Below are 55,431 nucleotides of genomic sequence, written 5' to 3'. Positions count from 1 at the left end.
ACTCATGCGTCATCGGGACTGCCCCTGGCCCTGCGGATTTGTAGGCTGATGTGACAGCGCAGCACCGCCAGACCCAGCCTTTGGACGGAGCCGTTCCATGAAGATGCTGATCAATGTCCCGGAAACCGTGGTGGCCGACGCCCTGCGGGGGTTCGCGGCAGCGCATCCGGAGCTGACCGTGGACGTGGAGAACCGGGTGATCGTGCGCCGGGACGCGCCGGTCGCGGGGAAGGTCGCGCTGCTCTCCGGGGGCGGGTCGGGGCACGAGCCACTGCACGGGGGGTTCGTGGGACGCGGGATGCTCGACGCGGCGTGCCCGGGCGAGGTGTTCACCTCCCCCGTGCCGGACCAGATGGTGCGGGCGGCCGCGGCGGTGGACAGCGGGGCCGGGGTGCTGTTCATCGTGAAGAACTACACCGGTGACGTGCTGAACTTCGACATGGCCGCCGAGCTGGCCGAGGACGAGGGGATCATGGTCGGCAAGGTCCTGGTCAACGACGACGTCGCCGTGACCGACAGCCTCTTCACGGCGGGGCGGCGCGGCACCGGCGCCACGCTCTTCGTGGAGAAGATCGCGGGCGCGCTGGCCGAGGAGGGGGCGCCCCTGGAGCGCGTCCAGGCCGTCGCGCGGCGCGTCAACGAGGTCTCGCGGAGCTTCGGCGTCGCGCTGACCGCGGTCAGCACACCGGCCAAGGGCGCGCCCACCTTCGACCTCCCGGCGGGGGAACTGGAGCTGGGCATCGGTATCCACGGCGAGCCGGGCCGGGAACGCCGGGCGATGATGACCTCGGGCGAGATCGCGGAGGTCGCCGTCGACGCCGTCCTGGACGACCGCCGCCCGGACGGTCCGGTGCTGCTCCTGGTGAACGGCATGGGCGGGACGCCACTGCTGGAGCTGTACGGGTTCAACGCCGAGGTGCACCGGGTACTCGGGGCGCGCGGCGTGACGGTGGCCCGCACACTGGTCGGCAACTACGTGACGTCGCTGGACATGGCGGGCGCGTCGGTGTCCCTGTGCCAGGTGGACGAGGAAATGCTGCGGCTGTGGGACGCGCCGGTGAGCACGCCGGCCCTGTGCTGGGGCGCCTGAGCGAGGTTGAGGAGAGCGGGAGAGATGAGCGAGGCATCGTCCACCGGAGCGGGCCAGGTGATCGACACGGCCTTCCTACGCCGCTGGTTCGTCGCCGCGGCCTCGGTGATCGAGCGCGAGGCGGACCGGCTGACGGAGCTGGACTCCCCCATCGGGGACGCCGACCACGGAGCGAACATGCGGCGCGGCTTCATCGCGGCGCGCACGGCGGTGGAGAAGGAGCCGCCGGACACCCCGGGCGGTGTGCTGGTGCTGGTCGGGCGGCAGCTGATCAGCACGGTCGGCGGGGCCTCGGGCCCGTTGTACGGGACGCTGCTGCGCAAGGCGGGCAAGGCCCTGGGCGATGCCCGGCAGGTGGCGCCGGAGCAGTTGGCGCAGGCGCTGCGCGAAGGGGTGGACGGCGTCGCACAGCTGGGCGGCGCGGCACAGGGCGACAAGACGATGCTCGACGCGCTGGCACCGGCCGTGGAGGCGCTGACCTTCGCCCTCGACAAGGGCGCCGGGCTCGCGGAGGCGCTGTCGGCGGCCGCGATCGCCGCCGACGAGGGTGCACTGGCCACCGTGCCCATGCAGGCCCGCAAGGGGAGGGCGAGCTACCTCGGGGAGCGCAGCATCGGGCACCAGGACCCCGGGGCGGCGTCCTCGGCGCTCCTGGTGGGCGCCCTGGCCGGCGCGGCCCGGGAGGGCACCGTATGACGGTCGGGCTGGTGCTGGTGTCGCACAGCGCCCAGGTCGCCGAGTCGGTCGCGCGGATGGCGACCGGCCTGAGCGGCGGCGGCACCGAAGTGCCGGTGGCCGCCGCCGGCGGCGCGCCGGACGGCGGACTCGGCACGGATGCCGGGAAGATCAGCGCCGCCGCGCACTCGGTGGACCAGGGTGACGGTGTCGCCGTCCTCGCCGACCTGGGCAGCGCGGTGCTGACGGTGAAGGCGCTGCTCGCCGAAGGGGACGAGCTGCCGCCCGGCACCCGGCTGATCGACGCGCCGTTCGTGGAGGGCGCGGTGGCCGCGGTGGTCACCGCGTCGACGGGTGCCGACCTCGACGCCGTGGCCGCGGCGGCTCAGGACGCGTACACGTACCGCAAGACCTGAGCGGCGCCGCGGCCCGCGGCGATCAGCCCCGGCGGGGGCCGGTGCCGTACCGGCGCTCGAAGCGCTCGACGCGGCCGGCGGTGTCCATGACGCGGGCGTTGCCGGTGTAGAACGGGTGGCTCGCGGAGGAGATCTCCACGTCGACCACCGGGTAGGTGTTCCCGTCCTCCCAGACGACGGTCTTCTCGGCGGTCATCGTGGAGCGGGTGAGGAAGGCGAGGTCCGCGCTGCGGTCACGGAAGACGACCGGACGGTAGGCGGGGTGGATCGTGTGCTGCACGGTGTGCTCCAGTCTGCGGCAGGGACGGGGGACGGCTGCGTTCGCCGGTGTCAGCGCTCCTCGCGGAACGGCACGTGGCGGCCGACGGCCGGGTCGTACTTGCTCAGGACCATCCGGTCCGGGTCGTTGCGCCGGTTCTTGCGGGTCACGTAGGCCGTGCCGGTGCCGGCGGTCGACCGGAGCGTGATCACCGGGCGCTGCTCACTGCGTGCCATGCGGGGGTCCTCTCCACGTCCACAATGGTTTTCATTTTCTTCGGACGTGCGTTTCAACACGGGGGCCGCCGCGTCCATTCCCGCCGCGGCCGGCCCGGTGCGGCGAAGATGGAGAAGGGGTGTCCCGCACCGGCGACAGGAGGACCGGCACCCATGGCCCGCGGCCCGCACACGCACACCGGGGCGCCCCCGCTCGCACTGTCCCGCGGGGCGCTCTGCTTCCTGGTGCTGGCCTACCTGCTGATCGCCGGCTGCGTGGTCCTGGACCTGACCAGCGGCCCGAGTACGACCCTCGCCCCCGTCCTGGCGGCACTCCCGGTGCTCGCCGGCGCGCACTCCCGCCGCGCCCGCGGTCCGCTGGCGGCGGGCGCGCTCGCGATCGGCCTGGTCTTCGCGCTCGCGGCGGCGAACCACGGGGTCCCGGCGCTGGTCCACGTGACCTCCGCGATCACCGTGCTCGCGGTGACCTTCACCAGCACCGGCGCCGTCGTGCTGATCACCGGGCGGGAGCGGGAGCTGGCCCGGGTGCGCGGGGTCGCCGAGGCGGCGCAGAGCGCCCTGCTGCGTCCGCCGCCGCCCCGGATCGGCCCGCTGCGCGTCGCGGTGCGCTATGTGGCGGCGGAGTCGCAGGCCCGCATCGGCGGGGACCTGTACGAGGTGGTGCCGACCGACCAGGGGGTGCGGGTGCTGCTCGGCGACGTACGCGGCAAGGGGCTGGCCGCCGTGGAGACCGCCGCCGACGTCCTCGGCGTCTTCCGGGACGCCGCCCGCTCGGAACCGGGCCTGGACGCGGTCGCGGCCCGGCTGGACAGTGCGCTCGCCCGCAGCGGCGGCGGCAGCGAGGACTTCGTCACCGCCGTCCTGCTGACCGTCCCGGAGGAGGGCGACGACGCCGTGCTCGTCAACTGCGGCCACCCCGCGCCCCTGCTGCGGCGTGACGGCACCGTGACCGAGCTGGCGCCCGAGGTCCCCGCGCCGCCGCTCGGGCTCCTCGCCCTCACCGGCGACCGCTACCGCCCGCAGACGGTCCGCTTCCACCGCGGCGACCTGCTGCTCTTCTGCACCGACGGCGTGGTCGAGGCCCGCGACCGGCGGGGCCGCTTCTACCCGCTCGCCGAACGGGTGCGGGAGATGCCCGAGCAGGACCCGGACGACCTGCTCGACCGGGTCCTGGCCGATCTGCGGTCCTGGAGCGGCGGCGGCCTCGGCGACGACGCGGCACTGCTGGCGCTGCGCCGTACACGGTGACGGACGCGGTGCCGGACGCGCGCGTCTTGACTTCCTCGGGCACCGGCCGCACATTTCTGACGCCACGTCAGATTTCATCGCCGGAGGCCCGCCATGACCGTGTCCGCCTTGGCCGACGACCGTACGGAGCAGCCCTCCCGCCGCCAGGTGCTGCGCGGCGCGGCGGCGGGCGGCGGCGCGGGGCTGCTGTTCGCAGCCGGGCTCACCGCGGCGGCACCCGCGCGGGCCGAGGGCGGCCTCGGTGCCGCGTGCGAGGCACGCGGCGGACACGGCTGCCCTTCCCCGACGACTGGTACGCCTCCGGCGCCGTCCGCAAGGCCTGGACCCTGAACGCGCTCGCCGGGCAGATCGGGGTGCCGCCGGCGGCGCTGCGCGCCACCGTCGGACGCTTCAACGGGCAGGCGCTCACCGGCCGGGACACCGACTTCCACCGGGGGGACAGCGCGTACGACCACTACTACACCGACCCCGCGGTGCTGCCCAACTCCTGCCTGGCCCCGCTGTGGCTGCCGCCCTCCACGCCTTCAAGATCGTCCCCGGGGACCTCGGCACCAAGGGCGGCATGCGCACCGACGCCCGCGCCCGGGTGCTGCGCCCCGACGGGACGGCCATCAAGGGCCTGTACGCCGCGGGCAACGCGAGCGCGGCCGTGATGGGCCACAGCTACGCCGGGGCGGGCTCGACCATCGGCCCCGCGATGACCTTCGGCTACGTCGCCGCCAACGACATCGCCGACCACTGACCCCGGCGGCCGATCAGAGCCGCCCCATCTCCTCGACCTCGGCGACCGCCTCGCCGAGCCACTGCGCCCAGAAGGTCTCCAGCTCGATGCCCGCACGCAGCACCAGGTGCCGCAGCCGGTCCTCGTCGGCGCCGCGCCCCGGCGGGAAGTCACGCCGCTCGATCTCGGCGTACTGCGCCAACTGCCGCTCGTGCAGTTCAAGATGGCGGCGCAGCTCGGCCGCGAGCCCGTCGGTCCCGACGACCGCCGCCGCGCGCAGGCGCAGCAGCAGCGGGTCGCGGATCGGCTTGGGGTCCTCGGTGGCGGCCACCCAGGCGGTGAGTTCGGCGCGGCCCGCGGGCAGCACCTCGTACTCCTTGCGCTGGCCGCGGGCGGGCTGGGCCGCGGGCAGGGCCCGGATCAGGCCCGCGTCCTCCAGCCGGCCCAGCTCGCGGTAGATCTGCTGGTGGGTCGCGGACCAGAAGTAGCGGATGGAACGGTCGAAGTGGCGTGCCAGCTCCAGCCCCGACGACGGCTTCTCCAGCAGGGCGGTGAGAATGGCGTGCGGCAGCGACATGTCCGCATCCTACGGACGGGCCGGGCTCACAGCGCCGCGGCCACTTCGGTGCCCTGGCGGATGGCCCGCTTGGCGTCCAGCTCCGCCGCGAAGTCGGCGCCGCCGATGAGGTGCACGGAGTGCCCGGCCGCGCGCAGCGCCTCGTACAGGTCGCGGCGCGGCTCCTGACCGGCGCACAGGACGACGGTGTCGACGGGCACGGTCCGCGGCTCGCCGTTCACGGTGATGTGCAGGCCCTCGTCGTCGATGCGCTCGTAGACGGCGCCCGCGACCATGGTGACGCCGCGGTGCTTGAGTTCGGTGCGGTGGATCCAGCCGGTGGTCTTGCCCAGCCCCGCACCGACCTTGGTGGCCTTGCGCTGCAGCAGGTGCACGGTGCGCGGCGCCTTCGGCCGCTCGGGCGCGCGCAGGCCGCCGGGCCCGCGGTACTCGGTGTCGACACCCCACTGGCGGAAGTACGTCTGCGGGTCCCGGCTCGCGCCCTCGCCGCCGTCCGTGAGGAACTCGGCGACGTCGAAGCCGATGCCGCCCGCGCCGACGACGGCGACGCGCTCGCCGACCGGGGCTCCGTCGCGCAGCACATCGAGGTAGCTCAGCACGCTCGGGTGGTCGGCGCCGGGGATATCAGGCGTGCGCGGGGTGACGCCGGTGGCCAGGACGATCTCGTCGAAGCCCCCGTCCGCCAGGGACTCGGCCGTGACGTGCGTGTCCAGGCGCAGTTCCACCTCCTCCTCGGCGAGGCGGGTGCGGAAGTACCGCAGCGTCTCGTCGAACTCCTCCTTGCCCGGCACCTTGCGGGCGACGTTCAGCTGGCCGCCGATGCGGTCGGCGGCGTCGAAGAGGGTGACGGCGTGGCCCCGTTCGGCCGCGGAGACGGCGCAGGCGAGTCCGGCGGGCCCGGCGCCGACGACGGCGACGCGCTTGCGCAGCCGGGTGGGGAGGAGGACGAGCTCGGTCTCGTGGCAGGCCCGGGGGTTGACCAGGCAGGAGGTGAGCCTGCCGCTGAAGGTGTGGTCCAGGCAAGCCTGGTTGCAGCCGATGCAGGTGTTGATGGCGTCCGCGCGGTCCTCGCGGGCCTTCGCCACGAAGTCGGGGTCGGCGAGCATCGGGCGGGCCATCGACACCATGTCGGCGGCCCCTTCCGCGAGCAACCGCTCGGCCACCTCGGGGGTGTTGATCCGGTTGCTGGTGACCAGCGGCACCGAGACCGCGCCCATCAGCCTCTTCGTCACCCAGGTGTACGCCCCGCGCGGGACGGAGGTGGCGATGGTGGGGATGCGCGCCTCGTGCCAGCCGATGCCCGTGTTGATGATCGTCGCCCCGGCCGCCTCGATCTCCTTGGCGAGGGAGACGACCTCCTCCAGGGTCGAGCCGCCGGGCACCAGGTCCAGCATGGACAGCCGGTAGACGATGATGAAGTCCGGGCCGACCCCTTCGCGGGTGCGGCGGACGATCTCCAGCGGGAGGCGGGTCCGGTTCTCGTAGGAGCCGCCCCAGCGGTCGTCGCGATGGTTGGTGGCGGAGGCGATGAACTCGTTGATCAGGTAGCCCTCGGAGCCCATGATCTCGACGCCGTCGTACCCCGCCTGTCGCGCGAGCGCGGCCGCCCGCACGAAGTCCTCGACGGTCTCCTCGACCTCCTCGCCGGTGAGGGCGTGCGGGACGTAGGGGCTGATCGGCGCCTGCAGCGCGCTCGGGGCGACCAGGTCGGGGTGGTACGCGTACCGGCCGAAGTGCAGGATCTGCATCGCGATGCGGCCGCCGGCGCGGTGCACGGCGTCGGTGACGACGGCGTGCTGCGCCGCCTCGGCCTCGGTGGTCATCCGGGCCCCGCCGGGGTAGGGGCGGCCCCGGTCGTTGGGGGCGATGCCGCCCGTGACGATGAGGCCGACGCCGCCGCGGGCCCGGGCGGCGTAGAACGCGGCCATCCGCTCGAAGCCGCCCTCGGCCTCCTCCAGTCCGATGTGCATCGAGCCCATGAGCACCCGGTTCGGCAGTGTGGTGAAGCCGAGGTCGAGCGGGTTCAGCAGGTGCGGGTAGGGGCTCATCGCGGGGTCTCCTCGGGGGGCGGCGCGCGGTGTCGTCACGACTTTTGTAGACCACCGGGACCCGATTGTGCAACCAGTTGCAAAAGTGTTCCGCGCTACGCCACCGGGCGGCTCCAGCGCGGATCGCGGCCCGTGCCCGCCAGTAGGGCCTCGAAGGCGGAGGCCCCGGCGGGCATGGGCGTCGGCTCGCCGAAGACCCCCATCTTCCGGGCGGTCGGCCCCATCGCGGCCACCAGTTCCTCCAGCGCCCGCAGCCCCTCGGCGTCCGGTGTGTAGGGCAGCCCGGTGGCGCGGGCGAGGTCCCAGGGGTGCACCGTCAGGTCGAGCAGCGCCATGGCGCCGACGGTGCGCGCGGGCAGGTTCATCGACCCGGCCACGCCCTCGTCGGCACCCGGTACCGCCCAGGCGCCCACCAGCAGTTCCGTCTCCTCCTCGAACCGCGCCCGCCAGCCGTCGCCGTACGCGGCGAGACGGTCCGGGGTGACGGAGAAGTCTGCCTCCTCGCGCGCCGCGAGGGCCTGGAAGCCGACGACCACATGGAAGAGGTGGTTGAGCAGGTTCCGTACGTCGTACTCGGCGCAGGGCGTCGGCACGTCCAGGGCCTCGTCTGGCAGTGCGTGCACCAGGGGCAGGGCCCGGTCGCGGGCCGCGGCGAGCAGTTCACCGGTTCTCGTCGTCATGGGTCCGACGCTAGGACCGGCAGGGCCTTCGCGGCTTGAAGAAATGCGACAGGGCGCCCCGTAGGATCGCCGGTATGGCAGGTCCGGACAGCCCGCGCCGCGACACCCGGGGCATCGTCGACGCCCCGGAGCTCTTCGCCCGCGTCCGCTTCCGGCGCCGGGCGCCCGCGCCCGCGCTGCGCCCGTACCTGGAGCACTACTGGCTGATCGACTGGGACCTCACCGAGCCGTACGCCTCGCACGTCGTGCCGCACCCCTCGGTCAACATCGTCTTCCAGCGCCACGGCACCGCCCCGGGTTTCGGCGAGGTCTCGGGCATCGGGCTCGAGCTGTTCACGCAGAAACTTGAGGCCACCGGACGCGTCTGCGGCATCCAGTTCCGGCCCGGCGGCTTCCGGCCCTTCGCGCCCGCGGTGCCGGTGTCGCACTGGACGGGCCGGCGCGTCCTGCTCGACGACGCGCTGCCCGGCCACGAGGCCGTGCCGGGCGCGGTACTCGGCCCTCGGGACGAGGACGCCCGTGTCGCCGCCCTCGACGCGTTCCTGCTGTCGCTCGCGCCCGCGTCCGACCCGCAGGCGGCCCTCGCGGCGGCCCTGGCCGACCGTATCCGGCACGACCGCTCCATCCTGCGCGTCGAGGACTTCGCCCGCGCCGAGGGCATGTCGGCCCGCTCCCTGCAGCGGCTGTTCGCGGCGTACATCGGCGTCAGCCCGAAGTGGGTCATCCTCCGCTATCGCATCCACGAGGCCCTGGAGCGCGCGGAGTCCGAGGCGTCCGTCGACTGGTCCGCCCTCGCCGCGGAACTCGGCTACAGCGACCAGGCCCATCTGGTCCGGGACTTCACCGCGACCGTCGGCGTGCCGCCGACCGCGTACGCGAGCTGACCCCGGCGCGGGCCGTCACCACCGGCGCGCCGAAGCCCACGGCGCAGCAGTCACCGGCCCGGGCCTCATGACAGCCGGAGCGTGGCCGCGCCGCGGCCTCCCGCCGGGGCCCGCCCGGTCAGTCCCCGGTCCCGGGGCCCGTTTCCGGAACAGCCCGCAACTCGGCGAAACGCCGGACCTGCGACGTGCCCGAGGCCGGCTCGCTGAGCGCGTACGCCGTGGTCTTGAAACCGTTCCCGTCATGGAACTCCGCACCCCAGGCACCGAGCCGCACCGAAGCCACCTCGTCCAGTCGCAGACGATGGGTGCCCCACGGGTTGACAGCCACGATCCCGTCCGGGCCGACCTCGAGCCGCACCCTGTGAATCGACCACCAGAAGAACGACCGAACGCCGACGGCGAGTCCCGAGCCCAACCCGGCCGACCGGGCCGTCGCCACCTCCGGAGAGGCGACCCACCCGGCCCAGCCGACGAGCGCCTTCACGCCCAGGACCGCCGGGAGCAGGAAGCCCGCCGCGCGAGCAGCCACGCCCACCCGCCACACCACCCAGGGGGCTCCACTCCGGTCACTCATGCCCCATGGTGGGCCACGCACCGCGCCCCCTGAAAGTGCCGTCGCGGCGGCACCGTCAGGGAGGCGAGCATCAAGGCACGGCGGTCAGGACGCGCCCGCCAGGGACTTCGCGTCGGCGGCGATCAGGGCGGCCCGTCCGGCGTCGAGGCCCTTGCCCGACTGCACCCGCGCCCAGGTGGCGAGGGTGGAGTACTGCTTCTGGCCGAGCAGGGTGGCCATGGTGCCGATCGAGGCGTCCTTGGCGCCCGACGTGAGGATGAGGTGCGCCAGGCCGGTCGCGTCGGCCCGGACGGTGAAGACCGACGTGGCGACCTCGGTGCCGCCCGGCCCCGACGCCTCGGCGCGCAGGGTGTGCTCCCCGGTGGCGAGCCCGGTCAGGTCCAGCGGGACGCCCGCGGTGACGGGACGGCCGTCGAGGGTGAGCGCAACCTTCTCCGCGTCCTGGGTCTGCACCGCCGGGACGGGCGCCTGGGCCCGGCCGAGGGCCGCGCCGGGCGCCGGGGAGGTGACGGTCACCACGGGCTTCGCGGGGGCCTGCCGGTTCTGCAGGAAGGCACGGTTCCAGCCGGTCAGCTCCGCCGGGCGGTTGGTGATGACGCCGTCGACGCCCAGGGCCTCCAGTGCCTTCCAGCGGTCGGCGCCGTCCACGGTCCACACCATCACGGCAACGCCGGCCCGGTGCAGGTCGGCGACGACCGAGGGCTTCTTCGCGAGGGCACCGTCCTCGGGGTTGTACGCCGCCAGGTGCAGTTCCCCGGCGAGCGCCACCGGGTCCGCGTCCAGGGTGCTGCGCAGCAGCCCCAGCGGTATCTCCGGGGCGAGTTCGCGGGTGTAGCGCAGGGCGTCGACCTCGAAGCTCTGCACGAAGACCCGGCCGGTCATGCCGTGCGACCGGACGGTGTCGACGATGGTCGCCACCTCGCTCCTGGTGTGCTGCCCCTTGATCTCCAGCAGGAGGTTGCCGCCGCGCGTGCGCAGGTCGTCGAGCTGTGCGGCGAGGGTGGGGACGCGCGCGCCGGCGTAGTGCGGGGCGAACCAGGACCCGGCGTCGAGCGCGCCGATCTGCTGGGCCGTGAGCGAGCGGATGGCGCCGGTCCCGTCGGTGGTGCGGTCGACGGTGGAGTCGTGGAGGACGTAGGGGATGCCGTCCTTGTTGGGCTGGACGTCGTTCTCGACGAAGTCGGTGCCGCCCCCGCGGGCGATCTCCTGGGCGACCAGGGTGTTCTCCGGCGCGACGGACGAGGCGCCGCGGTGGGCGATCACGGTGAGCGGGGCCCCGTCGGGGCGGATCCAGCTCCGCGGCGGCAGTTCGGTGACCTTGAGGTCGTCGTACGAGACCGAGGCGCCGTTCACCAGGAGGCCCTGGACGCCGCCGGTGGAGCGTGCGACGCGGCTGGTGCGCATGACCTCCTTGCCGTCGAAGTACCAGACGGCGCCGGCCCCGTGGACCTCGGCGGCGATCCTGACGTCCTTGCCGGTGCCCGCGGCGGTGGGCGCGGCGTGGGTGTCGGTGACGTTCCAGGCGTTGGCCGCGGTGCGCTGGGCGAACTCCAGGCCGTTGGACGCGGTGGTGCCGGTGCGCATCGTGGCGATGGACCACGGCACGGAGCCGTCGGCCGCGAGGTCGAGGCCCATGGCCGTCCACCGGGCGGTGTCGGCGGCGGTCTCGAAGCGGGCCGTCACCTCGAGGCGGAAGTCGTCGAGGTGCTCGCCGAAGGTGATGCGGCTCTGCTGGCCCGAGTTGGCCGACGCGCCCCACAGGCGGCCGTCCCTGACCTTCCAGTCGCCCTCGACCGCCCTGAAGCCCTGGGGCAGGGCGGCGGCGGAGAAGTCGGCGGAGACGACGACCCGGCCGGCGTCGGCCGTCTCCGTCGTGGTCGTCGTGGTCGTGGTGGTCGTCGCAGGCGTCGCGGGGTCGGCGGAGGCGGAACCGGCGACGGTCACGGTGGCGGCGACCAGCGCGGACGCGAGCAGCAGGGCCCTCGCGCGGAATGATGTATGCGGCATGCGGGCGAGCCTGACGGTGCACCATCAACAACCCCGTGCCGTTCGAGGAACGGCGAGGAACGAGTACGCCACAACTTGCGGCCGCCGCGGCGCCCCCGACCCCCGCGGTTACCAACTCCTGACCTCCGTACATGCGTCGGAGGCCGCCATGACGGGGCATACCGACATCGAGTGCGCACAAGCGGCCCATCACCCCACACGCACACAGGTCGCGTCGCGTCGCGCGGCAGAGGAGGCCTGCCCATGACCGGTCCCATCACGCCCCGGCTCACCCCGATACCCGTCGACGGCACGACGCCGTGCGGCCGCGTCGCGGCCGACGCGGCGCAGCCGTGCGCCGATCCCGCACGGTGGCACATCCAATGGCTCCCCGGGCACGGCTCGTTCGCGTGCGCGGCACACATGGCGGAGGCGCGGCGGCTGTTCGCGTACGTCGACCGCCACCAGGTCGGCCCGGACTGCAACATGCCCGGGGCGCTGTGGTCGGAGGGCCGGTGCGCCGTGCCCCGGGGCCAGGCGCGGGCGGCCTGACCCGGGGCGGTCCGGCTCAGCCCGAGAACGCGTCGAGAATGCGCGCGGCGGCCAGGGTGGGCGTCAGCGTGCCCTCGCGGACCTGCCGTTCGATCTCCGGGGTCAGCCTGCGCACCTCGGGGTGGCCCCGGAGGCGGCCCAGCAGCTCCTCGCGGACCATGCTCCAGGCCCACTCCGTCTGCTGGTCGCGCCTCTTGGCCGCCAGCCGGCCCGTGGACTCCAGCAGCGTGCGGTGCTGCTCCAGCCGCTCCCACAGGGTGTCGAGGCCGGTGCCCTCGCGGGCGCTGCAGGTGAGCACGGGCGGGGTCCAGGCGGTGTCCACCGGGGTCATCATCCGCAGGGCGCCGGACAGTTCACGCGCGGCGGCGCGGGCGTCGCGCTCGTGCGGGCCGTCGGCCTTGTTGACGGTGATGACGTCTGCGAGCTCCAGAACGCCCTTCTTGATGCCCTGGAGCTGATCGCCGGTCCGGGCCAGCGTCAGCAGCAGGAAGGTGTCGACCATGCCGGCGACCGCGGTCTCGGACTGGCCGACACCCACGGTCTCCACGAGCACCACGTCGTAGCCCGCCGCCTCCACGACGACGATGGACTCCCGGGTCGCCTTGGCCACTCCGCCGAGCGTCCCGGCCGACGGCGAGGGCCGCACGAAGGCCGAGCGGTCCACCGCGAGCCGTTCCATCCGGGTCTTGTCGCCCAGGATGGAGCCGCCGGTCAGCGTGGACGACGGGTCGACGGCGAGCACCGCGACCCGGTGGCCGAGGCCGGTGAGCAGGGTGCCGAAGGCGTCGATGAAGGTGGACTTGCCCACCCCCGGCACCCCGCTGACGCCGATCCTGCGGGCCCTGCCCGCGTGCGGCAGCAGCTCGGTCAGGAGCCGCTGGGCGAGCTCCCGGTGATCGGGCCGCGACGACTCCACCAGGGTGATGGCGCGCGCGATCCAGGCCCGGGAGCCGTCCAGCACGCCTTTGGCGTACGCGTCGAGGTCGATGACGGGAGGCATGGGCTCACAGTTCGTGGCCGAGCGCGGCGGCCAGCCGCGTGACCAGGTCGTACGCCGAGTCGGGGATGACGGTCCCGGGCGGGAAGACCGCGGCCGCGCCCATGCCGAGCAGTTCGGGGACGTCCTGCGGCGGGATGACGCCGCCGACCACGATCATGATGTCCTCCCGGCCCTCGGCCGCCAGTTCCTCGCGCAGGGCGGGCACCAGGGTGAGGTGGCCGGCGGCGAGTGAGGAGACGCCGACGACGTGCACGTCGGCCTCCACCGCCTGCCGGGCGACCTCGGCGGGGGTCTGGAAGAGCGGCCCGACGTCCACCGTGAAGCCCAGGTCGGCGAAGGCGGTGGCGATCACCTTCTGGCCCCGGTCGTGGCCGTCCTGGCCCATCTTGGCGACGAGGATGCGGGGGCGGCGGCCCTCCGCCTCCTCGAAGCGGCCGACCAGCGCGCGGGTGCGGTCCACGGACGGCGACTCCCCTGCCTCGTTCCGGTACACACCGGAGATCGTACGGATCTGCCCGGCGTGCCGGCCGTACACCTTCTCCAGGGCGTCGGAGATCTCGCCCACGGTGGCCTTGGCGCGGGCCGCGTCCACCGCGAGCGCCAGCAGGTTGCCCTCCAGCCCCTGGCCCGCGCCTCGCTCGGCGGCGGCGGTCAGCGCGGTCAGCGCGTCCCTGCAGGCGGCCTCGTCGCGTTCCTCGCGCAGCCGGCGCAGCTTGGCGATCTGCCGGCCGCGCACGGAGGAGTTGTCGACCTTGAGGACCTCGATCTGCTCGTCGCTGTCCACCCGGTACTTGTTGACGCCGATGACGGGCTGGCGGCCGGAGTCGATGCGCGCCTGGGTACGGGCCGCGGCCTCCTCGACGCGCATCTTGGGGATGCCCGCGTCGATCGCCTGGGCCATGCCGCCGGCCTTCTCGACCTCCTGGATGTGCTGCCAGGCGCGCCGCGCCAGGTCGTACGTCAGCTTCTCGACGTAGGCGGAACCGCCCCACGGGTCGATGACGCGGGTGGTGCCGGACTCCTGCTGCAGCAGCAGCTGGGTGTTGCGGGCGATGCGCGCGGAGAAGTCCGTGGGCAGCGCCAGGGCCTCGTCGAGTGCGTTGGTGTGCAGCGACTGGGTGTGGCCCTGGGTGGCGGCCATCGCCTCCACGCAGGTGCGCGTGACGTTGTTGAAGACGTCCTGCGCGGTGAGCGACCAGCCGGAGGTCTGGGAATGGGTGCGCAGGGAGAGCGACTTGTCGTTCCCCGGCTCGAACTGCCGGACCAGCCTGGCCCACAGCAGACGGGCCGCGCGCAGCTTGGCGACCTCCATGAAGAAGTTCATGCCGATCGCCCAGAAGAAGGACAGCCGCGGCGCGAAGGCGTCGACGTCCAGGCCCGCGCCGATCCCGGCGCGCAGGTACTCCACGCCGTCGGCGAGGGTGTAGGCCAGCTCCAGGTCGGCCGTGGCCCCGGCCTCCTGGATGTGGTAGCCGGAGATGGAGATCGAGTTGTAGCGCGGCATCTTCTGCGAGGTGTACGCGAAGATGTCGGAGATGATCCGCATCGAGGGCTTGGGCGGGTAGATGTAGGTGTTGCGGACCATGAACTCCTTGAGGATGTCGTTCTGGATGGTCCCCGCCAGCTTCTCCGGCGGTACGCCCTGCTCCTCCGCCGCCACGATGTAGAGCGCCAGCACCGGCAGCACGGCGCCGTTCATCGTCATCGACACGGTCATCCGGTCCAGCGGGATGCCGTCGAAGAGCTGCCGCATGTCGTAGATGGAGTCGATGGCGACGCCCGCCATGCCGACGTCGCCGGTGACGCGCGGGTGGTCGCTGTCGTAGCCGCGGTGGGTCGGCAGGTCGAAGGCGACCGACAGGCCCTTCTGGCCGGCGGCGAGGTTGCGCCGGTAGAAGGCGTTGGACTCCTCGGCGGTGGAGAAGCCCGCGTACTGCCGGATCGTCCAGGGCTGGTTGACGTACATCGTCGGGTACGGGCCGCGCAGGTACGGCGCGATGCCCGGACGGGTGTCCAGGAAGTCCAGGCCCTCCAGGTCGCGGCCGGTGTAGAGCGGCTTCACGCCGATGCCCTCGGGCGTCTCCCACACCAGGTCCTCGGCCCCGCGGCCGGTGGCCTCCTTCACCGCGGCGCGCCACTGCTCCTCGGTGGCGCCGTCGCCGGCGCCCGGGCCGAGCTCGATCTCCGAGAAGTCGGGGATCCGCATCACGCCACTCCCATCCGGTCGAGAACGGAGGTCAGAACGGCGACCGCGTCGCCGCCCGCGAAGACGAAGCCGTCGACACCGGCCGCCGCGTAGGCGGCCTCGCGCTCGCCGGGGCGGCCGGCCAGGAGCACCCGGCCCGCGCCGGCCTCCTTCAGCGCCACGGCGACATCCGCGGCCTGCTCCTCGTAGAGCGCGTCGCTGGAGCACAGGCACGCGACCTGCGCACCGCTGCGGACGAAGGCCTCGGCCACGGTCGTGGCGTCGACCGTCACCGGGTCGTGGACGGGCTCGACGCCGCCGGCCTGGAAGAGGTTGGCGGCGAAGCCGGCCCGGCCGGTGTGCGCGGCGGCGGGGCCGAGTGCGGCCAGGAAGACCTTCGGGCGGGACCCGGTCGCGGCCAGGTGGGCGTCCGAGCGGGCGCGCAGGCTCTCGTAGGCCTCGTCGCGGCGGACCTTCGGCAGCCCGCCGGAAAGGGCGGCCGGAGCCGGGTCGCGCTCGACGGGCGCCTCGGAGAGCAGCGGGAACTCGCTGACGCCGGTGATGGGCTCGCGGCGCCTGGCCAGTGCCCGTGTGCGCTTCGCCCAGGTCGCGGCCAGGCGGTCCGCGACCAGGCCGGAGGCGAGGGCTGCGGCCTGTCCGCCGGCGCGCTCCAGCTCCTGGAACCAGGCCCAGGCGGCCCCGGCGAGTTCGTCGGTGAGCCGCTCCACGTACCAGGAGCCGCCCGCGGGGTCGACGACCCGGGCCAGGTGGGACTCCTCCACGAGGATGGTGGAGGTGTTGCGGGCGATGCGCCGCGCGAAGGCGTCGGGCAGGCCCAGCGCGTGGTCGAAGGGCAGCACCGTGACGGAGTCCGCGCCGCCGACACCGGCGCCGAGCGTGGCGACGGTGGTGCGCAGCATGTTCACCCACGGGTCGCGGCGGGTCATCATCACCGGCGACGTGACGACGTGCTGGCGCTGCCCCGCCGCGGTCGCGGTCGCGCCGCACACCTCGGCGACACGGGCCCACAGCCGGCGCGCGGCGCGCAGCTTGGCGATCGTCAGGAACTGGTCGGCGGTGGCGGCGTAGCGGAACTCCAGCTGTGCGCAGGCCGCGTCGACCGGCAGTCCGGCCTCGGTGAGCGCCCGCAGGTAGGCCACGCCGGTGGCGAGGGACGCGCCGAGCTCCTCGGCGGCCGAGCCGCCCGCCTCGTGGTACGGCAGGGCGTCCACGGTCAGCGCGCGCAGTCCCGGATACCCCTCGTGGGCGCGGCGGGCGAGTCCCACGGCGGCGGCGGTGTGCTCGGCGAGGGCGTCCGCCCCACCGGTGCGGGCGGCGTGGCCGAGGGGGTCGGCGCCGAGGTTGCCGCGCGCGGCCCGGCGGGGCACGCCACGCTCTTCGTACAGCGCGAGCAGCGCCTGCCCGGCCGCCTCGAATTCTGCGCCGGCGTCGAGCACGACGGGGGCGAGGTCGAGGTAGACGCCGTCCAGGACCGTGCCGAGCGCGGACACCGGGAGCCCGGCGTCGCCCAGCACGAGCCAGAGGGAGGTGACGCCGTTCTCGAGATCGGCGAGCACGGCCTCGTTCGTGCGGGCCGCGTCGGGCCGCGCGTGGCGCTGGCGTACGTCCCAGCCGCCGAGGACGCCGCCCGCCGGGGCACCGCCCCGGGTGTAGGGCGCGAAGCCGGGGAGGCCGACGCCGACGCCGAAGGCGTCGGGCGCGTCGGGCGCGGTGTACAGCGGGCGCGTGGTGAGCCCGTCTTCGAGGCTGGTGGACAGCGCGTCCTCCGCCGCCTGACCCGAGACGTCCTTGCCCGCTTTGCGCAGGACGCCCTCTACGAGGCGCCGCCACTGCTCGTGGGTCGCATCCGGGAATTCGGCGGCCAGGGAAAGCCCGTCGTCAGGCAGGACCGTCATGCTCAGAGGTTAGTGCCCGTTAGCAGGTGAGCAGCAGGGGGCACACCTGTGACCTTGCCCATTCCGGTGTGCCCTTGATCCGTTCGGACGCGATGCTCTAATCGACGCCGCCGTTCGAGGCCCGTCCGGACGCCCCGGCGCGGGCGCCGGTCGTGGCCTCCGTGAGGTCGGCGACCTGTCGGCGCAGCTCACGGACCTCCCGCAGCAGCTCCTCGGTGACCTCCTGGACACGCCGGTTCTCCTCCTCGTCCTCCTGGAAGCGCGCCAGGAACCAGGCGGCGATGTTGGCGGTGACCACACCGAGCAGGGCGATACCCGAGAGCATCAGCCCGACGGCGATGAGCCGGCCGACGCCCGTGGTGGGGGCGTGGTCCCCGTAGCCCACGGTCGTCATCGTGGTGAAGGACCACCACAAGGCGTCGCCGATGGTGCGGATGTTGCCGTGCGGGGAGTCGCGCTCGGCCTCGAGGACGGCGACCGACCCGAACGCCAGCAGCCCGAGCACGGCACCGACGACATATGTCGTCAGGCGTACCTGAGCCGCCGTCCGCACCCGCTGGCCGACCAGGAAGATCGCGGACACCAGCCGCAGCAGCCGCAGCGGCTGGAGCAGTGGGAGGACGACCACCGCCAGGCTGAGCGGCTGCCGCCTGACGAACTCCCAGCGCCGCTCGCTCAGGCCCAGGCGGACCGCGTAGTCGGCGGCGAACAGGGCCCAGACCGTGCGCTCCGTCCAGTGCGCGGTGGCGATGAGCGCGGGGTCCGTCGCGGGCACCAGGATCGGCAGGGCGTACGCGGCACCGAACACCACGGCCAGGGCGAGCAGCGGCGCCCTGGTCTGCTGCTCCCAGCGTTCGAGACGGTTCATGGGCTCAGTGTGCACGCTCTCCCCGTATCCCCCGGCGGCACGGCAGGCCACGTCACGGGGCCGCCGACCGTGGCCCGGTTGGGGCAGGTTTCCCGAACGGTTCGCGTACTGGCCCCCACTTGTTCGGACAAGTTGAGGAAGCTGACGGCTCCCCACATCCGACTGCCCATCACAACTCCCGGGAGACAGACCCTTCATGAACGCCCTCGACCGCAGAAGGTTCATGCAACTGGCGGGCGGCACGGCCGCCCTGACCGCGCTGTCCACCAGCATCGCCCGCGCCGCGGAGATACCCGCGCACCGGAGTACCGGCTCCATCAAGGACGTCGAGCACATCGTGGTCCTGATGCAGGAGAACCGCTCCTTCGACCACTACCTCGGCACCCTGCGCGGTGTCAGGGGGTTCGGGGACCCGCACCCCGTGACACTGCCGAGCGGCAAACCGGTCTGGCACCAGTCGGACGGCACGAGGGAGGTGCTGCCCTTCCACCCCGACGCCGACGACCTCGGCCTCGCCTTCCTGGAGGACCTGCCGCACGGGTGGAAGGACACCCAGGCCGCCTTCGACAAGGGCCGGTACGACCAGTGGATCCCGGCCAAGTCCGCCACGACGATGGCCTACCTGACCCGCGAGGACATCCCGTTCCACCACGCGCTCGCCGACGCCTTCACGGTCTGCGACGCCTACCACTGCTCCTTCATGGGCTCCACCGACCCGAACCGCTACTACCTGTGGACGGGCCACACCGGCAACGACGGCAAGGGCGGCGGCCCGGTCCTCGGCAACGACGAGAAGGGCTACTCCTGGACGACCTATCCCGAGCGGCTGGAGAAGGCCGGGGTCTCCTGGAAGATCTACCAGGACGTCGGCGACGGCCTGGACGCCGCCGGCGGCTGGGGCTGGATCGACGACGCCTACCGCGGCAACTACGGCGACAACTCGCTGCTGTACTTCGACCAGTACCGCAACGCCGAGCCCGGCGACCCGCTGTACGACAAGGCCCGCACCGGCACCGACGCCCGCAAGGGCGAGGGCTTCTTCGACATCCTGCGCGCCGACGTCAAGGCCGGGAGGCTGCCGAAGGTCTCCTGGGTCGTCGCCCCCGAGGCCTTCACCGAGCACCCGAACTGGCCCGCCAACTACGGCGCCTGGTACATCTCGCAGGTCCTCGACGCGCTCACCTCCGACCCCGAGGTGTGGAGCAGGACCGCGCTGTTCATCACCTACGACGAGAACGACGGGTTCTTCGACCACGTCGTACCGCCGTTCCCGGCCGGCTCGCCCGCGCAGGGCGCGTCCACCGTCGACGTCGGCCTCGACGTCTACGCCGGCGACAGCGGGCGCCCGGCGGGTCCGTACGGCCTGGGCCAGCGCGTCCCGATGTTCGTCGTCTCGCCCTGGAGCAGGGGCGGATACGTCTGCTCGCAGACCTTCGACCACACCTCCGTCATCCGGTTCATGGAGCGCCGGTTCGGCGTGACCGAGCCCAACATCTCCCCCTGGCGCCGCGCCGTCTGCGGCGATCTGACGACGGCCTTCGACTTCCGGCACAAGGACAGCCGGCCCCCGCGGCTGCCCGGCACCGACGGCTACCTCCCGCCGGACGGCGACCGCCACCCCGACTACTCGCCGGTCCCTCCCGCGAAGGGCTCACTGCCCCGTCAGGAGCGCGGTCTGCGCCCGGCGCGGCCCGTCCCGTACGACCTCGCGGCGGACGGCGGAATCAGCGCCGCGGGCGCGCTGCGGATCGAGTTCGCGTCCCACGGCGAGGCCGGAGCCGGCTTCCTGGTCACCTCCACGACGGACGCCTCCGGTCCGTGGACGTACACCGTCGGGTCGGGGCACTCGCTCACCGGGACCTGGGACGTCCCGGCGGGCGCCCACGGCGAGTACGACGTGACCGTGCACGGCCCCAACGGCTTCCTGCGCCGGTTCGCCGGCCGGGCCGCGGTGGCGGGTGCCGAGGTGAGCGCGCGCCACGACGGCAGGAGCGGCGCCGTGCGCCTGGTCCTGACCAACCACGGCCACTCGACGGTCACGCTCACCGTCCGGGACGGCTACGGCGAGCACAAGGCGGCCTCCCACCGGCTTCGCCCGGGCGCCCACGTGGTCCACGTCGCCGGGACCGAGCACACCCACGGCTGGTACGACCTGACCGTCACCGCCGGCCACGACGGCGGCTTCGAGCGCCGTCTCGCCGGTCACGTCGAGACGGGCCGGGACAGCACCAGCGACCCGGCGATCGGCGGCTGACGGGCACCGCGCCCGGCGCGCGCCCGCTACATCGGCTCGACGTAGCGGGCGCGCCACTCCGGACGGGGATCGGAGCCGGGGCTCGTCCAGTACTCCCGGCCGGCGACGATCCGCCCGTCGCGGACGGTCCAGAACGACGCGGCGCGGAAGAGCCCGAGGCCCGCATGCGGCACCTCGACCTCGGAGACGGCCTGGTCGCCCTCGCCCACGATCCTGAGCACGCGGATCGACCAGCCCTCCGGGTACTCGCTGTTGACGGCGAGGAAGCCGGCCCTGCCGACGATGCGTTCCCCGCTCACGGGCCACTCCACCACGGCGTCCTCGGCGATCAGTTCACCCGCACCGGCCCAGTCGCGCGCCTGGATCCGCTGCCACAGCTCTTCGACGACCTTCGCAGACTCCACGCTCACAGCATGCCGGACGGAGCGCCTCCCGGTCCCCGGTACGGCAGGGTCTGGCGGTAGACCACACTGGTCGTGGCGCTCCCGAACCGCGCCAACTCGTCCATGACCTCCTCCAGGTGGACCATGGACGCGGCCGCGACCTTCAGCACGTAGCACTCCTCCCCCGTGGTGCGCAGGCACTCCAGGATCTCCGGGCGCTCCCCGAGCAGGCGGTGCAAGGGTTCGTGGCGGCTGCCGGGGTACTTCAGGCGGACGACCGCGAGCACCGGGTAACCGGCCTTGCCGAGGTCGACCTCGGCGCGGTAGCCCGTGATGACGCCCAGGGTCTCCAGCCGGCGGACCCGCTCGGTGGTCGCGGAGGCGCCGAGGCCGACCCGGCGGGCCAGTTCGGTGAAGGGGATCCGGCCGTCGCGCTGCAGTTCGTCGAGGATCGCCCAGTCGGTCGCGTCGAGATTCTCGGCCATGCGGCGAAGATACCGGCGGATCCACGGCCGGACCGCGATCACACCGGGAGGAACGCCTTCCGGCCGGGGCGGCCGGCTGGATAGCCTGACGGGGTGCGAATCGGTGTGAACGTCCCCAATTTCGGGCCCGGAACCGACCCCGGCGTGCTGCGCGACTGGGCGCGGACGGTGGAGGGGCTGGGCTTCGACCTGCTGATGGTCTCCGACCACGTCGTGGTGACCCCCGACGTGGCGGAGCAGTACCCCGCGCCCTTCTACGAGCCCTTCACCACCTTGTCGTGGCTCGCCGGCGTCACCGACCGGATCCGGCTGGGGACGACGGTGCTGATCCTGCCGTACCGGCATCCGCTGCTGACCGCCCGGATGGCCGCGAACCTCAACATGCTCAGCGGCGGCCGGCTGGTGCTCGGCGTGGGAGTGGGCTGGGCGCGGCAGGAGTTCGCGGCGCTCGGGGTCCCGTTCGAGCGGCGCGGCGCGCTGACGGACGAGCACCTGACGGCCCTGCGCGAGGCCTGGAAGGACGACGCGGACTACGCCGGCGGCCCCGTGCCGCTGTGGATCGGCGGCAACAGCGCGGCGGGACGCCGGCGGGCGGTCCGCGTCGGCGACGCCTGGCATCCGCTGCGGTTCACCCTGCCCTGGCTGCGCGAGGCAGTCGGCGAGCTCGCCTCCCAGGCACGCGAGCAGGGGCGGCCCGTACCCGCCCTCGCGCCGCGCATCGCGCTGCGGCTCACGGCGGAGCCGGTGACCGGTCCGGACCGGCTCGCGGGTGAGGGCACCTTCGAGCAGGTCACCGCCGACCTCGCGGAACTGCGGGCGCTCGGCGCGGACACCGTCGTCCTCGACCCCTTCAACGGCGACCCCCGCGAGACGCTGCGCCCGCAGACGGCGTGGCAGGCGCTCGCGGCGGTCGCCGCCCACCGCTCACGAACGGAGTGACGATGACCGACGAGATGACGACCCGACTGCTGCGCCGGGCGGTCGAACTGGCCGCCGAGGCCCGTGCGTCCGGCAATCCGCCCTTCGGCTCGCTGCTGGCCGGGCCGGACGGGTCCGTGCTCGCCGAGGACCGCAACAGCAGCCTCAGCGACGGCGACATCACCGCCCACCCCGAGCTGAAGCTGGCGCGGTGGGCGGCCCGGGAGCTCGATCCGGCCACCGCGGCCGCCACCACCATGTACACCAGCTGCCAGCCCTGCGGGATGTGCGCGGGCGCCATCGAGCGCTCGGGGCTGGGCCGCGTCGTCTACGCGCTGTCCACCGACCAGCTCACCGGGCTCAAGTCGCCCGCGGCCAAGGCCGGTTTCCCGCACGTGCCGCAGGAAGGCCCGGCCCTGTACGACGAGGCCCGTGTCCCGGTCGAGGGCTACTACTGATCCCTCCGGCCCCGCCGGTCCCGCCCCGGCCGCTCACTCCTGCTTCTCGCCCGAGGCGAAGCGGGAGATGATCAGGGCGACGATGATGATGGCCCCGTTGAGGAACTGGTTCCACAGCGGGGGCACGCCCGCCAGGGTCATCACGTTGACGACGAGCTGCAGGGTCAGGACGCCGGTGAGCGCCCCGAAGAGCGTGCCGCGGCCGCCGTTGAGGCTGACCCCGCCGATCACGGTCGCGGCGAAGACCTGGAAGATCCAGCCGCTGCCCTGGTCCGCGGAGATCGAGCCGTAGTGCCCGCTGTAGAGCACGCCCGCGAAGGCGGCGAGCACGCCGCCCACGATGAGCACCACCCAGGTGATCCGGTCCACCCGGATGCCGGCGGTGCGCGCGGCCTCGGGGTTGCCGCCGATCGCGTACAGCGCCCGGCCGTGCCGCAGCCAGGCGAGCGCACAGCCGCCGGCCGCGAACAGCAGGGCGCAGACCCAGATCGCGGCGGGCACCCCGGCCCAGGAGGCGTGCCCGAGGTAGGTGAACGAGGCGGGCAGCTCGACGATGGAACGGCCCTCGGAGATGGCGATCTGCAGCCCGCGCAGCATGGTGAGCGCGCCGAGGGTGACGATGAAGCCGTTCAGCCGCAGCTTGAGGATGAAGAAGCCGTTGACGGCGCCGATGACCGCGCCCACCAGCAGGCACACGGGTATCGCCGTCCAGACCGGCAGCAGTTCCAGTCCGGTGAAGCGGCCGCCCGCGGCGGGCAGTACGAGCCAGACGGCGATGACGGGCGCGACGCCGATGGTGGACTCCAGCGACAGGTCCATCCGCCCCGCGATGAGGATCAGCGCCTGGGCCAGCACGAGCAGGCTCAGTTCGGTGGACTGCTGGGCGACGCCGATGAGGTTGTCGGAGGTGAGGAAGGCCGGCGAGACGATGAAGCCGATGACGCCCAGCACCAGGATCGCGGGGACGAGGGACAGTTCGCGGAAACGGGCGAGCCCGCCCGGTACACGGCGCGGCGTCCCGGCCGCGGCCGCCTCGGCGGCGGGCACCGGCGGCTCGGTGACGTCAGTGGTGGTGGACATGGCTACCCTTCCTGTTCCTCTCCCTGCTCGGTGTCCCGCTCCTGCGCGGGACGGGCGGCCACGCCCTCCATGGCGGCGACCAGGTCCTCGTCGCGCCAGCCCCTGCCGAACTCCGCGACCACCCGGCCGTGGAACATGGCCACGATCCGGTCGCACGCCCTGAGGTCGTCCAGTTCGTCGGAGACGACCAGCGCCGCCCGCCCGTCGTCGGCGACCTTGCGGATCCTGCCCAGCAGGAACTCCTTGGAGCGCACGTCCACGCCGTTGGTGGGGCGCACGGCGACCAGTACGTGCGGGTCGGTGGCCAGGGCGCGGGCGACCACGACCTTCTGCTGGTTGCCGCCGGAGAGCGCGGAGACGGGGGTCCCCGCGCCCGGCGTCCTGATGTCCAGGTCCTTGATCATGCGCTCGGCGAACTCGCGGGTCCGCGAGGGCAGTACGGTGCCGTACGGCCCGAGCTGGTCGGTGACGGTGAGGGTGGCGTTCTCGGCCACACTGCGCGAGCCGACCAGGCCCTGGTGGTGGCGGTCCTCGGGGACCAGGCCCACCCCGGCGGCCAGGGCGGCGGGAACCCCGGACGCACGGACCTCCCGCCCGGCGACGGCGATCCGCCCGGTGTCGGCGCGGTGCAGCCCCGCGAGGGTCTCCGCCAGCCGGACGTTGCCGCTGGCGGTGGCCCCCGCGAGGCCGACGACCTCGCCCGCGCGGACCTCCAGGGAGACGTCGGCGTAGGCGTGGCGCAGGGTCAGGCCGGTCACGTCCAGCAGCGCCGCGCCCGCGGCGGCCGCGGCGCGGCCGGCCTCAGGGGCGCCCGCCGCGGGCGTGGCGGCGCTCTCCCCGGTCATCGCCTCGACCAGGGCGTCGTGGTCCAGTTCGGCCACGGGTGCGGTGACGATGTGGCGGGCGTCCCGGTAGACGGTGACGGTGGTGCAGAGGTCGTAGACCTCCTGCAGGTGGTGCGAGATGAAGAGGAAGGCCACGCCCTGCCGTTGCAGGTCGCGGAGCTTGTCGAAGAGCCGGGCGATGCCGCGGGCGTCGAGCCGGGCGGTGGGCTCGTCGAGGATGATGAAGCGTGCGCCGAAGGAGAGGGCGCGCGCGATCTCGACGAACTGCCGCTGTTCCACGGTGAGGTCGCGGGCACGCGCGGCGGGGTCGATGTCGACCCCGTACTCGCCCAGCAGTTCCGACGCGCGGCGGCGCAGTGCCGTCCACCGGATGGGGCGCAGCGGGCCGGGGCTCTGCCGGTTGAGGAAGAGGTTCTCGGCGACGGAGAGTTCCCCGATGACGGTGGAGCGCTGGTAGACGCAGGCGACGCGGGAGCGCCAGGCGTCGGTGTCGCCGAAGGAGGGCGCCGGCTCGCCCGAGAAGCGCAGGGTGCCGGTGTCGGGCTGCTGGAGGCCGGTGAGGATGCCGACGAGGGTGGACTTGCCCGCGCCGTTGCGGCCCACGAGGGCGTGCGACTCGCCCGGGGCGACCGAGATGCCCGCGTCGCGCAGCGCCACGGTGGCGCCGAAGCGCTTGCCGATCCCGGTCGCCTCGGCCACGGCCGGCGGCGCGGTGGCGGGGTCCGCCATGGTGGTCTTCCGTTCTTCGGTGCGGACGGGCGGTCAGCCGATGTTGTTGCCCCACAGGGCCTTGTCGTCGACGTTCTCCTTGGTCACCAGCGGCGCGGGGAGCTGGTCCTCCAGGCCGTTGGGGATGCTGATGATCGTCGAGTCGTGGTCGGTGGGGCCTGCCTTGAAGGTCTTCCCCTCGGCGGCGGCCTTGGCGTAGTACAGCGCGTACTTCGCGTACAGGTCGGCGGGCTGGGAGACGGTGGCGTCGATCTCGCCCTTGCGGATGGCGTCCAGCTCCTGCGGGATGCCGTCGTTGGAGACGATGCTGATGTGGCCCTTCTGCCCGGCCGGCTTGAGCAGGCCCTTCTGCTTGAGCAGTGCGAGCGTCGGCTGCAGGAAGACACCGCCGGCCTGCATGTAGATGCCGTTCAGGTCGGGGTGCTGCGCGAGCAGGCTCTGCAGCTTGGCGGAGGCGACGTCGCCCTTCCAGTCGGTGGGCAGCTCGAAGACCGTGATGCCGGGGAACTTCTCCTTCATGCACGCCGCGAACGCCTCGGACCGGTCGCGGCCGTTGATGGAGTCCAGGGCGCCCTGGAACTCGGCGACCTTGCCCTTGCCGCCCAGTTGCTCGCCCAGGAACTCGCAGGCCTTGGTGCCGTACGCCTTGTTGTCGGCGCGGACGACCATGTAGACGTCGCCCTTGTCGGGGCGGGTGTCCACGCTGACCACGGGGATCTTCTTGCCGGCGAGGGTGTCGAGGGTGGAGGCGATGGCGCCGGTGTCCTGCGGCGCCATGACGACGGCCTTGGCCCCGGTGTTCTGGAAGACCTGGACGTTGGCGACGAGCTTGGTGATGTCGTTCTGGGAGTTGCTCCGCGGCAGCGCGTTCAGGCCGTCGTCCTTGATGCCCTTCTCGAGGTACTGCGCGTAGGAGTTCCAGAAGTCGGAGTCGGAGCGCGGCAGGTCGATGCCGATGGCGGGCTTGTCGTCGCCGGAGCCGGCGGCGGTGCCGGTGCTGCCGCGGTTGCAGGCGGTGGCGAGGGCGGCCGTGACGAGAACGGCCGCGGCTATCGCGGCGGTGGAGCGCGTGCGGGCGGGCTTCATGCCGTGTTCTCCCTGTCCGGGTAAGCCGGGCGATTCATCCGAGGTATCCCGGACGAGAGGAAGGTAAGTCCGTCTCGCGAGCCTGACAACCCCTTATACGGACACGATCGAATGGAGTTCGACAGGCGAGACATCCGAGGAATGGATTGCCAGTCCCGTCCCGGGGCCCTAGAGTCACCGTGGCGCGAGACCTCCGATGTCTTGGCCAGGCCGAGCGTGAAAGGCAGCCACTTGTCCGCAACCTCCGCCCGCATCACCGCGATCGACACCAACGACATCCGCTTCCCCACCTCGCGGGAACTCGACGGCTCGGACGCGATGAATCCGGATCCCGACTACTCCGCCGCGTACGTGGTGCTGCGCACCGACGCCGACGACGGCCACGAGGGTCACGGCTTCGTCTTCACCATCGGCCGGGGCAACGACGTCCAGGTCGCGGCGATCGAGGCACTCCGCCCCCATCTCGTCGGCCGGCCGGTCGAGGAGCTGTGCGCCGACCCCGGCTCCGTGGCGCGCGACCTGACCGGCGACAGCCAGCTGCGCTGGCTGGGGCCCGAGAAGGGCGTGATGCACATGGCGATCGGGGCCGTCGTCAACGCCGTGTGGGACCTGGCCGCCAAGCGCCGGGGCCTGCCGCTGTGGCGGCTGCTGGCCGAGGGCGACCCCGAATGGCTCGTCTCCCAGGTCGACTTCCGCTACATCGACGACGCCCTCACCCCCGAGCGCGCGCTCGAACTGCTGCGCGCGGGCCGCGAGGGCGCCGCCGCGCGCACCGCCGCGCTGCTGGAACGCGGCTACCCCGGCTACACCACCTCGCCCGGCTGGCTCGGCTACTCCGACGAGAAGCTGACCCGGCTCGCCGAGCAGGCCGTGGCCGACGGCTTCACCCAGATCAAGCTGAAGGTCGGCGCCGACTTCGGCGACGACGTACGGCGCATGCGGGCGGCCCGCGCCGCCGTGGGCCCGGACGTGCGCATCGCCATCGACGCCAACCAGCGGTGGGGCGTCGCCGAGGCCGTCTCCTGGGTGACCGCGCTGGCCGAGTTCGACCCGTACTGGATCGAGGAACCCACCTCCCCCGACGACGTCCTGGGCCACGCCGCGATCCGCAAGGCGGTCGCCCCGGTCCGGGTCGCCACCGGCGAGCATGTGCAGAACCGCATCGTCTTCAAGCAGTTGCTGCAGGCCGGCGCCATCGACGTGCTGCAGATCGACGCGGCACGGGTCGGCGGGGTCAACGAGAACCTGGCGATCCTGCTGCTGGCCGCGGCCTTCGACGTCCCGGTGTGCCCGCACGCGGGCGGCGTCGGGCTGTGCGAACTGGTGCAGCACCTGTCGATGTTCGACTTCGTGGCGCTGTCCGGGACGACCGAGGACCGTGCCATCGAGTACGTGGACCACCTCCACGAGCACTTCACCACGCCGGTCGTCATGCGCCGCGGCCACTACACCGCCCCGGTGGCACCCGGTTTCTCCGCGCAGATGCGACCGGAATCGATCGACGCGTACCGCTACCCCGACGGTACGTTCTGGGTGGCCGACCGGGCACGGCAGGAAGGTGGGACGGCATGAGCGCGGAGTTGCGCGATCTGGAGGGCCTCGGCGCCCTGGTGACGGGCGGCGCCTCCGGGATCGGCCTGGCGACCGCGCGGCTGCTGGCCGCGCGCGGCGCGCGGGTCGCCGTACTGGACCTGGCGCCGGACGGACTGCCCGGGCATCTGACCGGCTTCACGGCGGACGTGTCCGACGACGCCTCCACCCGCGCCGCCGTGGACGCCGCCGCGGAAGCGCTCGGCGGCCTCGACATCCTCGTCAACAACGCGGGCATCGGGGCGGCGGGCACCGTCGAGGACAACCCCGACGACCAGTGGCACCGCGTGCTCGACGTCAATGTGCTCGGCATGGTGCGCACCACCCGCGCGGCCCTCCCCCACCTGCGGCGCTCGGCCAGGCCCGCGATCGTCAACACCTGCTCCATCGCCGCCACCGCCGGGCTGCCGCAGCGCGCCCTGTACAGCGCCAGCAAGGGAGCCGTGCTCTCGCTGACCCTGGCGATGGCCGCCGACCACGTCCGCGAGGGAATCCGGGTCAACTGCGTCAACCCCGGCACCGCCGACACCCCGTGGGTGGCCCGGCTGCTGGACGCCGCCGACGACCCCGAGGCGGAACGCGCCGCCCTCGACGCCCGGCAGCCGATGGGCCGGCTGGTGACCGCCGACGAGGTCGCCGCCGCCATCGTCTACCTCGCGAGCCCCGCCGCGGCCTCCGTCACCGGCACCGCGCTCGCCGTGGACGGCGGCATGGCCGGGCTGCGGCTGCGCCCCGCCGGGCAGTGAGGGACAGGACCGCGATGCGCACCTCCACCCTGGGCCGCAGCGGTGTCGCCGTCACCGAGGTGGGCTTCGGCGCCGCCCCGATCGGCAACCTCTTCACCCCGGTCGACGACGACACCGCCCGCGCGGCCGTGGACGCCGCCTGGGACGCCGGCGTCCGCTACTTCGACACCGCGCCCCACTACGGGCTCGGCCTGTCCGAGCGCCGGCTCGGCGCCGCCCTGCGCGACCGGCCGCGGGCCGGGTACACCGTCTCGACCAAGGTGGGGCGGCTGCTGGAGCCCGGCGGTCCGGGCGGGGACGACCTGGCGAACGGCTTCGCCGTGCCCGCCCGGCTGCGCCGGGTCTGGGACTTCAGCGCCGACGGCATCCGGCGCGGCATCGAGGCCAGCCTGGAGCGCCTGGGCCTGGACCACGTCGACCTGGTCTACCTCCACGACCCCGACGACCACGCCGAGGAGGCCTTCGGCCAGGGGTACCCGGCGCTGGAGCGACTGCGCTCGGAGGGCGTCGTCCGTGCGATCGGCGCGGGCATGAACCAGACCGCCATGCTCGCCCGCTTCCTGCGCGACACGGACGTCGACGTGGTGCTGATGGCCGGCCGCTACACCCTGCTGGAGCAGGAGGGCCTGGCCGAGGTGCTGCCACTGGCGGCGTCCCGCGGCGCGAGCGTGGTCGTGGGCGGCGCCTTCAACTCCGGCCTGCTGATCGACCCGGGCGAGGGCGCCACGTACGACTACGCCCCCGCCCCGGAGCCCGTGCTCGCCCGCGCCCGGCGCCTGCGGTCGGTGACGGGCCGGCACGGCGTGCCGCTGCGCGCGGCCGCGCTGCGCTTCCCCGCGGCCCATCCCGCCGTCGCGAGCACGCTCGTGGGGCTGCGCTCCGCCGACGAGGCGCGGGACACCGCCGCCCTGCTGCGGCTGCCGCTGCCGGCCCCGATGTGGGCCGACCTGCGCGCCGAGGGCCTGCTCGGCGCGGACGTACCCGTACCGGACGAGGAGGTGTCATGAGGGTCGCCCTGCACACCACGGTGCGAGCGGACCGGATCGCCGCGTACGAGGTGGCGCACCGCGAGGTGCCCGCGGAACTGACCGCCGCCATCCGCGGCGCGGGCGTGCGGGAGTGGACGATCTGGCGCAGCGGCGCCGACCTCTTCCATCTGCTGGACGTCGACGACTACCCGGCGATGCTCGCCGCGCTGGAGCGGCTGCCCGTCAACATCGCCTGGCAGGCGAGGATGGCGGAGCTGCTGGAGGTCGCCCACGACTACTCCGCCGAGGGCGCCGGCGCGCCGCTGCCGGTGGTGTGGCAGCTGTGACCGCAGTGGAGGGCATCGTCGACGCGCACCACCACCTGTGGGACCTGTCGGTGCGCGACCAGGACTGGATCACCGGGGAGCGGCTGGCCCCGCTGCGCCGCGACTTCTCCCTCGCCGACCTGGAGCCGGAGGCGAAGGCCGCGGGCGTGGCCGCGACCGTCCTCGTCCAGACCGTCACGGTGGCCGCGGAGACCCCGGAGTTCCTGGCACTGGCCGCGGACAGCGACCTGGTGGCCGGGGTGGTCGGCTGGACCGACCTGACGGACCCCGCGGTCGCCGACCGGCTGGCGGCCCTGCGCGAACTGCCCGGCGGGGAGCACCTGGTGGGCATCCGCCACCAGGTGCAGGGCGAACCCGACCCGCAGTGGCTGCTCCGTCCCGACGTGCTGCGCGGGCTGCGCGCGGTGGCCGACGCCGGGCTCGTCTACGACCTGGTGGTGCTGCCCCGGCAGCTCCCGGCCGCCACCCGCGCCGCGGGCCTCGTTCCCGAGCTGGTGTTCGTCCTCGACCACCTGGGCAAGCCGCTCGTCGCCGAGGGCGCCACGCAGCCGTGGGGCGAGGACGTGCGGTCGCTGGCCGCACGGCCCAACACCGTGTGCAAGCTGTCCGGCATGGTCACCGAGGCCGACTGGGACACCTGGACGACGGCGGACCTCGCGCCCTACTCCGCAACCGTGCTCGACGCCTTCGGGCCGGGCCGCCTCATGTTCGGCTCCGACTGGCCGGTGTGCCGGCTCGCCGCCTCCTACGCCGAGGTGGTCGACACCGCCCGCGTCCTCACCGCCGGACTGGATGACGCCGAACGGCGGGAGGTCTTCTCCGGCACGGCCCGGCGCGTCTACGGGCTCTGATCCCCCGCGCGGACGGCCCCGCGAGGGGTACGGATGGCTAGACTCCGACCCCTGGCGGCACGAGGGACGGGCGTGGGCGCGTGAGCGACGGCAGACCGGACACACCCCCGGCGAGCACGGCGGGGCGGCTCACCGTGCGCGACGTGCTCGATCTGGACCTCGTGACGCCCTGGGTGCCGGAGGTCGTGGCCGGTTCCGCCCATCTGCACCGCGCGGTGCGCTGGCTGCACGTGGCCGAGGCGCTGGACGTCGGCGTCATGCTCAGCGGCGGCGAGATGGTGCTGACCACCGGCCTGCTGCTGGCGGGCGACGAGCGGGCGCAGCGCGAGTACGTCGAGTCGATGCAGCGCGCCGACGTCGCGGCGGTCGTCCTGGGCCTCGGGCGGGCGTTCCGCACCACGCCCGAGCCGATGCGCCGGGCCGCCGAGCGCTGCGGGGTGCCGCTGATCGTGCTGCACCGTCCGGCGCCGTTCGCACGGCTGACCGAGGAGGTGCACGCACGGCTGGTGCACGGCCGGTTCGCCGCGCTCGACCTCTCCGACCGGGTCCGCTCCTCGTTGACCGCCCTCAACCTCTCCGGCGCCAGCCTCCAGCAGGTCCTGGACGAGATCGCCGCGCACAGCGGCTGTCCCGCGGTCGTCGTCAACCTCGCTCAGCGTGTGCTGGCCTCGGCCGGTGACAAGGTGTCGCTCAACGATCTGCTGCGTGACTGGGAGCGGGTCTCCGGCCAGGTCGCCGAACTGGCCGGCAGCGGCGCGGTGACGGTCGGCCCGGACGGCTGGATCGTCGCGCCGCTGGAGGCCCGGGGCAGGCAGTGGGGGCGCCTGGTGCTCTTCGGCCACCACGGCCCGGAGGAGTTCGGCCGGGTGCTGGGCGCCCGTGCCTCCGAGGCGCTGGCCATGCACCGCCTCCTCGGCGACCAGGACCGGGGCTGGGAGGACCAGGCCGCCGAGTCGCTGCTGCACGACCTGGCGACGGGCACGGCCCGCCCCGAGCAGTTGGTCACCCGGGTGCGCGCCGCGGGCCTCCCGGTCAACCGGCGCATCTTCGTCCCCGTCGTCGTCCGCCCCCTCGGCGCGGCGCCGGAGGGCCGGGACGACATGCCGGAGCTGATCGAGCACGCGCTGGCCGAACACCCAGGCGTCGCCGGGCTGGTGGCGCGGATCGGCTCCTCGGGCACGGCGGTCCTGCTGAGCATCCCCGCCGGTCAGGACGCCGACGCCGCCGTGCACAAGGTGGCGGTGCGGGTGCACGAAGAGTTGGCCGGGCGGGGCCGTACGGTGGTGGTCGGCGCGGGCTTCGGCTGCCGGGAACTGGACGAGGTGCGCCGCTCCTTCGTCGAGGCGGTGCACGTGGCGGACGCGGCGGTCGCCGGCCCGCCGGACGCGCCGGTGGCCCGGCTGCGCGACGTACGGCTGCGCGGCCTGGTGCGCCTGCTGCGCGACGAGCCGGAGCTGCAGGCCTTCATCGGGCGGGAGTTGGGGCCCCTGCTGGGGAACCCGGCGCTGCTGGAGGTGCTGCGCACCTATCTGGCGACGGGCCGCAACAAGTCGGCGGCCGCCCAGGTGCACCACGTCAGCCGGCCCGCCCTGTACCGGAGACTGCAGAGCATCGAGTCGCTGCTCGGCATCGACCTGGACGACTGGGAACAGCTCACCTCGCTCTACGTGGCGCTGCTCGCGCACGAGGCGCAGCGCGCCGCGGGGCCCGGGTCCGGCCGCTGAGGGCGGCGGAACCCGGGCCCCGGAAGCGCGGTCAGCTCCTGCGGTCCGGCGCGAGCCGGCTGAGCAGGACGTGGACGAGGAGGGAGGCGGCGAGGCCGACGGCCCACCCGTAGTCCGCGAGCGGCTTCAGGAAGGGGATCAGTCCGTCGACCGGGAACGGCCCCTGCTTGACGCCCTTGGCGTCGAGTCCGGAGTGCGAGCCGCCGATGGCGAGGACACCGCCGGCCACGAAGGCCGCCAGCGCCCGCCAGTTCCAGCCGCCGTCGTACCAGTAGCGGCCCTCGGACCGGTAGAGGTCGGCGAGTTCCAGCCGTGTGCGGCGCAGGATCCAGTAGTCGGCGATCAGGATGCCGGCCACGGTGCCCAGCAGGCCGCCGACGGTGCCGAGCCAGGTGAAGATGTACGCCTGCGGGCTGGCCAGCAGCTTCCACGGGAAGATGACGACGCCGACGACCGAGGTGATCAGCGCGCCGGTGCGGAAGCTGATCCTGCGCGGTGCGATGTTGGACAGGTCGAAGGCGGGCGAGACCACGTTCGCCGCGATGTTCACCGACAGGGTGGCCACCAGGACCGTGATCAGCGCGAAGAGCACCGCGGCCCAGTTGTCGAGCTTCGCGGCCAGGGCCACCGGGTCCCAGATCGGCTCGCCGTAGACCGCCTGCGAGCCGGAGGTCACGAGCACCGACAGCAGCGCGAAGAGCGTCATCGTGGTGGGCAGCCCGAGGGACTGCCCCCACAGCTGGGCGCGCTGCCCGGCCGCGTAGCGGGTGAAGTCGGGGATGTTGAGGGAGAGCGTCGACCAGAAGCCGATCATGCCCATGAGGGCGGGGAAGAAGACCTTCCAGAAGTCGCCGCCCCAGCCGAGGGCGGAGGGCTGGTCGAGCAGCGGGCCGAGGCCGCCCGCCTTGTTCGTCATCCAGATCAGCAGGGCGATGGCGCCGACGATGACGAAGGGGGCCGCCCAGTTCTCGAACCGCCGCACCATCTCCATGCCGCGCACGATGATCGCGACCTGGATGATCCAGAAGACGACGAAGGACAGCCACTGCGTCCACGGGTATCCGCCGATCGTCCCGGCGGTCGCCCACGAGTCGCCGAAGAGCTTCCCGGCGAGCAGGAAGATGCCGGAGCCGCCGATCCAGGTCTGGATGCCGAACCACACGCAGGCGACCGCCGCCCGGACCAGGGCGGGCAGGTTGGCCCCGCGCACCCCGAACGACGCACGGGCGAACACCGGGAACGGGATGCCGTACTTGGGACCGGCGTGGCCGGTGAGCAGCATCGGCACCAGCACGATGACGTTGGCGAGGGCGATGGTGAGCACCGCCTGCTTCCAGTCCATGCCGAGGGCGACCAGCCCGGATGCGAGGGTCCAGGAGGCGACGTTGTGCGCCATCCCGACCCACAGCGCGGTGAAGTTGTAGGTGGTCCACTTCCGCTGTGCGAGCGGAACGGGCAGCAGGTCCTCGTTGGCGTACGGGCCGGACGGGACGGCGTCGGGCGAGAGCTCGACGCGGCCGTCGGCCCCGGCTCTTCCGGCAGGGGGTGGAGCGGTGGCTGTCATGGCAGCCCCCTTCGTTCGAGGGGTACGGGGATCGAACGTGCCGTGCGGGGGGATGGCGGTCCCGGGATCAGGCGCGGAGCGCGGGGATGACGGTGGAGCCGTAGACGTCGATCACGGACTCCTTGGCGTCCTGCATGTCGTACAGGGCGAACTGGTCGACACCGAGGGCCTTGAGGGCGCGCAGCTTCTCCACGTGCTGCTCGGCGGTGCCGATGAGGCAGAAGCGGTCGACGATCTCGTCGGGGACGAACGCGGTGTCGGGGTTGCCGGTGCGGCCGTGGTGCGAGTAGTCGTACCCCTCGCGGGACCTGATGTAATCCGTGAGCTCCTGGGGGACGGCGCCGGACGCCTCGCCGTACTTGGAGACGAGGTCGGCGACGTGGTTGCCGACCATGCCGCCGAACCAGCGGCACTGCTCACGGGCGTGGGCCAGCGCCTGCGGGGAGTCGTCCTCGGTGACGTACGCCGGAGCCGCCACGCACACCTTCACCTCGGCCGGGTCACGGCCGGCGGCGACCGCGGCGTCCCTGACCGCCTTGACCATCCACTCCGTCAGATAGACGTCGGCGAGCTGCAGGATGAACCCGTCCGCCTTCGCCCCGGCGATCGCCAGCGCCTTCGGCCCGTACGCCGCCATCCACACCGGGAGTTCGGCACCGGGCCGCACCCACGGGAACTTCACCACCGCCCCGCTGCCGAGGTCGGCCTCGCGGCCCTCGGCGAGTTCGCGGATGACGTGCATCGCCTCCTCGATGCGGGCGAGGGTGTTGGGCTTGCGGCCCGCAACCCGCATCGCCGAGTCGCCCCGGCCGATGCCGCAGATCGTGCGGTTGCCGAACATCTCGTTCAGCGTGGCGAAGGTCGAGGCGGTCACCTCCCAGGTACGGGTGCCCGGATTGGTGACCATCGGGCCGACGACCATCCGCTCCGTCCGCGCCAGGATCTGGCTGTAGATGACGAACGGTTCCTGCCACAGCACGGTCGAGTCGAAGGTCCAGCCGTGGGTGAAACCGTTGCGCTCGGCGCGCCGCATCAGCTCCACGACCCCCGCGGCGGGCGGGTCCGTCTGCAGGACGAGACCGAAATCCATAGCTGCGCTCCCTGGGTGGCTCGAGGGGGTGGCTAGACGAGGTACTGGCAGGTCTCGCGGGTCTGGTAGCGGCCGTGGCCGGCCCGCCCCAGGTAGCGGTCCTGGTCGACGACGACGGTGCCGCGGGAGATCACGGTGCGGGCCTTGCCGCGCAGGCGCTTGCCCTCGTAGGCCGAGTAGTCGACGTTCATGTGGTGGGTGGCGGCGGACACGACCTGCTCCGCGTCCGGGTCGTAGACCACGATGTCGGCGTCCGCGCCCGGCGCGATGGTGCCCTTGCGCGGGTAGAGGCCGAACATCCGCGCCGGCGTCGCACAGGCGATCTCGATCCACCGGCGGCGGCTGATGTGACCGTCCACCACCGCCTGGTGCAGCAGGTCCATCCGGTTCTCCACCCCCGGCAGACCGTTGGGGATCTTCGAGAAGTCACCCCGGCCCAGCTCCTTCTGCCCCACGAAGCAGAACGGGCAGTGGTCCGTCGACACCACCTGCAGGTCGTTGGTCCGCAGGCCCTGCCACAGCGCTGCCTGGTGCTCCTTCGGGCGCAACGGCGTGGAACACACGTACTTGGCGCCCTCGAAGTCCGGCTCCGCGAGGTTGTCCGTGGACAGGAACAGATACTGCGGACACGTCTCGGCGAAGACGTTGAGGCCGCGGTCGCGCGCCGTCGCCAGCTCCGCGACGGCCTGCTGGGCGGAGACGTGGACGACGTAGAGCGGCGCACCGGCCACCTCGGCCAGCCGGATGGCGCGGTGGGTCGCCTCGGCCTCCAGCAACTCCCGCCGTACCTCGCCGTGGTAGCGGGGGTCGGTCCTGCCCGCGGCCAGCGCCTGCTCGACCAGGACGTCGATGGCGATGCCGTTCTCCGCGTGCATCATGACCAGGCCGCCGTTGTCCGCGCCACGCTGCATGGCACGCAGGATGCGGCCGTCGTCGCTGTAGAACACCCCGGGGTAGGCCATGAACAGCTTGAAGGAGGTGACGCCCTCCTCGACGAGGAGGTCCATCTCCTTGAGGCTGTTCTCGTCGACGTCCGACACGATCATGTGGAAGGCGTAGTCGACGGCGCAGTTGCCCTCGGCCTTCGCGTGCCAGGCGTCCAGACCGGCGCGCAGCGACTCGCCGACCGACTGCACGGCGAAGTCCACGATCGTCGTCGTCCCGCCCCAGGCGGCGGCCCGGGTGCCGGTCTCGAAGGTGTCCGAGGCGAAGGTGCCGCCGAAGGGCAGCTCCATGTGGGTGTGCGCGTCGACACCGCCCGGGATGACGTACTTCCCGGCCGCGTCGATCACGGTGTCCGCCGTCCATCCTTCGGCGACCGTGCTGCCGGTGGCGGCGAGGGCGACGATCCTCTCGTCCTCGACGAGGACGTCGGCGTGGACCTCCTCCGCGGCGGTGATGACGAGGCCGCCGCGGATCAGGGTTCTGCTCACGGGTTCCCTCCCTCTCCTCAGGCCTCGGTCAGCGGGCCGTAGGCGTCGGGGCGGCGGTCGCGATAGAAGGCCCATTGCTGCCGGACCTCCTCGATCTTCCCGAAGTCCAGGTCGCGGACGACGAGTTCCTCCTCCTTGTCGGAGGCGACGTCGCCCACGAACTGGCCACGCGGGTCGACGAAGTAGGACGTGCCGTAGAAGTCGTTGTCGCCGTACTCCTCCTGGCCGACGCGGTTGATGGCGGCGACGAAGTACTCGTTGGCGACGGCCGCGGCCGGCTGCTCCAGCTGCCACAGGTAGGAGGAGAGCCCGCGCGAGGTGGCGGAGGGGTTGTAGACCAGCTCGGCGCCGGCGAGGCCGAGCGCCCGCCAGCCCTCGGGGAAGTGGCGGTCGTAGCAGATGTAGACGCCGACCTTGCCGACGGCCGTGTCGAACACCGGCCAGCCCAGGTTGCCGGGCTTGAAGTAGTACTTCTCCCAGAAGCCCTTGACCTGCGGGATGTGGTGCTTGCGGTACTTGCCGAGGTAGCTGCCGTCGGCGTCGATCACGGCGGCGGTGTTGTAGTAGAAGCCCGCCTGCTCGATCTCGTAGACCGGGACGACCATCACCATGCGGAGCTCCTTGGCGAGCGCCTGCATCCGCACGATCGTCGGGCCGTCCGGCACCGGTTCCGCCCAGCGGTAGTGCTCGGGCTCCTGCACCTGGCAGAAGTACGGGGCGTTGAACACCTCCTGGAAGCCGATGACCTGTGCCCCCTGGGCCGCGGCCTCACGCGCGTACCGCTCGTGCAGGTCGGTCATCGACTCCTTGTCGCCGGTCCACTTCGTCTGGACGAGCGCGGCGCGCACTACTCGACTCATCGGTCTTCCCTCCGACGTCGCGGCAATGAGCGGGCCGCGGAGGTGAACTCCGGGCCGCTTGACGGCTGACATTAGGAGCCGTGCGGGGCGGGGTGCAGTACCACGGTGTAACGCGATGGGGCCCCCGGCGTTCCGCCGCGTCACCTGCGCGGACGCCGCCCACCGGTGTGTCAGGGACGTTCGCGCGGCACGTGAAATCGGCGTTTCGTCCCCGGCGCCGGCGTTACCGGCCGGTGTCCGCGACGCACCGACAAGAAATGTGGGCTGGACAAAATAATTTGTCGGTGAGAGGGTGGAGCCATGTTGGACGTGAGCGTGATCGAGGACTCGGCGGCCGCCGCCGCCACCCTGGACCCCGTACGGGCCCGCCTCCTCGCCGAACTGGCGGAGGGGCCCGCGTCGGCGGCCATGCTCGCCGCCCGGGTCGGGCTGCCCCGGCAGAAGGTGAACTACCACCTGCGGACGCTGGAGGCGCACGGCCTGGTGGAGCTGGCCGGCGAGCGCCGCAAGGGCAACGTCACCGAGCGGCTGATGCGGGCCACCGCGGCCTCGTACGTGATCTCCCCGCTCGCGCTGGCCGCCGTCCAGCCGGACCCAGGGCGCTTCCGCGACCAGTTGTCCGCGCGCTGGCTGCTGGCCGTCGCCGCCCGCCTCGTCCGCGACGTCGGCACTCTGATCACCGGCGCGGCCAGGGCCCGCAAGCGGCTCGCGACCTACGCCCTCGACGGCGAGGTGCGCTTCGCCTCCGCCGCCGACCGGGCCGCGTTCGTGGAGGAGCTGACCCGCGGGGTGAGCGCGCTGATCGCCGAGTACCACGACGCGGAGGCCGAAGGCGGCCGCGAGCACCGCATCGTGGTCGCGCTCCACCCCACCGTGAAGGACCCCGCTCCCGCGGTCGGGGAGTCCGGCCCGGCCACCGTCGAGCAGTCCCTGTGAGGGATCTCCCCGTACATCACCACCCCGCCACCCACCCACCCGCCGTCCGGGCGCCCGAGCCCGTCCCCAGAGGAGCCGGCAGCACCATGTCCAAGGAATTCGAGATCGTCCGTGCGTACGAGACCGAGGCGCGTCCCGAGGAGGTCTGGGAGGCCGTCACCACCGGCTCGGCCGGCTGGCTCTGGCCCCAGGAGTTCGAGCCGCGCAAAGGCGGTGCCGCTCCCTTCGGCGGCACCATCACCGCCTGGGACCCGCCGCACCACCTGATCGCCCGGTCGGAGAACCTCGACGTCACCGGGAACCAGACCTTCAACCAGCTCGAGCACGTCATCGAGGAGCGTGAGGGCGGCGGTGCCTGGGTGCGCTACGTGCACAGCGGCGTCTTCGTCGACGACTGGGACAACCAGTACGACGGCGCGAGCAAGCACACCGACTTCTACCTGCACACCCTGCGCCAGTACCTGACCCACTTCACCGGGCGACCCGCCGCCTTCGCCACCGTGAACGGTCCCGCCGCGTCCACCGCTCCGGACGCCCTCGAGGTCGTCGCCCGCGCCCTCGGGGTGCCGGACGACGCCGCCGAGGGTGCCACCGTGCGCGTCGAACTGCCCGGCGCCGGACCGGTGGAGGCCGTGGTCGACTACCGCAACCGCTACTTCGTCGGCCTGCGGACCGGCGAGGCGATGTACCGGGTCTTCGGCCGCAACCACTTCGGCGCGCCGGTCGGCGTCAGCGTGCACGACTTCGCCCCCGGTGCCGACGGCGAGCGGGCCGGGCAGCGCTGGCAGGCCTGGCTGGACGGTGTCTTCGCGTAACCCCGCGCCCCACCGCACCCCGGACACGGGACCGCCCCGGCTGGATGACCAGCCGGGGCGGTTCGCGTCGTGCCGCGTTCCGGGCGTACCGCCCGTCGCGTCAGGCGAGGGTCGCCAGCGCCTCGTTGAAGGTCGCGGACGGACGCATGACGGCCGCGGCCTTGGCCGGGTCGGGCTGGTAGTAGCCGCCGATCTCGGCCGGCGAGCCCTGCACGGCGATCAGCTCGTCGACGATCGCCTGCTCCTTGTCGGTCAGCGTCTGGGCGAGCGGGCCGAAGGCCTTGGCCAGCTCCGCGTCGTCCGTCTGCCCGGCCAGCTCCTGGGCCCAGTACATCGCCAGGTAGAAGTGGCTGCCGCGGTTGTCGATGCCACCGAGCTTGCGGCTGGGCGACTTGTCCTCGTTCAGGAAGGTGCCCGTGGCGCGGTCGAGGGTGTCGGCCAGGACCTGGGCGCGGGCGTTGCCCGTCGTGGTCGCCAGGTGCTCGAAGCTGACCGCGAGCGCGAGGAACTCGCCGAGGCTGTCCCAGCGCAGGTAGTTCTCCTTGACCAGCTGCTGCACGTGCTTGGGCGCGGAGCCGCCGGCGCCGGTCTCGAAGAGGCCGCCGCCGTTCATCAGCGGCACGACCGAGAGCATCTTGGCGCTGGTGCCCAGCTCCAGGATCGGGAACAGGTCGGTCAGGTAGTCACGCAGCACGTTGCCGGTGACGGAGATCGTGTCCTCGCCGCGGCGGATGCGCTCGAGGGAGAACTCGGTGGCCTCGACCGGGGACTTGATCTCGATCTGCAGGCCCTCGGTGTCGTGCTCCGACAGGTACTGCTCGACCTTGGCGATCAGGTTCGCGTCGTGGGCGCGGGTCTCGTCCAGCCAGAACACCGCCGGGTCGCCGGTCGCGCGGGCGCGGGTGACGGCGAGCTTGACCCAGTCCTTGATCGGCGCGTCCTTGGTCTGGCAGGCGCGGAAGATGTCGCCGGCGGAGACGGCCTGCTCCAGCACGACGTTCCCGGCCCGGTCGACCAGGCGGACGGTGCCGGTGTGCTGGATCTCGAAGGTCTTGTCGTGGCTGCCGTACTCCTCGGCCTTCTGCGCCATGAGGCCGACGTTGGGCACCGAACCCATCGTGGCCGGGTCGAAGGCGCCGTGCGCACGGCAGTCCTCGATGACGGCCTGGTAGATGCCGGCGTAGCTGCTGTCCGGGAGCACCGCGAGGGTGTCGGCCTCCTGGCCGTCCGGGCCCCACATGTGGCCGGAGGTGCGGATCATGGCCGGCATGGAGGCGTCGACGATGACGTCGCTCGGGACGTGCAGGTTGGTGATGCCGCGGTCGGAGTCGACCATGGCCAGGGCCGGACCCTCGGCCAGCTCGGCCTCGAAGGAGGCCTTGATCGCCGCGCCGTCGGCCAGGGACTCGACGCCCTTGAGGATGCCGCCGAGGCCGTCGTTGGGGGTGAGGCCGGCCGCCGCGAAGGTCTCGCCGTACTGCGCGAAGGTCTTGGGGAAGAAGGCGCGGACCACGTGGCCGAAGATGATCGGGTCGGAGACCTTCATCATCGTCGCCTTCAGGTGCACCGAGAACAGGACGTCCTCGGCCTTGGCGCGCGCGACCTGCTCGCCGAGGAACTCGCGCAGCACGGCGACGCGCATGACGGAGGCGTCCACGACCTCGCCCGCGAGCACCGGCACGGACTCGCGCAGCACGGTGGTCGTGCCGTCGTCACCGACCAGCTCGATGCGCAGGACGCCGTCCTCGGCGATGACGACGGACTTCTCGGTGGAACGGAAGTCGTCGGCCGTCATGTGCGCGACGTTCGTCTTGGAGTCGGCCGACCACGCGCCCATGCGGTGCGGGTGCGCCTTGGCGTAGTTCTTCACCGACGCGGGGGCGCGGCGGTCGGAGTTGCCCTCGCGCAGGACGGGGTTGACGGCGCTGCCCTTGATCTTGTCGTAGCGGGCGCGGACGTCCCTGTCCTCGTCGGACTTCGGGTCGTCCGGGTAGTCCGGCAGCGCGTAGCCCTGCGCCTGCAGCTCGGCGACCGCGGCCTTCAGCTGCGGGATCGAGGCCGAGACGTTCGGCAGCTTGATGATGTTGGCGGCCGGGGTCTTGGCGAGCTCGCCGAGCTCGGCGAGGGCGTCGGCGATGCGCTGGCCCTCCTCCAGGTACTCGGGGAAGCTGGCGATGATGCGCCCGGCCAGGGAGATGTCACGGGTCTCCACGGCGACTCCGGCCGTGGACGCGTACGCCTGGATCACGGGCAGGAACGAGTACGTCGCCAGCGCCGGCGCCTCGTCGGTGTGCGTATAGATGATGGTCGAGTCAGTCACCGGGTGCTCCGCTCCACGTCTGCAACATTGCTCGACATCAAGATATCTCGTGAGCGGCGACCACTCGAATGGACCCTCCCGGCGGGCGGGCACCGCCCCCGGCGCCGGGCCGGGCCCCGCCGGGGACCCCGCGGGCCACGCTCATGGGGCCCGCCCGGATACCCGGGGGCGCAACTGTGGTGTTCCACCACATGGGAGCGTGACGTGGCCGTTTCTACGGTGTGGCGACATCGGAAACGTCCCCGTCCCCCGCCCGGAAGTGGTGACCATGGCAACCCCGGCACCCGCGCCCACCGCACCCGGCTCGCTCCGCAGAATCGTCGCGGCGAGCCTCATCGGCACCACCATCGAGTGGTACGACTTCTTCCTCTACGGCTCCGCCGCCGCGCTGGTCTTCAACAAGCTGTTCTTCCCCAACGAGGAACCCCTGGTCGGCACGCTGCTGTCGTTCCTCACCTACGCGGTCGGCTTCGCCGCCCGCCCGGTCGGCGCCCTCGTCTTCGGCCACTACGGGGACCGTCTCGGCCGCAAGCGGCTGCTCGTGCTGAGCCTGCTGCTCATGGGCGGCGCGACCTTCTGCATCGGCCTGCTGCCCACGTTCGGGACGATCGGCGTCGCCGCGCCGGTGCTGCTCACCGTGCTCCGGCTGGTGCAGGGCTTCGCGCTCGGCGGTGAGTGGGGCGGCGCGGTGCTGCTGGTGTCGGAGCACGGCGACGCGAAGCGGCGCGGCTTCTGGGCGTCGTGGCCGCAGACGGGTGCGCCGGCCGGCCAGCTGCTCGCCACCGGCGTGCTGTCCGCGCTGACCGCGCTGCTCTCGGACGACGCCTTCACCTCGTGGGGCTGGCGCATCCCGTTCCTGCTCTCGGGCGTCCTCGTGATGGTGGGGCTGTGGATCCGGCTGTCGGTCGACGAGTCGCCCGTGTTCAAGGCGGCGCTGGCCAGGGCGGAGGCGCGCAAGGCCGAGGAGTCCGCGATCGAGCGGCTGCCGCTGGTGTCGGTGCTCCGTGACCACTGGCGGGACGTCCTGGTGGCGATGGGCGCCCGCATGGCGGAGAACATCAGCTACTACGTCATCACCGCCTTCGTGCTCGTCTACTCCGTCGAGCACGCGGCCCTGGGGAAGCAGACCGCGCTCAACGCCGTGCTCATCGCCTCCGCGGTGCACTTCGCCGTGATCCCTGCCTGGGGCGCGCTCTCCGACCGCGTAGGGCGCAGGCCGGTGTATCTGCTGGGTGCGGCGGGTGTGGGACTGTGGGCCTTCCCCTTCTTCGCGCTGATCGACACGAAGAGCTTCCCCGCCCTGCTGCTGGCCGTCACGGGCGGACTGGTGCTGCACGGTGCGATGTACGCGCCGCAGGCGGCCTTCTTCTCGGAGATGTTCGCGACCCGCATGCGGTACTCCGGCGCCTCCATCGGCGCCCAGTTCGCCTCCGTGGCCGCGGGCGCCCCGGCGCCGCTCATCGCGACCGCGCTGCTCGCGGCCTACGACAGCTCGGTGCCGATCTCGCTGTACGTCATCGGCGCCGCGCTGCTCACGCTGGTCGCGGTCGGGGTGGCCAAGGAGACGCGCGGCCGGGACCTCGACGCCATCGAGGCCGAGACGGCGCAGGACGCCCCGCTGGCCCGGTCCGGCCAGGCGGGCTGACCCGGGGGCGGCCACCGTCCGCACCCTCGATGCGTGGACCCCGCCGCTGTCAGTGGCGGGGTCCACTGTCGTCACCGTGGGTGACGGGAGAGCGGTGAGGGGTGCTGCACCATGTCGAGCTGTGGGTCGCGGATCTGGAGCGCGCGGACGCCGAGTTGGGGCTGGCTGCTGGGCCAGCTCGGCTACGTCCGGTACCCGCGGTGGGAGGCCGTGCGCAGCCGGCGGCTGGGGGCGACCTATATCGTCGTCGAGCGGTCGCCGGATCTCCTCGGGGGGCCGCACGAACGCCGCAGGGCGGGGCTGAACCACCTCGCCTTCCATACGCGCGGAGCTGGGCGCGCTGGTGACGCGCTCGCCGCTGCACGGCTGGACGCTGATGTTCCCGGAGCTGCATCCCCACGCCGGCGGCGAGGAGCAGTACGCCGCCTATCCGGAGAACGGCGACGGGTTCGAGGTGGAGCTGGTCGCGGGCGCGGTTCAGTCCTGACCGGCGGTACCGGGCGGGTCCGGCCGCCCGGCCGCGAGCCGGTGCAGGCGCAGCGCGAGCTGGATCTCCAGCGCGCGCTCCGGGGACTGCCAGTCGGTGCCGAGCAGGTGGGAGATGCGCTCCAGTCGCTGCGCGACGGTGTTGACGTGCACGTGGAGGGCGTCCTTGGTGCGTACCGGGCTCATGCCGCTGGCGAAGTAGGCGTCCAGGGTGCGCACGAGATCGGTGCCCCGGCGGCCGTCGTAGTCGGCGACGGCGCCGATCGTGCGGTGCACAAAGCCGTCGACGTCGCGCGACCCGGTCAGCAGCAGTCCGAGGAACCCGAAGTCGTCGCCCGCGGCGCCCTCCCCCGCCCTGCCGAGGGCGCGCAGCGTGTCACCGCAGCGCTGCGCCTCCGCGTAGGCCAGGGCGACGGCGCCGGGAGCGCCGGCCGGCGTGAGGACGGGGCCCGAGGCCCCCACGGTGACGGCCGCCTGGACCGCCGTGCCCAGCTGCTGGGCGATGCGGCGGGCGGTGGCGGAGGCGTCGGAGCCCGGCTCCAGCGGGAGCATCAGCACCGTGCCGCCGTCGCGCGCGGCGGCCAGGCCCCGCCGTGTGGCGGCGAGGTGGGAGGCGGCCGACCAGAGCCGCTGCCGGTCGGCGGCGGCTCCGGCGTGCTCCTCGTCGACGCGGGCGGCGAGCACGACGTGCGGGGCGTCGAGGTCGGCGCGGAGCCTGCCCGCGCGTTCGCGCAGCAGTCCGGGGTCGCGGTGCGGTGCGTCGAGCAGGTCGTCCAGGAGTTCGCCGCGGAAGCGCTGCTCGGCCTCGGCGGCGGTGCGCCGGGCGAGCAGCAGCAGGGACGTGACCATCGCGGCCCGCTCCAGGGTTCGCTGGTCGACGGGGTCGAGTCCGGGGTGGCCGTGCAGCACGAGGGCGCCCAGCAGTTCGCCGCCCGCGGTGACGGCGGCCGTCCAGGTCTCGCCCTGCCGTACGGCGTGGCCGTCCTTCCGGGAGCGGGCGACGGCGTCGGCGAGCGCGTCGGGGACGGGGTCGCGCTCGGTGCCGACGACCCGCACCGTCCCGGAGAGCACCTCGGCGACGGCGTCCGCGACGTCGTCCACGCCGCCGCCGCGCAGGACGAGCTCGGTGAGCCGGTCGTGCACCTCGGAGGCCCGTTCCAGCACGGCGCTGTGGTTGCGGATGGTCTCGTTGGCGGTGCCGAGGTCGGCGAGCGCGGAGCGCGTCTCGTCCAGCAGGTTCGCGGTGTCGATGGCGACGGCGGCGAGGGAGGCGAGGGAGGCGAGCAGGGCGATCTGGCCGCGTTCGAAGACCCGGGCCCGGCGGTCCGCGGCGTACAGCACGCCGATGACTCCGGTGCCCAGCACGAGGGGCACGCCGAGGATCGCCACCAGGCCCTCGTCGTGCACGGCCGAGTCGATCGGGTGGGTGTGCCGGAAGCGCTCGTCGTCGAAGTAGGAATCGGTGACGTAGGGCAGGGCGGTCTGCGCGACCAGGCCGCCGAGCCCCTCCCCCATGCCGAGCCGCACCCGCTGGAACTCGGCGGAGACCGACCCCTCGGTGACCCGCATGTAGGTGTCCCCGGCCTTGCGGTCGATCAGGCTGAGGTAGGCGACGTCCGTGCCGAGCAGCGACCTGGCCCGCTGCACGATGGCCTGCAGCACCGAGTCGAGGTCACGCAGCCCCGCGAGGTCGCCGGCCGTCTCGAAGAGCGCCGACAGCTCGGCCTCGCGCCGCCGCCGGCCCTCCAGCTCCGCCCGCACGCGCAGGGCCAGCAGCTTGGCCTGCTCCATCTCCGCGAGCACGGCGGACGGCGCGCCCTCCGCCCGGGCCGCGAGGACCGGCCGCTCGTACTCCTCGGCCGGTGCCCCGCGGGCGAGCAGCCGCAGGAAGGGTGCGTCGGAAGGGCTGTGGGGGGCCATGGTTCCGCCGTGGTCGTCGGGGGCTTCATGTGGATCGCGCGGCACGCTGTCAGGGATACCGGCAGATCAGTGCGCCGTCCATCCACCGTCCATGCTGAGCGAGGCACCAGTGATGAAGGACGCCTGCGGCGAGCAGAGATAGGCGGTGAGTTCGGCGACCTCCTCCGGCTCCACCAGCCGCTTCACGGCGGAGTCGGCGAGCATGATCTCGGTGACGACCCGCTCGGGTTCGATGCCGTGTGCGGCCGCCTGGTCGGCGATCTGCCGCTCGACGAGCGGGGTGCGCACGTAGGCGGGGCTGATGCAGTTCGAGGTGACCCCGCGCGCGGCGCCCTCCAGGGCCGCGGTCTTGGAGAGCCCCTCGAGCCCGTGCTTGGCGGAGACGTAGGCGCTCTTGTAGGCCGAGGCCCGCAGTCCGTGGACGGAGGAGATGTTCACGATCCGGCCCCAGCCCTGCCCGTACATGTGCGGCAGCGCCCCACGGATCAGCCGGAAGGGGGCCTCCAGCATCACCCGCAGCACCGTGGCGAAGACCTCGGGCGGGAAGTCCTCTATGGGGCGGACGAGCTGCAGCCCGGCGTTGTTGACCAGGATGTCGGTGCCCTCGGCGGCCTGCTCGGCGGCGTCGAGGTCGGTCAGGTCCAGGGTCAGGGTCTCGACGGCCCCGGGGCGGCCGCCCGCCGCGGCCTGTTCCGCGAGCTCGGCCAGGCCCTCGGCGTCCCGGTCCGCGGCCCGCACCTTGGCGCCGGCGGCGGCCAGGCGCAGCACGCATGCGCGGCCGATGCCGCCGGCGGCACCGGTGACGAGCGCGGTGCGTCCGTCCAGGTCCGGCACCCCGGACGGCGGGACGGGGCCTGCTGCGGGACGGGGCGCGGGGGGCGTGGGCGTCATGCACTGCAGGCTAGGCAGCGCGCGGGCCCCGACCGATGTGTGCGCCGCCCACACTCGCGTCATCACCCGTGGGGGCGGCGCACACTCACTCCGGCGGCGGTCCCGCGGGCTCGAACCAGGTGGGGCCGTCGGACAGCGCGTGCTTGAGCCGGAGCCGCCCGTGGTTGCCGAGGTCGGGCAGTCCGTCCACGTCGAACCAGCCGACGTCCAGCGACTCGTCGTCCGCGACCCGGGCCTGCCCGCCGACGGCCCGGCAGCGGAAGGTGATGTCCACGTACTGGCAGCGGTCCCCGTTGGGGTAGAGGACCGGGTCGATCGTCTGGACGAGGACGACACGCTCCGCGACCGCCCGCACCCCGGTCTCCTCCAGCACCTCGCGGACGGCGGTCGCGGCGGGTTGCTCGCCGGGTTCCGCGATGCCGCCGATGAGGGACCAACGGCCGTTGTCCGCCCGCCGGTTCAGCAGAACGCGGCCGTCGTCGTCGAGGACGACCGCCGTGACACCGGGCAGGAGCAGCTGCCGGTGGCCGACGAGGGCCCGCAGCTCGCGAAGGAATTCGGGAATCGGCACGCCGCCGAGCCTACGTCCTCCGCCAGGCACTCCCGTGGATCAGGCCCGCGAGCGCGGCACTTGCCGTTCGCGCACAGGACCTCCACATCCGAAGGCCCCAGCGGTTACGGTGACCCCCGGGGTCGGGGGGTTCCCCGGGGGTCAGGGGGTGCGGGTGATGGACACGCGAACCGGTGGCGCGCGGCCGGGCGCCGGGAGTGCCGCGGGCGGCGCGGCGGAACGCCCGCGCTCCGGATGGACGGACGCCGTCGGCGCGCTGGTCCTCGCCGGCTGCGCGGTGTGGTCGCTGGTCGCCGCGGCGGGCCGCCCGGCCCGCCCGGAAGGGGTACTCCTGGCCGTCCTCGCGGTCGCCGCCGGATACGCGGCGGGCCGCATCGGCGGCGCCCTGCGGCCGGTTGCCGTCCCCGCCGCGGCCGCCCTCACCGTGGTCGTCCTGGTGGTCGCCCTGCCCGGCCGGCTGTCCGGCGGCCCGGACACCCCGCCGCTCGGGTACGCGAACGCCGACGCCGCGCTGATGGTGCTCGCCACCGGCGCCGCCTGCTGCGCCGCCTGGGCCGCGCGGTCACGCCCGCTCCGGGTGGGCCTGCGTCTGCTCGGCGCCACCGCGGCCGGGTTCGCGCTCGCCGTCGGCTCCGCGGCGGGCTTCGCCGCGTGCCTCGGGGTGGTCCTGTGCTCCCTCGCCGCCGACCGCACGCGCCGCGCGCTCGGTCTCGCGGGCCTGGCCCTGGCCCTCGTCGTGGCGGTCGGCGGCACGTGCGCGGTCGCCGTCGACGCCCTGCCGCCCGGCCTGTCGGCCTCGCTGTCCGGGCAGCTCACCCCGGCCCGGGTCCGGCTGTGGAGCGACGCCCTGGAGACCGCCCGGGAGCATCCCGTGCGCGGGATCGGCCCGGGCCGCTTCACGGAGGCGGGCGCGGTAACGGCGCCGTCGGCGGCCGGCGCGGGCACCCCGCAGTCCGCGCCCCTGCAACTGGCGGCGGAGCAGGGGTGCCGGGCGTCGCCCTGTTCGCCGCCTCCTGCGTCTGGCTGCTCTGGGCCCTCCAGCGCTCCCCGCGCCCGACCCCCGTCGTCCTGACCGCCGCGGCCGCCCTGACCGGCCTCGCCATGCAGTCAGCCGTCGACCACGTCCTCGGCTACCCCGTCGTCACCGCCGGCGCCGGCCTCCTCGCCGGGCTCGCCACCTCCCGCCCGCTCAGCGCCACCCCGGACCACGGCGCGGGCCCGTGAGCCCCGGCCCGCCCCGCCGCCCCACGGGCCGGAAGGGCCCATTGCCTCATCACGGGGCGCCGACGTAGCATCGTGCACCGCAGTGGTGAATCGATTCGACGAATCGATTCGACAACCCGGTGCCGGTAGGGGCCGCGAAGGAGCCGCATGACCACCATCAAGGACGTCGCCCAGCGCGCCGGGGTCGCGCCCAGCACCGTGTCGTACGTCTTGAGCGGCTCTCGCAAGATCTCCGAGGACACCCGCCGCACCGTGCAGCAGGCGATCGACGAGCTCGGCTACCACCCGCGCGCCAGCGCCCGCACCCTGCGCAGCACGCGCACCAACGTGCTGGCACTCGCCCTCCCCCGCGTGGCGGGCGGCTACCGGGCGGTCGACGGGCGCTTCGCGATCGAGATCAGCGACGCGGCCCGCGCCCATGGGTACGACGTCCTGCTCATGACCGCGCAGGAGGGCGTGCCGGGGCTGCGGCGCATCGCACGCAGCGGCCAGGCGGACGCCGCGATCCTGATGGCCGTCGAGATGGACGACCCGCGCATCGCGGCCATGCTCGAACTCGGCTTCCCCGCCGCGTTGCTGGGACGGTCCGCCGACGACGCCGCGCTGCCGTGGACGGACCTGGACTGGGAGGCGGCCGCCACCCTCGCCGTCCGCGAACTCGCCGCCGCCGGCCACCGGGACATCGCGTACCTGGCCACCACCGAGCGCGAGATCCAGGCGCGGCGCGGCTACGCGATCCGGGGCCTGGACGGTGCCCGCCGTGCGGCGCCGGAGACCGGTGCCGACGTGCTCGTGCACCAGTCGACCGGGGACATGGCACGGCTGGCACGGCGCATCGGCACGCTGCTGCACGGGGAACGCCCGCCCACCGCACTGGTGGTGCAGCACGTCGCCGCGCTCCCGCACATCCTCGCCGCCGTGGCGGCGGAGGGGCTGCGGGTGCCCGAGGACCTGACGGTCGTGGCGGTCGGCAACCTCCCCGACGACCTGGGGGGTCAGGACCTGCCGCGGATCGAACTGCCCGTCCCGGGGATGTCCGCCGCGGTGACACGGCTCGCCGCGGAGGCCATCGCCGCCCGCGCGCAGGGCACGTCCCCCACCCCGCCCGGGCACCTGCTGATCCCCCCGGCGTTCGTGCCGGGCCCGCGGATCGCCCCGCCCGGCCCACGTGCGGCGAACGCCTGAACCCGGCGCCGTCCGCCCGCCGTTCCGGGCCACCGTTCTTCGTTCCCACCCGACCGACCGCAATCCACCCGAGCCCAGGGAGCACACCCCCATGTCCACCGATTTCCCGGTCTTCCCGCCCGGCTTCCGCTTCGGTGCCGCCACCGCCGCCTACCAGATCGAGGGCGCCCACGACGAGGACGGCCGCGGGCCGTCCATCTGGGACACCTTCAGCCACACCCCGGGCCGCACCGCCGAGGGCGCCACCGGTGACGTGGCCTGCGACCACTACCACCGTCACGCCGAGGACGTACGCCTCCTCACCGACCTGGGCGTCGACTCCTACCGCTTCTCCGTCTCCTGGCCGCGTGTCGTCCCGCAGGGCCGCGGCGCCGTCAACGGCAAGGGCCTGGACTTCTACGACCGCCTCACCGACGACCTGCTCGCCGCGGGCATCTCCCCCGCCGTGACGCTCTACCACTGGGACCTCCCGCAGGCCCTGGAGGACGAGGGCGGCTGGCGCAACCGCGCGACGGCCGAGGCCTTCGCCGAGTACACGGCCGCCGTGGCCGAGCGGCTCGGGGACCGCGTGGAGCGCTGGATCACCCTCAACGAGCCCTACTGCTCGGCCTTCGTCGGCTACGCCGAGGGCCGGCACGCCCCCGGCGCCCAGGAGGGCACCGGCGCGCTGGCCGCCGCCCACCACCTGCTGCTCGCCCACGGCCTGGCCGTGCGCGCCCTGCGCGAGGCGGGTGCCCGCGAGGTCGGCATCACCCTCAACCTCGACCGGATCGAGGCCGCGAGCGACTCCGCCGCGGACCTGGCCGCGCTGCGCCGGGCCGTGACGCTGCACAACGACACGTGGACCGAGCCGCTGTTCGCCGGCCGCTACCCCACGGGCGAGGCCGAGACGTGGGGCGCGCTCGCGGACGGCTCGTACCGCCGCGAGGGCGACCTGGAGGTCATCGGGGCGCCGCTGGACTTCGTGGGCCTCAACTTCTACCGCCCCCTCACCGTCGTCGACGCCCCGCACCGCGAGCCCGACCCGGCCCGCCGTACCGCCGTCGACATCGGCGTGCGCGAGACCGACCCGTACGGGACGCGGCACACCACCATGGGCTGGCCCGTCGTCCCGGAGTCCTTCACGGCACTGCTGCTGGAGCTCAAGGAGCGCTACCCCTCGCTGCCGCCCGCCTTCATCACGGAGAACGGCTCGGCCGAGGCCGACGTGGTCTCCCCCGACGGCCGCGTCGACGACTCCGACCGCGTCGCCTACCTGCGCGACCACCTCCACGCGCTCCTCGCCGCGATGGACGCGGGCATGGACGTGCGCGGCTACTACGTCTGGTCGCTGCTGGACAACTTCGAGTGGGCCCGCGGCTACGGCCAGCGCTTCGGCATCGTGCACGTCGACTACGACAACGACGCCAAGCGCACGCCCAAGGCCAGTTACGGCTGGTACCGCGACCTGATCGGCGCCCACCGGGCGGGACGGCAGGAGCAGTCGTGAAGTTCACCGACGGCTTCTGGATGATGCGCCCGGGCGTCACGGCGAAGTACGCGACCTCCGTCGCCGACGCCTCGGTCGCGGACGACCGGATCGTCCTGCACGCCCCGGTGAAACCGGTGCACCGGCGCGGCGACACGCTCAACAGCCCGCTGCTGACGGTGGAATGCTGGTCACCCGCCGAGGGCGTGATCGGCGTACGGACCACCCACCACGCCGGGAAGGTCCGGCGCGGCCCGGAGTTCGGCCTGCCGGGCGCCACGGACGGTGGCGCCGGGAAGACCTCCCGCGACGGCTCGGTGCTCGAACTGGCCTCGGGCGGGCTGACCCTGCGCGTCGACACCTCCGCCCCGTGGCAGCTGGGCTTCACGGCGGGCGGCCGCACCCTCACCTCGGCCGGCGCCCGCGGCACGGGATTCGTCACCGACGCGGACGACCGGCACTTCATGGTCGCCCAGCTGTCGCTCGGCGTCGGCGAACTGGTGTACGGGCTCGGCGAGCGCTTCACCCCGTTCGTCAAGAACGGCCAGACCGTGGACATCTGGCAGGCGGACGGCGGCACGATCAGCGAGCAGGCCTACAAGAACGTCCCCTTCCACCTCACCAACCGCGGCTACGGCGTCTTCGTCAACCACCCCGGCAAGGTCTCGTACGAGGTCGGCTCCGAGGTCGTCGACCAGGTGCAGTTCAGCGTCGAGGACCAGTCTCTGGAGTACTTCGTCGTCCACGGGTCCACCCCGAAGGAGATCCTGGCCCGCTACACGGCCCTCACCGGCCGCCCCGCGCTGCCGCCGGCCTGGTCGTTCGGCCTGTGGCTGTCGACCTCCTTCACCACCTCCTACGACGAGGCGACCGTCAGCCACTTCGTGCAGGGGATGGCGGACCGCGGGATCCCCCTGAGCGTCTTCCACTTCGACTGCTTCTGGATGCGCGAGTACCAGTGGAGCGATTTCACCTGGGACGCGGAGGTCTTCCCCGACCCCGAGGGCATGCTCGCCCGGCTCAAGGAGCGCGGGCTGCGCGTCTCCGCCTGGATCAACCCGTACATCGCGCAGAAGTCGGCGCTCTTCGCGGAGGGCATGCGCGAGGGCTTCCTCGTCATGCGGCCGAACGGCGACGTGTGGCAGTGGGACCTGTGGCAGCCGGGGATGGCGCTGGTCGACTTCACCAACCCCGCCGCCCGCGCCTGGTACGCGGAGAAGCTGCGCGCGCTGCTGCGGCAGGGCGTCGACGTCTTCAAGACCGACTTCGGCGAGCGCATCCCGGTCGACGTGGTGTGGCACGACGGCTCCGACCCGGAGCGGATGCACAACTACTACGCGCAGCTCTACAACCAGGTCGTCTTCGACCTGGTGCGCGAGGAGCGCGGCGAGGGCGAGGCGGTGCTCTTCGCCCGCTCGGCGACCGCGGGCGGGCAGCAGTTCCCGGTGCACTGGGGCGGCGACTGCGAGTCGACGTTCACGGCGATGGCGGACAGCCTGCGCGGCGGTCTGTCGCTGGGACTGTCGGGCTTCGGCTTCTGGAGCCACGACATCGGCGGTTTCGAGGGGACGCCGGACCCGGCGCTGTTCAAGCGCTGGGTGCAGTTCGGCCTGCTGTCCTCGCACAGCCGGCTGCACGGCAGCAAGTCCTACCGCGTGCCGTGGGAGTTCGGGGAGGAGGCGGTCGCCGTCACCCGCGACTTCACCCGGCTGAAGAACCGCCTCATGCCGTACCTGTTCCGGGCGGCGCTGCAGGCCCGTGACGAGGGCACGCCGATGATGCGGGCGATGGTGCTGGAGTTCCCCGACGACCCGGCCTGCCACCACCTCGACCGGCAGTACATGCTCGGCGACGACGTGCTGGTCGCCCCGGTCCTCAGCGCGGACGGCGAGGTCGAGTACTACGTACCGGCCGGCACCTGGACGCACCTGCTGACCGGCGAGCGCGTGGAGGGCCCGGGCTGGCGGCGCGAGACGCACGGCTTCGACTCGCTCCCGCTGCTGGCCAGGCCCGGCTCGGTGGTGCCCTTCGGCGCCGCCGAGGAGGCCCCGGAGTCCGACTGGGCGGACGGGGTCACCCTTCGGGTGCACGCCCCGGCCGACGGCGGCGCGACGGTCACCGCCGTGCCGGCTCCGGACGGCTCGACGGCCGCCGTCTTCCGCGTGGGCCGTACGGGTGACACCGTCACGGTCGAGGCCCTGGGCGAGCGCCCGCCGGCCGCGCCGTGGAGCGTGCTGCTCGTCGGCGCGGACGTCACGGACGGGGTCGAGGGCGCCGTATCGGCCGAGCGCACGGAGCTGGGCGTGCTCCTGACGTGCGACGCGGGAACCGGGAGGGTGTCGGCGCGCTGGTCGTGAGTGACCGCGCGCCGGCCGCACGGGGCCTGCGCCCTGGCCCTGTCGGGCTACGGGAGCAGGCCCAGCCGGCTGCGGATGGCCTGGACGGCGCCCTCGGCGTCGTCGACGGTGACGGTGAAGTACCGGCCGTTGTCGAGGTCGATCACGACACCGGGCCCGCGGCGGACGACGACCGCGGTGCCCTGCTCGGGCCGCCATCGGTATCCCCAGCCGCCCCAGTGGCGGGGGCTGACGACAGGGGCGAGGTGGGCGTCGTTGATCTCCTCCCACCGGATCCGGCGGCGGGGCACGCCGATGTGGCCGCAGCGCACCTGGAGCCCGTCACGGTCCACGTTCACGCGCACATGCGTGAACGCGAGGGTTCCGAACAGCACCAGCAGCCCCGCTGCGATGCAGCCCACCACCGACATGACCAGCGGCACTGTGCCCGAGGTGTAGGGCGAGGTCACGGCGAGCTCGATGCCGAGCGCCATGCAGGCCGCCCCCGCGGCTGCGAGGAGCCACTGGAACCGGTTGCTCGCGTGGCCTGTCCACACCTGGGATGTACGCGCGTCGTCACGCTGCGCGTCCGTCATAGTCCGCAGCCTACTCATCCCACGGCGTATTGGCACCGTTGCACGGGGAGATACGCCGAGATGGACCGGCGCGCCGGGGCCCGGGGGGCGTGCGGCGTGGATCGCGGGGCGGGTCAGCGCGCCTCGGCCGCCGCGGGTGCGACGGCGGCGGCGCCGAGGGAGCGGCCCTCGGCGTAGGCCAGGGCCTCGGGTGTGACGCCGCCCGCCCGGCCGCTGAGGATCACCGCGAGGTTTCCGGTGGGTGCCGCGTCCGGCCGCGGCTCGGCGCCGATCCGGCGGAGCGTCTGGGCGGCGACGGCGTCGGCCGAGCCGTACAGCAGTGCGGGGGCCGCCAGCGCGGCCCGGATGCGGTCGGCGACCAGCTCGTAGTGCGTGCAGCCGAGGACGACCGCCTCGACGTCGGAGGGCGTGAGCGCGGCCGCCGCGGCGACGGCGGCGGCCGTCGCGGCCTCGTCGGCCCGGTCGACGGCGTCGGCGAGGCCGGGGCAGGGCACCTCGGTGATCTCGGCGCCGTTGCCGAAGTCCTCGATCAGTCCGCGCTGGTAGGGGCTGCCGGTGGTCGCCGGGGTCGCCCAGATCGCCACCTTGCGGGCCCCGGCGGCGGCCGGCTTGATCGCCGGGACGGTGCCGATGACCGGGACCGCGGGTTCGAGGGCCGCGCGCAGTGCGGGCAGCGCGTGCACGGTGGCGGTGTTGCAGGCCACGATCAGCGCTTGCGGGCGGTGCCCGGCGGCGGCGAGGGCGCAGGCCAGGGCGTGCGCGGTGACGTCCTCGGGAGTGCGCGGGCCCCAGGGCATGCCGTCGGGGTCGGAGGAGAGCACCAGGTCCGCGTCGGGCCGCAGCCGGCGGATGGCGGCGGCCGCGGCGAGCAGGCCGATACCGGAGTCCATCAGCGCGATCTTCACGGGGCACAACCTTACGCGATGCGATTGTCGGCCCGCTCTGCGGCCGTACCGGGGGAAATGACGCACGCGGGAGGGCCACGGCGGCAGACTGCCCGAGTGACGTGGCTGACGTGGGTGACCGTGGTGTCGTTGCTGGCGTGGGTGTGGCTGCTGCTGGCGCAGGGGCTGTTCTGGCGGACGGACGTACGGCTGCCGGCCGTCGCGGCGGAGCCGCGGGAGTGGCCGGACGTGGCGGTGGTCGTCCCGGCGCGGGACGAGGCGGAGGTGCTGCCGCGGAGCCTGCCGAGCGTCCTGGCGCAGCGCTACCCGGGACGCGCCGAGGTCGTCCTGGTGGACGACGGCAGCAGCGACGGCACCGGGGCACTGGCCCGCGGGCTGGCGGACCGGGCGGACGGGCTGCCGTTGCGCGTGGTCTCGCCGGGGCCCGTCCCGGAGGGCTGGACGGGGAAGCTGTGGGCGGTGCGGCACGGCATCGAGATGGCCACCTCGTCCGGCGGCCCGGAGTTCCTGCTGCTGACGGACGCCGACATCGCGCACGGTCCGGACTCGTTGCGCCGCCTGGTCGCCGCGGCTGAGGGCGCCGGTCTGGACATGGTGTCGCAGATGGCCCGGCTGCGGGTCGCCACCACCTGGGAACGGCTGATCGTCCCCGCCTTCGTCTACTTCTTCGCGCAGCTGTACCCGTTCCGCCGGGTGAACCGGCCGCGCGCCAGCACCGCCGCGGCCGCCGGCGGATGCGTGCTGATCCGCCGCTCGGCAGTGGAGCGGGCGGGGGTGCCCGACGCGATCCGGCACGCGGTGATCGAC

General features: G+C 73.4%; 52 protein-coding genes and 1 pseudogene (1 of these 53 only partly in view). 27 read left to right on the top strand and 26 right to left on the bottom strand.

What is annotated here, in order from left to right; genetic code table 11:
* The first annotated feature begins 97 nt into the window (after positions 1-97).
* Genes dhaK through dhaM form a run of 3 tightly spaced genes read left to right on the top strand, consistent with a single transcriptional unit; the run spans position 98 to position 2,181 of the window.
* A complete protein-coding gene (dhaK, locus tag OIE69_RS32940; protein ID WP_326577911.1) occupies positions 98-1,090 on the top strand; it encodes a dihydroxyacetone kinase subunit DhaK in 993 nt (330 codons plus the stop codon).
* A 24-nt stretch (positions 1,091-1,114) separates the two neighbouring features.
* Positions 1,115-1,786 carry a dihydroxyacetone kinase subunit DhaL gene (dhaL, locus tag OIE69_RS32935; protein WP_326577909.1) on the top strand — a complete coding sequence of 224 codons (672 nt, stop codon included), beginning with the start codon at positions 1,115-1,117 and terminating at the stop codon, positions 1,784-1,786.
* On the top strand, positions 1,783-2,181 hold the full coding sequence (gene dhaM / locus OIE69_RS32930) for a dihydroxyacetone kinase phosphoryl donor subunit DhaM (protein ID WP_326577907.1): 399 nt from the start codon (positions 1,783-1,785) through the stop codon (positions 2,179-2,181). The genes dhaL and dhaM overlap by 4 nt, the downstream gene beginning before the upstream one ends.
* Positions 2,182-2,203: 22 nt before the next feature.
* Here dhaM and OIE69_RS32925 read toward each other — a convergent pair whose 3' ends face one another.
* Both OIE69_RS32925 and rpmG read right to left on the bottom strand, forming a co-directional pair.
* A complete protein-coding gene (locus OIE69_RS32925) occupies positions 2,204-2,461 on the bottom strand; it encodes a type B 50S ribosomal protein L31 (RefSeq protein ID WP_089226784.1) in 258 nt (85 codons plus the stop codon).
* A 50-nt stretch (positions 2,462-2,511) separates the two neighbouring features.
* Positions 2,512-2,676: a 50S ribosomal protein L33 gene (rpmG, locus tag OIE69_RS32920; RefSeq protein WP_018561168.1), complete on the bottom strand. Its 165-nt coding sequence runs from the start codon at positions 2,674-2,676 to the stop codon at positions 2,512-2,514.
* Positions 2,677-2,829: 153 nt separating this feature from the next.
* On the opposite strand from rpmG, the gene OIE69_RS32915 reads away from it, so the two are divergent.
* The 3 genes from OIE69_RS32915 to OIE69_RS32905 all read left to right on the top strand — a co-directional run bounded on the left by OIE69_RS32915 (position 2,830) and on the right by OIE69_RS32905 (position 4,666).
* The gene (locus OIE69_RS32915; RefSeq protein WP_326577906.1) at positions 2,830-3,924 is read left to right on the top strand and encodes a PP2C family protein-serine/threonine phosphatase; all 1,095 of its coding nucleotides are present in this window, start codon (positions 2,830-2,832) and stop codon (positions 3,922-3,924) included.
* 93 nt (positions 3,925-4,017) lie between these two features.
* Entirely contained in the window at positions 4,018-4,254 is a 237-nt protein-coding gene (locus tag OIE69_RS32910; RefSeq protein WP_326581584.1) for a hypothetical protein, read from the top strand.
* Entirely contained in the window at positions 4,166-4,666 is a 501-nt protein-coding gene (locus OIE69_RS32905; protein ID WP_326577905.1) for an FAD-binding protein, read from the top strand. Before OIE69_RS32910 ends, OIE69_RS32905 begins: the two co-directional genes overlap by 89 nt.
* A 13-nt stretch (positions 4,667-4,679) precedes the next feature.
* Here OIE69_RS32905 and OIE69_RS32900 read toward each other — a convergent pair whose 3' ends face one another.
* The 3 genes from OIE69_RS32900 to OIE69_RS32890 all read right to left on the bottom strand — a co-directional run bounded on the left by OIE69_RS32900 (position 4,680) and on the right by OIE69_RS32890 (position 7,950).
* Positions 4,680-5,222, bottom strand: coding sequence for a PadR family transcriptional regulator (locus OIE69_RS32900; protein WP_326577904.1), 543 nt, complete (start codon positions 5,220-5,222; stop codon positions 4,680-4,682).
* A 26-nt stretch (positions 5,223-5,248) separates the two neighbouring features.
* Entirely contained in the window at positions 5,249-7,270 is a 2,022-nt protein-coding gene (locus OIE69_RS32895; RefSeq protein ID WP_326577903.1) for an NADPH-dependent 2,4-dienoyl-CoA reductase, read from the bottom strand.
* 95 nt (positions 7,271-7,365) lie between these two features.
* Complete coding sequence (locus OIE69_RS32890; protein WP_326577901.1) at positions 7,366-7,950, bottom strand: TIGR03086 family metal-binding protein; 585 nt, start codon at positions 7,948-7,950, stop codon at positions 7,366-7,368.
* Positions 7,951-8,024: 74 nt separating this feature from the next.
* Between OIE69_RS32890 and OIE69_RS32885 the strand changes: the two genes are divergently transcribed.
* On the top strand, positions 8,025-8,834 hold the full coding sequence (locus OIE69_RS32885) for a helix-turn-helix domain-containing protein (RefSeq protein ID WP_326577899.1): 810 nt from the start codon (positions 8,025-8,027) through the stop codon (positions 8,832-8,834).
* 118 nt (positions 8,835-8,952) lie between these two features.
* Here OIE69_RS32885 and OIE69_RS32880 read toward each other — a convergent pair whose 3' ends face one another.
* Positions 8,953-9,408 carry a PH domain-containing protein gene (locus OIE69_RS32880; RefSeq protein WP_326577897.1) on the bottom strand — a complete coding sequence of 152 codons (456 nt, stop codon included), beginning with the start codon at positions 9,406-9,408 and terminating at the stop codon, positions 8,953-8,955.
* 84 nt (positions 9,409-9,492) lie between these two features.
* Positions 9,493-11,415, bottom strand: coding sequence for a glycerophosphodiester phosphodiesterase (locus OIE69_RS32875; RefSeq protein ID WP_326577895.1), 1,923 nt, complete (start codon positions 11,413-11,415; stop codon positions 9,493-9,495).
* A 243-nt stretch (positions 11,416-11,658) separates the two neighbouring features.
* On the opposite strand from OIE69_RS32875, the gene OIE69_RS32870 reads away from it, so the two are divergent.
* Positions 11,659-11,946 (top strand): hypothetical protein, encoded by a 288-nt coding sequence (locus OIE69_RS32870; RefSeq protein ID WP_326577893.1) that lies wholly within the window; start codon positions 11,659-11,661, stop codon positions 11,944-11,946.
* Between the two features lie 16 nt (positions 11,947-11,962).
* Here the strand turns inward: OIE69_RS32870 and meaB are convergent, their stop codons facing one another.
* From meaB to OIE69_RS32850, 4 genes are all read right to left on the bottom strand, one after another.
* Positions 11,963-12,946 carry a methylmalonyl Co-A mutase-associated GTPase MeaB gene (meaB, locus tag OIE69_RS32865; protein WP_326577891.1) on the bottom strand — a complete coding sequence of 328 codons (984 nt, stop codon included), beginning with the start codon at positions 12,944-12,946 and terminating at the stop codon, positions 11,963-11,965.
* A 4-nt stretch (positions 12,947-12,950) separates the two neighbouring features.
* Positions 12,951-15,152, bottom strand: coding sequence for a methylmalonyl-CoA mutase (gene scpA, locus OIE69_RS32860; RefSeq protein ID WP_326577889.1), 2,202 nt, complete (start codon positions 15,150-15,152; stop codon positions 12,951-12,953).
* Entirely contained in the window at positions 15,152-17,047 is a 1,896-nt protein-coding gene (mutA, locus tag OIE69_RS32855) for a methylmalonyl-CoA mutase small subunit (RefSeq protein ID WP_326577887.1), read from the bottom strand. Before mutA ends, scpA begins: the two co-directional genes overlap by 1 nt.
* 97 nt (positions 17,048-17,144) lie before the next feature.
* Complete coding sequence (locus OIE69_RS32850) at positions 17,145-17,915, bottom strand: potassium channel family protein (RefSeq protein ID WP_326577885.1); 771 nt, start codon at positions 17,913-17,915, stop codon at positions 17,145-17,147.
* Between the two features lie 196 nt (positions 17,916-18,111).
* Here OIE69_RS32850 and OIE69_RS32845 point away from each other — a divergent pair, with 196 nt between their 5' ends.
* Positions 18,112-20,169, top strand: coding sequence for a phosphocholine-specific phospholipase C (locus OIE69_RS32845; RefSeq protein ID WP_326577884.1), 2,058 nt, complete (start codon positions 18,112-18,114; stop codon positions 20,167-20,169).
* A 26-nt stretch (positions 20,170-20,195) separates the two neighbouring features.
* Here OIE69_RS32845 and OIE69_RS32840 read toward each other — a convergent pair whose 3' ends face one another.
* The gene (locus tag OIE69_RS32840) at positions 20,196-20,573 is read right to left on the bottom strand and encodes a nuclear transport factor 2 family protein (protein WP_326577883.1); all 378 of its coding nucleotides are present in this window, start codon (positions 20,571-20,573) and stop codon (positions 20,196-20,198) included.
* A 2-nt stretch (positions 20,574-20,575) separates the two neighbouring features.
* Positions 20,576-21,037 (bottom strand): Lrp/AsnC family transcriptional regulator, encoded by a 462-nt coding sequence (locus OIE69_RS32835; protein WP_326577882.1) that lies wholly within the window; start codon positions 21,035-21,037, stop codon positions 20,576-20,578.
* Between the two features lie 93 nt (positions 21,038-21,130).
* Between OIE69_RS32835 and OIE69_RS32830 the strand changes: the two genes are divergently transcribed.
* Together OIE69_RS32830 and OIE69_RS32825 are read left to right on the top strand one after the other, a co-directional pair.
* Entirely contained in the window at positions 21,131-21,976 is an 846-nt protein-coding gene (locus OIE69_RS32830) for a TIGR03619 family F420-dependent LLM class oxidoreductase (RefSeq protein ID WP_326577881.1), read from the top strand.
* 2 nt (positions 21,977-21,978) lie between these two features.
* Entirely contained in the window at positions 21,979-22,413 is a 435-nt protein-coding gene (locus tag OIE69_RS32825; protein WP_326577880.1) for a nucleoside deaminase, read from the top strand.
* A gap of 33 nt (positions 22,414-22,446) precedes the next feature.
* Here the strand turns inward: OIE69_RS32825 and OIE69_RS32820 are convergent, their stop codons facing one another.
* From OIE69_RS32820 to OIE69_RS32810, 3 genes are read right to left on the bottom strand one after another with little or no spacing between them, the layout of a single operon-like run.
* Positions 22,447-23,493, bottom strand: coding sequence for an ABC transporter permease (locus OIE69_RS32820; RefSeq protein ID WP_326577879.1), 1,047 nt, complete (start codon positions 23,491-23,493; stop codon positions 22,447-22,449).
* A gap of 2 nt (positions 23,494-23,495) precedes the next feature.
* A complete protein-coding gene (locus OIE69_RS32815; RefSeq protein ID WP_326577878.1) occupies positions 23,496-25,067 on the bottom strand; it encodes a sugar ABC transporter ATP-binding protein in 1,572 nt (523 codons plus the stop codon).
* Between the two features lie 33 nt (positions 25,068-25,100).
* Positions 25,101-26,153, bottom strand: coding sequence for a sugar ABC transporter substrate-binding protein (locus tag OIE69_RS32810; RefSeq protein ID WP_326577877.1), 1,053 nt, complete (start codon positions 26,151-26,153; stop codon positions 25,101-25,103).
* Positions 26,154-26,384: 231 nt separating this feature from the next.
* Here OIE69_RS32810 and OIE69_RS32805 point away from each other — a divergent pair, with 231 nt between their 5' ends.
* The 6 genes from OIE69_RS32805 to OIE69_RS32780 all read left to right on the top strand — a co-directional run bounded on the left by OIE69_RS32805 (position 26,385) and on the right by OIE69_RS32780 (position 32,379).
* Positions 26,385-27,725 carry an enolase C-terminal domain-like protein gene (locus OIE69_RS32805; RefSeq protein ID WP_326577876.1) on the top strand — a complete coding sequence of 447 codons (1,341 nt, stop codon included), beginning with the start codon at positions 26,385-26,387 and terminating at the stop codon, positions 27,723-27,725.
* Entirely contained in the window at positions 27,722-28,489 is a 768-nt protein-coding gene (locus tag OIE69_RS32800; RefSeq protein WP_326577875.1) for an SDR family NAD(P)-dependent oxidoreductase, read from the top strand. Before OIE69_RS32805 ends, OIE69_RS32800 begins: the two co-directional genes overlap by 4 nt.
* A 14-nt stretch (positions 28,490-28,503) precedes the next feature.
* Positions 28,504-29,496, top strand: coding sequence for an aldo/keto reductase (locus OIE69_RS32795; protein ID WP_326577874.1), 993 nt, complete (start codon positions 28,504-28,506; stop codon positions 29,494-29,496).
* Positions 29,493-29,804, top strand: a complete 312-nt coding sequence (locus OIE69_RS32790) for an L-rhamnose mutarotase (RefSeq protein WP_326577873.1) — start codon at positions 29,493-29,495, stop codon at positions 29,802-29,804. The genes OIE69_RS32795 and OIE69_RS32790 overlap by 4 nt, the downstream gene beginning before the upstream one ends.
* Complete coding sequence (locus OIE69_RS32785; protein ID WP_326577872.1) at positions 29,801-30,655, top strand: amidohydrolase family protein; 855 nt, start codon at positions 29,801-29,803, stop codon at positions 30,653-30,655. Before OIE69_RS32790 ends, OIE69_RS32785 begins: the two co-directional genes overlap by 4 nt.
* 80 nt (positions 30,656-30,735) lie before the next feature.
* Positions 30,736-32,379: a PucR family transcriptional regulator gene (locus OIE69_RS32780; RefSeq protein ID WP_326577871.1), complete on the top strand. Its 1,644-nt coding sequence runs from the start codon at positions 30,736-30,738 to the stop codon at positions 32,377-32,379.
* A gap of 31 nt (positions 32,380-32,410) precedes the next feature.
* Here OIE69_RS32780 and OIE69_RS32775 read toward each other — a convergent pair whose 3' ends face one another.
* From OIE69_RS32775 to OIE69_RS32760, 4 genes are all read right to left on the bottom strand, one after another.
* Entirely contained in the window at positions 32,411-33,943 is a 1,533-nt protein-coding gene (locus OIE69_RS32775; protein WP_326577870.1) for an NCS1 family nucleobase:cation symporter-1, read from the bottom strand.
* 67 nt (positions 33,944-34,010) lie between these two features.
* The gene (locus tag OIE69_RS32770) at positions 34,011-35,033 is read right to left on the bottom strand and encodes a TIGR03842 family LLM class F420-dependent oxidoreductase (RefSeq protein ID WP_326577869.1); all 1,023 of its coding nucleotides are present in this window, start codon (positions 35,031-35,033) and stop codon (positions 34,011-34,013) included.
* A gap of 32 nt (positions 35,034-35,065) precedes the next feature.
* On the bottom strand, positions 35,066-36,466 hold the full coding sequence (gene hydA / locus OIE69_RS32765; protein ID WP_326577868.1) for a dihydropyrimidinase: 1,401 nt from the start codon (positions 36,464-36,466) through the stop codon (positions 35,066-35,068).
* A gap of 17 nt (positions 36,467-36,483) precedes the next feature.
* Positions 36,484-37,326: a nitrilase-related carbon-nitrogen hydrolase gene (locus OIE69_RS32760; RefSeq protein ID WP_089226758.1), complete on the bottom strand. Its 843-nt coding sequence runs from the start codon at positions 37,324-37,326 to the stop codon at positions 36,484-36,486.
* A 300-nt stretch (positions 37,327-37,626) separates the two neighbouring features.
* On the opposite strand from OIE69_RS32760, the gene OIE69_RS32755 reads away from it, so the two are divergent.
* Both OIE69_RS32755 and OIE69_RS32750 read left to right on the top strand, forming a co-directional pair.
* Positions 37,627-38,262: an ArsR/SmtB family transcription factor gene (locus tag OIE69_RS32755; protein ID WP_326577867.1), complete on the top strand. Its 636-nt coding sequence runs from the start codon at positions 37,627-37,629 to the stop codon at positions 38,260-38,262.
* A gap of 86 nt (positions 38,263-38,348) precedes the next feature.
* Positions 38,349-39,077, top strand: coding sequence for an SRPBCC family protein (locus OIE69_RS32750; RefSeq protein ID WP_326577866.1), 729 nt, complete (start codon positions 38,349-38,351; stop codon positions 39,075-39,077).
* A gap of 100 nt (positions 39,078-39,177) precedes the next feature.
* On the opposite strand, the gene OIE69_RS32745 is transcribed toward OIE69_RS32750, so the two are convergent.
* Positions 39,178-41,397, bottom strand: a complete 2,220-nt coding sequence (locus OIE69_RS32745) for an NADP-dependent isocitrate dehydrogenase (RefSeq protein ID WP_326577865.1) — start codon at positions 41,395-41,397, stop codon at positions 39,178-39,180.
* A 268-nt stretch (positions 41,398-41,665) separates the two neighbouring features.
* On the opposite strand from OIE69_RS32745, the gene OIE69_RS32740 reads away from it, so the two are divergent.
* A complete protein-coding gene (locus OIE69_RS32740) occupies positions 41,666-43,042 on the top strand; it encodes an MFS transporter (RefSeq protein ID WP_326577864.1) in 1,377 nt (458 codons plus the stop codon).
* 101 nt (positions 43,043-43,143) lie between these two features.
* Positions 43,144-43,529, top strand: a pseudogene (locus OIE69_RS44805) (VOC family protein).
* On the opposite strand, the gene OIE69_RS32730 reads toward OIE69_RS44805, so the two are convergent.
* The 3 genes from OIE69_RS32730 to OIE69_RS32720 form a co-directional block, all read right to left on the bottom strand.
* Entirely contained in the window at positions 43,520-45,448 is a 1,929-nt protein-coding gene (locus OIE69_RS32730) for a helix-turn-helix domain-containing protein (RefSeq protein ID WP_326577862.1), read from the bottom strand. The pseudogene OIE69_RS44805 and the gene OIE69_RS32730 sit on opposite strands and share 10 nt — an antisense overlap.
* A gap of 66 nt (positions 45,449-45,514) precedes the next feature.
* On the bottom strand, positions 45,515-46,339 hold the full coding sequence (locus OIE69_RS32725) for a 3-hydroxybutyrate dehydrogenase (protein ID WP_326577861.1): 825 nt from the start codon (positions 46,337-46,339) through the stop codon (positions 45,515-45,517).
* An 85-nt stretch (positions 46,340-46,424) separates the two neighbouring features.
* Positions 46,425-46,910, bottom strand: coding sequence for an NUDIX hydrolase (locus OIE69_RS32720; protein WP_326577860.1), 486 nt, complete (start codon positions 46,908-46,910; stop codon positions 46,425-46,427).
* Positions 46,911-47,067: 157 nt separating this feature from the next.
* Between OIE69_RS32720 and OIE69_RS32715 the strand changes: the two genes are divergently transcribed.
* The 5 genes from OIE69_RS32715 (at position 47,068) to yicI (ending at position 53,144) form a co-directional block, all read left to right on the top strand.
* The gene (locus OIE69_RS32715; RefSeq protein ID WP_326577859.1) at positions 47,068-47,982 is read left to right on the top strand and encodes an O-antigen ligase family protein; all 915 of its coding nucleotides are present in this window, start codon (positions 47,068-47,070) and stop codon (positions 47,980-47,982) included.
* 29 nt (positions 47,983-48,011) lie between these two features.
* Positions 48,012-48,134, top strand: a complete 123-nt coding sequence (locus OIE69_RS32710) for a hypothetical protein (protein ID WP_326577858.1) — start codon at positions 48,012-48,014, stop codon at positions 48,132-48,134.
* Between the two features lie 147 nt (positions 48,135-48,281).
* Positions 48,282-49,319, top strand: coding sequence for a LacI family DNA-binding transcriptional regulator (locus tag OIE69_RS32705; protein ID WP_326577857.1), 1,038 nt, complete (start codon positions 48,282-48,284; stop codon positions 49,317-49,319).
* Between the two features lie 91 nt (positions 49,320-49,410).
* On the top strand, positions 49,411-50,808 hold the full coding sequence (locus OIE69_RS32700) for a GH1 family beta-glucosidase (RefSeq protein ID WP_326577856.1): 1,398 nt from the start codon (positions 49,411-49,413) through the stop codon (positions 50,806-50,808).
* On the top strand, positions 50,805-53,144 hold the full coding sequence (gene yicI / locus OIE69_RS32695) for an alpha-xylosidase (RefSeq protein ID WP_326577855.1): 2,340 nt from the start codon (positions 50,805-50,807) through the stop codon (positions 53,142-53,144). The genes OIE69_RS32700 and yicI overlap by 4 nt, the downstream gene beginning before the upstream one ends.
* A gap of 47 nt (positions 53,145-53,191) precedes the next feature.
* Here yicI and OIE69_RS32690 read toward each other — a convergent pair whose 3' ends face one another.
* Positions 53,192-53,719, bottom strand: a complete 528-nt coding sequence (locus tag OIE69_RS32690) for a hypothetical protein (RefSeq protein ID WP_326577854.1) — start codon at positions 53,717-53,719, stop codon at positions 53,192-53,194.
* A 113-nt stretch (positions 53,720-53,832) separates the two neighbouring features.
* Positions 53,833-54,624, bottom strand: a complete 792-nt coding sequence (locus tag OIE69_RS32685) for a glutamate racemase (RefSeq protein WP_326577853.1) — start codon at positions 54,622-54,624, stop codon at positions 53,833-53,835.
* Between the two features lie 96 nt (positions 54,625-54,720).
* Here OIE69_RS32685 and OIE69_RS32680 point away from each other — a divergent pair, with 96 nt between their 5' ends.
* Positions 54,721-55,431, top strand: the 5' portion of a protein-coding gene (locus tag OIE69_RS32680; RefSeq protein WP_326577852.1) for a glycosyltransferase. 471 nt of this gene lie beyond the right edge of the window; the window shows 711 of its 1,182 coding nt (coding positions 1-711); the start codon lies at positions 54,721-54,723; its stop codon lies beyond the right edge, outside the window.

Origin of the sequence: Actinacidiphila glaucinigra, assembly GCF_035918135.1 — a bacterium.
Lineage (GTDB): Bacteria > Actinomycetota > Actinomycetes > Streptomycetales > Streptomycetaceae > Actinacidiphila > Actinacidiphila glaucinigra.
The sequence above is the reverse complement of the archived record's forward strand: the minus strand, read 5'-3'. Positions and strand labels throughout refer to the sequence as shown.

Coding starts and splice junctions, on each gene's coding strand:
- dhaK (WP_326577911.1), top strand. CDS start 98: ATGAAGATGCTGATCAATGTCCCGGAAACCGTGGTGGCCGACGCCCTG.
- dhaL (WP_326577909.1), top strand. CDS start 1,115: ATGAGCGAGGCATCGTCCACCGGAGCGGGCCAGGTGATCGACACGGCC.
- dhaM (WP_326577907.1), top strand. CDS start 1,783: ATGACGGTCGGGCTGGTGCTGGTGTCGCACAGCGCCCAGGTCGCCGAG.
- rpmG (WP_018561168.1), bottom strand. CDS start 2,676: ATGGCACGCAGTGAGCAGCGCCCGGTGATCACGCTCCGGTCGACCGCC.
- OIE69_RS32915 (WP_326577906.1), top strand. CDS start 2,830: ATGGCCCGCGGCCCGCACACGCACACCGGGGCGCCCCCGCTCGCACTG.
- OIE69_RS32910 (WP_326581584.1), top strand. CDS start 4,018: ATGACCGTGTCCGCCTTGGCCGACGACCGTACGGAGCAGCCCTCCCGC.
- OIE69_RS32900 (WP_326577904.1), bottom strand. CDS start 5,222: ATGTCGCTGCCGCACGCCATTCTCACCGCCCTGCTGGAGAAGCCGTCG.
- OIE69_RS32895 (WP_326577903.1), bottom strand. CDS start 7,270: ATGAGCCCCTACCCGCACCTGCTGAACCCGCTCGACCTCGGCTTCACC.
- OIE69_RS32890 (WP_326577901.1), bottom strand. CDS start 7,950: ATGACGACGAGAACCGGTGAACTGCTCGCCGCGGCCCGCGACCGGGCC.
- OIE69_RS32885 (WP_326577899.1), top strand. CDS start 8,025: ATGGCAGGTCCGGACAGCCCGCGCCGCGACACCCGGGGCATCGTCGAC.
- OIE69_RS32880 (WP_326577897.1), bottom strand. CDS start 9,408: ATGAGTGACCGGAGTGGAGCCCCCTGGGTGGTGTGGCGGGTGGGCGTG.
- OIE69_RS32875 (WP_326577895.1), bottom strand. CDS start 11,415: ATGCCGCATACATCATTCCGCGCGAGGGCCCTGCTGCTCGCGTCCGCG.
- OIE69_RS32870 (WP_326577893.1), top strand. CDS start 11,659: ATGACCGGTCCCATCACGCCCCGGCTCACCCCGATACCCGTCGACGGC.
- meaB (WP_326577891.1), bottom strand. CDS start 12,946: ATGCCTCCCGTCATCGACCTCGACGCGTACGCCAAAGGCGTGCTGGAC.
- scpA (WP_326577889.1), bottom strand. CDS start 15,152: ATGCGGATCCCCGACTTCTCGGAGATCGAGCTCGGCCCGGGCGCCGGC.
- mutA (WP_326577887.1), bottom strand. CDS start 17,047: ATGACGGTCCTGCCTGACGACGGGCTTTCCCTGGCCGCCGAATTCCCG.
- OIE69_RS32850 (WP_326577885.1), bottom strand. CDS start 17,915: ATGAACCGTCTCGAACGCTGGGAGCAGCAGACCAGGGCGCCGCTGCTC.
- OIE69_RS32845 (WP_326577884.1), top strand. CDS start 18,112: ATGAACGCCCTCGACCGCAGAAGGTTCATGCAACTGGCGGGCGGCACG.
- OIE69_RS32835 (WP_326577882.1), bottom strand. CDS start 21,037: ATGGCCGAGAATCTCGACGCGACCGACTGGGCGATCCTCGACGAACTG.
- OIE69_RS32825 (WP_326577880.1), top strand. CDS start 21,979: ATGACCGACGAGATGACGACCCGACTGCTGCGCCGGGCGGTCGAACTG.
- OIE69_RS32820 (WP_326577879.1), bottom strand. CDS start 23,493: ATGTCCACCACCACTGACGTCACCGAGCCGCCGGTGCCCGCCGCCGAG.
- OIE69_RS32815 (WP_326577878.1), bottom strand. CDS start 25,067: ATGGCGGACCCCGCCACCGCGCCGCCGGCCGTGGCCGAGGCGACCGGG.
- OIE69_RS32810 (WP_326577877.1), bottom strand. CDS start 26,153: ATGAAGCCCGCCCGCACGCGCTCCACCGCCGCGATAGCCGCGGCCGTT.
- OIE69_RS32800 (WP_326577875.1), top strand. CDS start 27,722: ATGAGCGCGGAGTTGCGCGATCTGGAGGGCCTCGGCGCCCTGGTGACG.
- OIE69_RS32795 (WP_326577874.1), top strand. CDS start 28,504: ATGCGCACCTCCACCCTGGGCCGCAGCGGTGTCGCCGTCACCGAGGTG.
- OIE69_RS32790 (WP_326577873.1), top strand. CDS start 29,493: ATGAGGGTCGCCCTGCACACCACGGTGCGAGCGGACCGGATCGCCGCG.
- OIE69_RS32775 (WP_326577870.1), bottom strand. CDS start 33,943: ATGACAGCCACCGCTCCACCCCCTGCCGGAAGAGCCGGGGCCGACGGC.
- OIE69_RS32770 (WP_326577869.1), bottom strand. CDS start 35,033: ATGGATTTCGGTCTCGTCCTGCAGACGGACCCGCCCGCCGCGGGGGTC.
- OIE69_RS32760 (WP_089226758.1), bottom strand. CDS start 37,326: ATGAGTCGAGTAGTGCGCGCCGCGCTCGTCCAGACGAAGTGGACCGGC.
- OIE69_RS32755 (WP_326577867.1), top strand. CDS start 37,627: ATGTTGGACGTGAGCGTGATCGAGGACTCGGCGGCCGCCGCCGCCACC.
- OIE69_RS32750 (WP_326577866.1), top strand. CDS start 38,349: ATGTCCAAGGAATTCGAGATCGTCCGTGCGTACGAGACCGAGGCGCGT.
- OIE69_RS32740 (WP_326577864.1), top strand. CDS start 41,666: ATGGCAACCCCGGCACCCGCGCCCACCGCACCCGGCTCGCTCCGCAGA.
- OIE69_RS32730 (WP_326577862.1), bottom strand. CDS start 45,448: ATGGCCCCCCACAGCCCTTCCGACGCACCCTTCCTGCGGCTGCTCGCC.
- OIE69_RS32725 (WP_326577861.1), bottom strand. CDS start 46,339: ATGACGCCCACGCCCCCCGCGCCCCGTCCCGCAGCAGGCCCCGTCCCG.
- OIE69_RS32715 (WP_326577859.1), top strand. CDS start 47,068: ATGGACACGCGAACCGGTGGCGCGCGGCCGGGCGCCGGGAGTGCCGCG.
- OIE69_RS32710 (WP_326577858.1), top strand. CDS start 48,012: ATGCAGTCAGCCGTCGACCACGTCCTCGGCTACCCCGTCGTCACCGCC.
- OIE69_RS32705 (WP_326577857.1), top strand. CDS start 48,282: ATGACCACCATCAAGGACGTCGCCCAGCGCGCCGGGGTCGCGCCCAGC.
- OIE69_RS32700 (WP_326577856.1), top strand. CDS start 49,411: ATGTCCACCGATTTCCCGGTCTTCCCGCCCGGCTTCCGCTTCGGTGCC.
- OIE69_RS32690 (WP_326577854.1), bottom strand. CDS start 53,719: ATGACGGACGCGCAGCGTGACGACGCGCGTACATCCCAGGTGTGGACA.